The sequence below is a fragment of the Dinghuibacter silviterrae genome, assembly GCF_004366355.1.
Classification (GTDB): Bacteria; Bacteroidota; Bacteroidia; order Chitinophagales; family Chitinophagaceae; genus Dinghuibacter; species Dinghuibacter silviterrae.
Genome location: NZ_SODV01000001.1, coordinates 2874372 through 2932042, shown reverse-complemented (window position 1 = coordinate 2932042; position 57671 = coordinate 2874372). Strand labels below are relative to the sequence as shown.

General features: G+C 56.0%; 50 protein-coding genes and 1 tRNA gene (1 of these 51 only partly in view). 9 read left to right on the top strand and 42 right to left on the bottom strand.

Features of this window, described 5'->3' with window-relative positions:
* From EDB95_RS12760 to EDB95_RS12720, 9 genes are all read right to left on the bottom strand, one after another.
* Window positions 1–2339 carry the 5' portion of a zinc-dependent metalloprotease gene (locus EDB95_RS12760; protein ID WP_133994170.1) on the bottom strand. The gene continues 130 nt to the left of window position 1, outside the view, so only the first 2339 of its 2469 coding nucleotides appear in the window; it begins with the start codon at window positions 2337–2339; its stop codon lies beyond the left edge, outside the window.
* A gap of 15 nt (window positions 2340–2354) precedes the next feature.
* Window positions 2355–3764: a RagB/SusD family nutrient uptake outer membrane protein gene (locus EDB95_RS12755; RefSeq protein WP_133994168.1), complete on the bottom strand. Its 1410-nt coding sequence runs from the start codon at window positions 3762–3764 to the stop codon at window positions 2355–2357.
* 11 nt (window positions 3765–3775) lie between these two features.
* Entirely contained in the window at window positions 3776–7114 is a 3339-nt protein-coding gene (locus tag EDB95_RS12750; protein ID WP_133994166.1) for a SusC/RagA family TonB-linked outer membrane protein, read from the bottom strand.
* A gap of 40 nt (window positions 7115–7154) precedes the next feature.
* Window positions 7155–8303: a FecR family protein gene (locus EDB95_RS12745; RefSeq protein WP_133994164.1), complete on the bottom strand. Its 1149-nt coding sequence runs from the start codon at window positions 8301–8303 to the stop codon at window positions 7155–7157.
* 42 nt (window positions 8304–8345) lie between these two features.
* Window positions 8346–8906: an RNA polymerase sigma-70 factor gene (locus EDB95_RS12740; protein WP_133994162.1), complete on the bottom strand. Its 561-nt coding sequence runs from the start codon at window positions 8904–8906 to the stop codon at window positions 8346–8348.
* A 154-nt stretch (window positions 8907–9060) separates the two neighbouring features.
* Window positions 9061–9699: an HD domain-containing protein gene (locus tag EDB95_RS12735; protein WP_133994160.1), complete on the bottom strand. Its 639-nt coding sequence runs from the start codon at window positions 9697–9699 to the stop codon at window positions 9061–9063.
* Window positions 9700–9761: 62 nt separating this feature from the next.
* Window positions 9762–10571, bottom strand: coding sequence for an AraC family transcriptional regulator (locus EDB95_RS12730; RefSeq protein WP_133994158.1), 810 nt, complete (start codon window positions 10569–10571; stop codon window positions 9762–9764).
* Between the two features lie 38 nt (window positions 10572–10609).
* Entirely contained in the window at window positions 10610–11023 is a 414-nt protein-coding gene (locus EDB95_RS12725; protein WP_133994156.1) for a hypothetical protein, read from the bottom strand.
* Between the two features lie 130 nt (window positions 11024–11153).
* A complete protein-coding gene (locus EDB95_RS12720; protein WP_133994154.1) occupies window positions 11154–12014 on the bottom strand; it encodes a helix-turn-helix domain-containing protein in 861 nt (286 codons plus the stop codon).
* A gap of 90 nt (window positions 12015–12104) precedes the next feature.
* Here EDB95_RS12720 and EDB95_RS12715 point away from each other — a divergent pair, with 90 nt between their 5' ends.
* Window positions 12105–12503 carry a DUF1348 family protein gene (locus EDB95_RS12715; protein WP_162852578.1) on the top strand — a complete coding sequence of 133 codons (399 nt, stop codon included), beginning with the start codon at window positions 12105–12107 and terminating at the stop codon, window positions 12501–12503.
* Here the strand turns inward: EDB95_RS12715 and EDB95_RS12710 are convergent.
* Window positions 12445–13692: an MFS transporter gene (locus EDB95_RS12710; RefSeq protein ID WP_133994150.1), complete on the bottom strand. Its 1248-nt coding sequence runs from the start codon at window positions 13690–13692 to the stop codon at window positions 12445–12447. The genes EDB95_RS12715 and EDB95_RS12710 overlap by 59 nt on opposite strands.
* Window positions 13693–13746: 54 nt before the next feature.
* Window positions 13747–14355 carry a TetR family transcriptional regulator gene (locus EDB95_RS12705; protein WP_133994148.1) on the bottom strand — a complete coding sequence of 203 codons (609 nt, stop codon included), beginning with the start codon at window positions 14353–14355 and terminating at the stop codon, window positions 13747–13749.
* A 90-nt stretch (window positions 14356–14445) separates the two neighbouring features.
* Here EDB95_RS12705 and EDB95_RS12700 point away from each other — a divergent pair, with 90 nt between their 5' ends.
* A complete protein-coding gene (locus tag EDB95_RS12700) occupies window positions 14446–16197 on the top strand; it encodes a zinc finger-like domain-containing protein (RefSeq protein WP_133994146.1) in 1752 nt (583 codons plus the stop codon).
* A 5-nt stretch (window positions 16198–16202) separates the two neighbouring features.
* Here EDB95_RS12700 and EDB95_RS12695 read toward each other — a convergent pair whose 3' ends face one another.
* Together EDB95_RS12695 and EDB95_RS12690 are read right to left on the bottom strand one after the other, a co-directional pair.
* Window positions 16203–16913, bottom strand: coding sequence for a LytR/AlgR family response regulator transcription factor (locus EDB95_RS12695; protein ID WP_133994144.1), 711 nt, complete (start codon window positions 16911–16913; stop codon window positions 16203–16205).
* Entirely contained in the window at window positions 16910–17896 is a 987-nt protein-coding gene (locus tag EDB95_RS12690) for a sensor histidine kinase (RefSeq protein WP_133994142.1), read from the bottom strand. The genes EDB95_RS12695 and EDB95_RS12690 overlap by 4 nt, the downstream gene beginning before the upstream one ends.
* Window positions 17897–18061: 165 nt before the next feature.
* Here EDB95_RS12690 and EDB95_RS12685 point away from each other — a divergent pair, with 165 nt between their 5' ends.
* The 3 genes from EDB95_RS12685 to EDB95_RS12675 all read left to right on the top strand — a co-directional run bounded on the left by EDB95_RS12685 (window position 18062) and on the right by EDB95_RS12675 (window position 23644).
* Window positions 18062–20470 carry a TonB-dependent receptor gene (locus EDB95_RS12685; RefSeq protein ID WP_133994140.1) on the top strand — a complete coding sequence of 803 codons (2409 nt, stop codon included), beginning with the start codon at window positions 18062–18064 and terminating at the stop codon, window positions 20468–20470.
* Window positions 20471–20490: 20 nt separating this feature from the next.
* The gene (locus EDB95_RS12680) at window positions 20491–21141 is read left to right on the top strand and encodes an START domain-containing protein (RefSeq protein ID WP_133994138.1); all 651 of its coding nucleotides are present in this window, start codon (window positions 20491–20493) and stop codon (window positions 21139–21141) included.
* A 94-nt stretch (window positions 21142–21235) separates the two neighbouring features.
* Complete coding sequence (locus tag EDB95_RS12675) at window positions 21236–23644, top strand: ABC transporter permease (RefSeq protein WP_133994136.1); 2409 nt, start codon at window positions 21236–21238, stop codon at window positions 23642–23644.
* On the opposite strand, the gene EDB95_RS12670 is transcribed toward EDB95_RS12675, so the two are convergent.
* Both EDB95_RS12670 and EDB95_RS12665 read right to left on the bottom strand, forming a co-directional pair.
* Window positions 23630–24292, bottom strand: a complete 663-nt coding sequence (locus tag EDB95_RS12670; protein ID WP_133994134.1) for an NADPH-dependent F420 reductase — start codon at window positions 24290–24292, stop codon at window positions 23630–23632. The genes EDB95_RS12675 and EDB95_RS12670 overlap by 15 nt on opposite strands.
* A gap of 86 nt (window positions 24293–24378) precedes the next feature.
* On the bottom strand, window positions 24379–24816 hold the full coding sequence (locus tag EDB95_RS12665) for a lipocalin-like domain-containing protein (protein WP_133994132.1): 438 nt from the start codon (window positions 24814–24816) through the stop codon (window positions 24379–24381).
* Between EDB95_RS12665 and EDB95_RS12660 the strand changes: the two genes are divergently transcribed.
* Window positions 24815–26233, top strand: coding sequence for a DEAD/DEAH box helicase (locus EDB95_RS12660; protein WP_246073618.1), 1419 nt, complete (start codon window positions 24815–24817; stop codon window positions 26231–26233). The genes EDB95_RS12665 and EDB95_RS12660 overlap by 2 nt on opposite strands.
* A 7-nt stretch (window positions 26234–26240) precedes the next feature.
* On the opposite strand, the gene EDB95_RS12655 is transcribed toward EDB95_RS12660, so the two are convergent.
* A complete protein-coding gene (locus tag EDB95_RS12655) occupies window positions 26241–28070 on the bottom strand; it encodes a CocE/NonD family hydrolase (RefSeq protein WP_133994130.1) in 1830 nt (609 codons plus the stop codon).
* Between the two features lie 46 nt (window positions 28071–28116).
* On the opposite strand from EDB95_RS12655, the gene EDB95_RS12650 reads away from it, so the two are divergent.
* From EDB95_RS12650 to EDB95_RS12640, 3 genes are all read left to right on the top strand, one after another.
* Complete coding sequence (locus tag EDB95_RS12650; protein ID WP_133994128.1) at window positions 28117–28941, top strand: helix-turn-helix transcriptional regulator; 825 nt, start codon at window positions 28117–28119, stop codon at window positions 28939–28941.
* A 57-nt stretch (window positions 28942–28998) separates the two neighbouring features.
* Window positions 28999–30654, top strand: coding sequence for a serine hydrolase domain-containing protein (locus EDB95_RS12645; protein ID WP_133994126.1), 1656 nt, complete (start codon window positions 28999–29001; stop codon window positions 30652–30654).
* Window positions 30655–30771: 117 nt separating this feature from the next.
* Entirely contained in the window at window positions 30772–31230 is a 459-nt protein-coding gene (locus EDB95_RS12640; RefSeq protein WP_162852577.1) for a nuclear transport factor 2 family protein, read from the top strand.
* A gap of 120 nt (window positions 31231–31350) precedes the next feature.
* On the opposite strand, the gene EDB95_RS12635 is transcribed toward EDB95_RS12640, so the two are convergent.
* The 26 genes from EDB95_RS12635 to EDB95_RS12510 form a co-directional block, all read right to left on the bottom strand.
* Complete coding sequence (locus EDB95_RS12635) at window positions 31351–31584, bottom strand: GNAT family N-acetyltransferase (protein ID WP_133994123.1); 234 nt, start codon at window positions 31582–31584, stop codon at window positions 31351–31353.
* Window positions 31585–31615: 31 nt separating this feature from the next.
* On the bottom strand, window positions 31616–32347 hold the full coding sequence (locus tag EDB95_RS12630; RefSeq protein WP_133994121.1) for a metallophosphoesterase family protein: 732 nt from the start codon (window positions 32345–32347) through the stop codon (window positions 31616–31618).
* Window positions 32348–32367: 20 nt separating this feature from the next.
* Window positions 32368–32751 (bottom strand): glycine cleavage system protein GcvH, encoded by a 384-nt coding sequence (gene gcvH, locus EDB95_RS12625; protein ID WP_133994119.1) that lies wholly within the window; start codon window positions 32749–32751, stop codon window positions 32368–32370.
* A 31-nt stretch (window positions 32752–32782) separates the two neighbouring features.
* Window positions 32783–33556 (bottom strand): metallophosphoesterase family protein, encoded by a 774-nt coding sequence (locus tag EDB95_RS12620; RefSeq protein WP_133994117.1) that lies wholly within the window; start codon window positions 33554–33556, stop codon window positions 32783–32785.
* Window positions 33557–33677: 121 nt separating this feature from the next.
* Window positions 33678–34325: an aquaporin gene (locus tag EDB95_RS12615; protein WP_133994115.1), complete on the bottom strand. Its 648-nt coding sequence runs from the start codon at window positions 34323–34325 to the stop codon at window positions 33678–33680.
* Window positions 34326–34333: 8 nt separating this feature from the next.
* A complete protein-coding gene (locus EDB95_RS27295; protein WP_162852576.1) occupies window positions 34334–34474 on the bottom strand; it encodes a hypothetical protein in 141 nt (46 codons plus the stop codon).
* Window positions 34475–34551: 77 nt separating this feature from the next.
* Entirely contained in the window at window positions 34552–35406 is an 855-nt protein-coding gene (locus tag EDB95_RS12610) for an arsenite methyltransferase (protein WP_133994113.1), read from the bottom strand.
* A 26-nt stretch (window positions 35407–35432) separates the two neighbouring features.
* Window positions 35433–35885, bottom strand: coding sequence for an arsenate reductase ArsC (locus EDB95_RS12605; RefSeq protein ID WP_133994111.1), 453 nt, complete (start codon window positions 35883–35885; stop codon window positions 35433–35435).
* A gap of 55 nt (window positions 35886–35940) precedes the next feature.
* Complete coding sequence (locus tag EDB95_RS12600) at window positions 35941–36273, bottom strand: ArsR/SmtB family transcription factor (protein ID WP_133994109.1); 333 nt, start codon at window positions 36271–36273, stop codon at window positions 35941–35943.
* Window positions 36274–36528: 255 nt separating this feature from the next.
* A tRNA-Ser gene (locus tag EDB95_RS12595) sits at window positions 36529–36613 on the bottom strand.
* 77 nt (window positions 36614–36690) lie between these two features.
* Window positions 36691–38193, bottom strand: coding sequence for a contractile injection system tape measure protein (locus tag EDB95_RS12590; RefSeq protein ID WP_133994107.1), 1503 nt, complete (start codon window positions 38191–38193; stop codon window positions 36691–36693).
* Between the two features lie 67 nt (window positions 38194–38260).
* The gene (locus tag EDB95_RS12585) at window positions 38261–39547 is read right to left on the bottom strand and encodes an alkaline phosphatase family protein (RefSeq protein ID WP_133994105.1); all 1287 of its coding nucleotides are present in this window, start codon (window positions 39545–39547) and stop codon (window positions 38261–38263) included.
* A gap of 21 nt (window positions 39548–39568) precedes the next feature.
* Window positions 39569–40426, bottom strand: a complete 858-nt coding sequence (locus tag EDB95_RS12580; protein ID WP_133994103.1) for an ABC transporter six-transmembrane domain-containing protein — start codon at window positions 40424–40426, stop codon at window positions 39569–39571.
* Between the two features lie 3 nt (window positions 40427–40429).
* Window positions 40430–41968, bottom strand: coding sequence for an SET domain-containing protein-lysine N-methyltransferase (locus tag EDB95_RS12575; RefSeq protein WP_133994101.1), 1539 nt, complete (start codon window positions 41966–41968; stop codon window positions 40430–40432).
* Between the two features lie 3 nt (window positions 41969–41971).
* Window positions 41972–43111 (bottom strand): D-alanine--D-alanine ligase family protein, encoded by a 1140-nt coding sequence (locus tag EDB95_RS12570; protein ID WP_162852575.1) that lies wholly within the window; start codon window positions 43109–43111, stop codon window positions 41972–41974.
* A 9-nt stretch (window positions 43112–43120) separates the two neighbouring features.
* Window positions 43121–43630 (bottom strand): SET domain-containing protein-lysine N-methyltransferase, encoded by a 510-nt coding sequence (locus EDB95_RS12565; RefSeq protein ID WP_133994097.1) that lies wholly within the window; start codon window positions 43628–43630, stop codon window positions 43121–43123.
* Between the two features lie 9 nt (window positions 43631–43639).
* Window positions 43640–44368: an esterase family protein gene (locus EDB95_RS12560; protein ID WP_133994095.1), complete on the bottom strand. Its 729-nt coding sequence runs from the start codon at window positions 44366–44368 to the stop codon at window positions 43640–43642.
* Window positions 44349–44963, bottom strand: coding sequence for an SGNH/GDSL hydrolase family protein (locus EDB95_RS12555; protein ID WP_133994093.1), 615 nt, complete (start codon window positions 44961–44963; stop codon window positions 44349–44351). Before EDB95_RS12555 ends, EDB95_RS12560 begins: the two co-directional genes overlap by 20 nt.
* A 122-nt stretch (window positions 44964–45085) precedes the next feature.
* Window positions 45086–45709: a gluconate 2-dehydrogenase subunit 3 family protein gene (locus tag EDB95_RS12550; RefSeq protein ID WP_133994091.1), complete on the bottom strand. Its 624-nt coding sequence runs from the start codon at window positions 45707–45709 to the stop codon at window positions 45086–45088.
* Window positions 45706–47457 carry a GMC family oxidoreductase gene (locus EDB95_RS12545; RefSeq protein ID WP_133994089.1) on the bottom strand — a complete coding sequence of 584 codons (1752 nt, stop codon included), beginning with the start codon at window positions 47455–47457 and terminating at the stop codon, window positions 45706–45708. Before EDB95_RS12545 ends, EDB95_RS12550 begins: the two co-directional genes overlap by 4 nt.
* Before the next feature lie 107 nt (window positions 47458–47564).
* Complete coding sequence (gene galA / locus EDB95_RS12540; RefSeq protein WP_133994087.1) at window positions 47565–49982, bottom strand: beta-galactosidase GalA; 2418 nt, start codon at window positions 49980–49982, stop codon at window positions 47565–47567.
* A gap of 6 nt (window positions 49983–49988) precedes the next feature.
* Window positions 49989–51155, bottom strand: a complete 1167-nt coding sequence (locus EDB95_RS12535; RefSeq protein WP_211352097.1) for an aldose epimerase family protein — start codon at window positions 51153–51155, stop codon at window positions 49989–49991.
* Complete coding sequence (locus EDB95_RS12530) at window positions 51152–52204, bottom strand: UDP-glucose--hexose-1-phosphate uridylyltransferase (protein ID WP_133994085.1); 1053 nt, start codon at window positions 52202–52204, stop codon at window positions 51152–51154. Before EDB95_RS12530 ends, EDB95_RS12535 begins: the two co-directional genes overlap by 4 nt.
* Window positions 52201–53307, bottom strand: a complete 1107-nt coding sequence (gene galK, locus EDB95_RS12525; RefSeq protein ID WP_133994083.1) for a galactokinase — start codon at window positions 53305–53307, stop codon at window positions 52201–52203. Before galK ends, EDB95_RS12530 begins: the two co-directional genes overlap by 4 nt.
* Window positions 53304–56414, bottom strand: coding sequence for a beta-L-arabinofuranosidase domain-containing protein (locus tag EDB95_RS12515; RefSeq protein WP_246073617.1), 3111 nt, complete (start codon window positions 56412–56414; stop codon window positions 53304–53306). The genes galK and EDB95_RS12515 overlap by 4 nt, the downstream gene beginning before the upstream one ends.
* A 94-nt stretch (window positions 56415–56508) precedes the next feature.
* Window positions 56509–57549, bottom strand: coding sequence for a LacI family DNA-binding transcriptional regulator (locus EDB95_RS12510; protein ID WP_133994081.1), 1041 nt, complete (start codon window positions 57547–57549; stop codon window positions 56509–56511).
* Between the last annotated feature and the right edge of the window lie 122 nt (window positions 57550–57671).

Here is a 57671-nt window from a genome sequence, read left to right as displayed (position 1 = left end):
TTCAGGATGGAGAGGGCGTCGTCACTACGGTTTACGGTCGACTTGGTGCCGACGAGGCCACAGAGCCGCTCGACGTAAGCCTTTTGGAGGTTACGGCGGTAGGCGTCGATGGGACGGCCCGTGGACAACTCGGAAAACACACCCTGGCGCAGGTCATGGAGCATGTCCAGCGCGGTGTAGGCCTTCGCTGAGCCCAGGTCGGTTTCCTGTTGGATAAGTTGACTGATGCGGGCAGGGTCCAGGAGGCTGGTCAGGACCTTATCCTGAACGGTGGCGACGTCGCCGAAGCCGACGGTGGTCAGGGAGAATAGTTTGGTATCGATCAGCCAGGTCGGGGTGGCGAACAATTGCGCGTTGAGGAAGGCCATGGCGCGCTGTTGCTTATCGCGGCTGGGATAGGTAAAGACGGGGCCGCTTTGGTCGACGTTTTTCGGTGTGATCATGATACCGCCTACGTTTTTGAGGACGTGACCCATGAAGAGCGCGTATTCGTTGACGACCGCCTTGTACATCTCCCCGACCCGTTCGTATCCGTCGTGGGGCTCGCGGGTCCATTCGAGGAGGTGGGGCTCGACACGTTGGAGGTTTTTGATGCCGTAGGCGCTGGCCTTCATGGCATCGTCACCCAGGTCTTCGCTTTGGTCGCGGGGATCGGGGTTGGTCCCCCTGAAGTTCATGGGGTCAAGCGGGTCGGTCTGGGCGCCGTAGAAATATTGGGGACCGAGCGCGAACTGGGCGGCGATCCAGCGGTCGAGCGTGTCCTTTTCGGCCTCTGCGGACAGGGTCGGCAGCCAGCGGTAGCCCCACTGGATGGTCCATTTGTCGTAGTCGCCGATGTGCGGCCAAAGACCGTTTTCATCGATGGAATCCTCGGGCTGGGCGACGTAGTCGAAACGGGCGTAGTCCATGATCGACGGGGTATGACCGTGGGCGTCAACCCAGGCCTTGTTGCGCAGGTTTTCCACGGGCACCGTGGAGGAGGCGCCGAAGTTGTGCATCAGGCCCAGCGTATGTCCAACCTCGTGGCTCGACACGAAACGAATGAGGTTACCCATCAGGGTGTCGTCGAATTGCGGTTTGCGGGCACGGGGGTCGTTCGCCGCCGCCTGTACGAAATACCACTTGTACAGCAGCTCCATGACGTTGTGGTACCAGTTGATGTGGGTTTCCAGGATCTCCCCGCTGCGGGGATCGCGGACGCTGGGACCACTGGCGTTCGGGATGTCGGAGGGTTTGTAGACGAGCACGGAGTGACGGGCGTCTTCCAGGCTCCAGGTCGAGTCGCCGACGGGGGCTTCCTTCCCAATGATGGCGTTTTTAAAACCGGCCTTTTCGAAGGCGGCCTGCCAGTCGTTGATGCCCTGGATAAGATAGGGTACCCATTTTTTGGGCGTCAGCGGGTCGATATAGATCACGATCGGGTTTGCGGGTTCGACGAGCTCACCCCGGAGGTAGCGCTCCCGGTCTTCGGGCTTGGGTTCCATGCGCCAGCGCCAGATGTCGCCGGCCGTTTTGACCCCGTCGGGGTTGGCGTCGAAGTCGACGTACTGGTCGGAGAAAAAGCCTATCCTGGGGTCCGCCGGGCGGCCGTGCATGGGTGTCTCCGGGAGCAGGATCATGGAGCTGTTGAGCTCGTAGGTGCGCGGAGGCATGGCGGCGCCATTGGGTCCCGGGGTCGAGTTGTAGGTTCGCACGGTGCGGATTTCGATGTTCATCGGATACGCCTGGATGCGGTCGACGTAGGAGCGGTCGGCGGCAACGCCGGTGATCCCCATGAAGGTTTTGATGCCCGAAGGGAAGTACAGGATGTTGTTGTCGGAATTGATAAATTCCGTGACGTCGATGACTTCTGCGTGCTTGTCCGCATTGACGGCCTTGATGGGGAAGGCCGCTTGTATGGGCTGGACATTGTTGTTTTGGAGGTCCCAGTATAATCCGTTGGCGGAGCTGTCGGAAGACCGTTCTTCGAAAGAAATGGACTTCAGGAAAATTTTGTCGTCCGTGAGCTTTTCAAAACGGATGATGTTCTCCCCGATCTCGTCCCCCGCATAACTGAAGGCGCCGCCGAACAGGACCTTGGCAGGCGTGGCGCCCGTGGCGGCCTTGACGATGCGGTTAACCACCAGGAGGTCGTGGCCCAGCAGGCTGTCGGGGATTTCCAGGAGGTATTTGTCGTCCACCTTGTGTACGGAGAAGAAGCCATCCGACGTTTTCGCGGTAGCGGGGACCACGTCCTTATACGGCTTGAGCTTGGTCTTGGTGGTATCTTTTTGCGCGGACGCGGCATGCGCGACCATGACGGCCGCCATGAAGACGGCTGCGCTTCGGAATAAGTGCATAATATGTGCGTTTGTTTATTGGAAACCGGGCGTTTGGGTAAGTTGTTTGTCGTTTTGGATGTCGGTCGCCGGGATGGGCCACCATTCCTTGTAGGAGGACCAGCTCCCCCCCTTGGCGGTGGCCACGGAGCCCATGACGGCGTCAAGGTTGCCGGTCCGGCGAAGGTCCAGGAAGCGGTTCCCGTTCTCCAGGAACAGTTCGATCCTTCGTTCCTTCAGGATCGCGCTGAGCAGGGCCGCCTGTGTGACGGCGGTAGTAACGCCCAGGCCTGCCCTGGCGCGGACCGCATTCAGGTCGGCGGCGGCGCCGGAGAGGTTGTTTTGTTCCGCCCGGGCTTCGGCACGGATGAGGTATTGTTCGCCCAGCCGCAGCATGACAGTGGACTCCACCGGGGCGGTGAGGTTCTTGAAGGCCTTGTACTTGTATGCAAAATAGAGTACGCCACCGGTGGTGCTGTCCACGCTCACCCAGTTGGTAAAGCGGGTGTCGTTCGGCTCGAAGGCCTTCACCAGCGAGTCCGACAGGGCTACCGCCACCCCCGTGGCCGGCGGAATGGTGCCGGGCGCGAGGTAATAAACGGGCGCGTCCTGCACAGCGTAGGCGGGGTAGGGTGACCCGAGGGGAACCAATCCCCAGATGATCTCCTTGCTGTTGATCAGGAATACGCCGGCCGGAGCGGCCAATTGGTAATCCGTCGCGTCTCCCAGGAGGCTGTCCGCCTCGGATTCCGCGTTTGCCCACTGGCTTGTATAGAGGTAGGTCCTGGACAGGAGGGCAGTGGCCGCCATGCGGTTGGGGCGTCCCCTGTCGGCGGTCGCGCTGCCGCTGCCGTTATGGTACGCGTCGCTCAGGAGGCTTTGCGCCATCTTCAGGTCCGAGATGATCTGGGTGTAGACACCGGCCTGGGGCGTGCGCGCAAGACTGTTGTTGGCGAGGTAGTCGGTGGTCAATACCAGGGGAACGTCCCCATAGAGGTTGGTGAGGTAGAAGTAACAAAGCCCCCGGAGAAAGTACGCTTCCCCGAGCCATTGGTTTTGGTACACTAAGGATGATGATTGCGGGATGTAGGCGATGGCCTGGTTGATCGCATACATCTGGGTATAAAGGGTTGACCAGGTCGCCGTCACCCCACCGAGGGTGCTTGATACCTCGTCCTGGTAGACGGCCTGGAACGAGGTGTTGAGGGAATTATAGTTCGTGAGTTCATCCCCATACATGCCCGTGGCGTAGCCTACGCCACTAGTCCCGCCGAAGACATCGGACGTGAAGAGGCCGGCGTATATGGCGTTCAGCGAAGCGCCGGCGGCGGCGTCGTTGCTAAAGGCGGACTGGCTCGCGATCTCATTGATCGGAAGGGGGACGTCCAGGTATTTTTTGCAGGAGGCGAGAAGGAAGAGCAGCGCGCTCAATATAGTCCATTTCATTGCTGTAGATTTTATAAGGTGATCATCATGCCGCCCGTCAATATGCGCAGGGGCGGCATATGCTGCGTACTCAGGTTTTCAGGGTCCAGGTCTCCGTATTTGGAGACCGTCAGCAGGTTTTGACCGGCCAGGTATACCTTGACCGTGCTGAGCCCCACTTTACCTGCCAACTGCCGGGGAAGCAGGTAGGAAAGGCTGAGGTTTTGCAAACGGGCATAAGTCGCGTTGCTGTAGGCGCCGGAACCGTAGACGAAGTTGAGCTGGTCCAGAAAACCAATAAGACCGGCGGTGGCCTTGGGTACCGTCGCATGATCACCCGGCTTCATCCAGCGCTTGGCGGCAAGGTCCTCGGGGTAGTTGACATTGATCATCCCCAACGGAAACGACTGGGAGCCCAGGTAATTGGCCCCCATCTTTCTGGTGACGGAGACCAGGAAGTCCAGGCTGAAATTTTTATAGGTAAAGTTGTTGAGGATACCACCGTACCACTTCGGGGCAAGGTCCACAAAGGCCGTCAGGTCCTTGGCGGGATTGAGCTGTACCGGGCTTAGTATGGGCGTGTAGCTGCCCTTTACACCGGCGGCATTGATGTATTCGTAGACGCCCGTTGGGGGATCGATCCCCGCATAGTTGTACAGCTTGACACCGGTAATGGGTTTGCCGATGACGTAGTTGATGTTGCTCGTCAGGTTGTTGATGCCGGGATAGGCAAGCAGCTTTGTCCGGGGGATGGTGAGGTTGATCCGGGTATTCCAGGTGAAATCTCTTTTCCGGATGTTCCGGGTGCTGAGCGCGAACTCAAAACCTGAAGTACGGATCTTGGCCGGGGAGTTCAGGTTGAAGCTGGTAAAGCCGGTGATGCTGGCGAGCGGCTGGACGGTCAACTGGTCCCCGGCGAGGTCACGATAAAACTGGGCCTCGATGTTGACCACGCCGTTGAAAAAGTCCGCGTTCAGACCGGCTTCTGCATTCCGGTCGGTCTCCCAGTGCAGATAAGGATTGGACAGGTTGTTCGGCCGAAGACCGGTGCCCCCCTCATAGGAACCGGACTGGACCTGGTAAGTGCTGATATAACTGTACGGCGCAATACCGCTGGCGCCTTCGAGACCGTAACTACCGGTCAGCTTCAGGAAGTCGACAGTGTGTCTGAGCCCCTTGAACCAGGGTTCCTCGCTGATGATCCAGCCGCCGCTGACAGAGCCGAAGTTGCCAAACTGGTGGTCGGGTCCGAAGACCGAGCTCCCATCCCTGCGACCGCTCAGGTCCAGGAGGTATTTACCGGCCCAGTTCAGCTTCAGGTTGGCAAACCCGCCGATGTACCGGGAAGGGGTGACGTTATAGGAGTTAAAGGTCGTGGCGCCGGAGGCCGGATCCATGAGCAGTTCGTCGTTCAGGAAACCCTCTCCGACAATGCTGGACGTCTCCGTTTGCTGATCCCGGAGGCTCCCGCCAATAATCGCATGCAGGTTTAATTTCTTCCACAAAACCCGCTCGTACTGGATACGGGGATCCACGCTCAGGGTGCGAAGGCTGTAGTGGTCCACCTTGCTTAGGGTCGAGGTGGCAAAATTACTGGCGGGGTTGAGTGCGGCGCTGGGTACACCGTCGAACTCCTTGGCGAAAAGATAACTATACCCGCCCTGCGCGATGAAGCTCAGGCCGCGGACCGGCGTATACGTCAGCACGGCGTTGCCCAGGAGGTTGTTGGTGGTATTGTTGTAGAGAGAGTTGAGTACGCCGAGCAGGTTGGTCCCGATCGGCAAAGACCAATTCAACCGGCCGTCGGGGAGATAAAAAGAGGGCGCGTCCGGCGCTTGTACGACACCGCTTTGGCCCGTGAAGTCGGCCAGGACACGGTCGTCGGTGTTGCTTTCGACACTCCCGGAGAGCGCCAGCGTCACCTTGCGGTCGTTGGTGTTGGCGTTCAGGGCGAAGTTCATCCCGCCCGCGCGGACCGAACCCTTGCTGATCTGGACATTGCCGATGGAAGAATAGTTGGCGCCGATGAGAAAATTGCTGTTGGCGCCGCCCCCGCTGTAGCTCGCATTGACCCTGGTGGTGGGGGCGTGACCACCCAGGAAATATTTTTGCCAGTTGGTATACCGGGTCGTGTCGTAGGTGCCGTTCACGTCGTAGTCGAAGGGCCCGGGCCGGGTACCGTCGTTGGCAAAGGCATTGTGGCGCACGGCCAGGTATTGCTGGGTATTCATCAGCTTTGGCGAGGTCCCCAACTCGGTGTACCCCTGGTAGACACTGGCGGTAAGTGTAGGCTTGCCGGCCCTGGCCTTTTTGGTGGTAATCAGGATGACGCCGAAGGCGCCCCGGGAACCATAAATAGCCGTGGCATCCGCGCCTTTGAGGACGTTGATCGATTCAATAATGTTAGGGTCCAGGAAGTTCAATGCATTCCCGCCCTGTTGCGGCTGCGGGCCGCCCAGGAGGGAGTTGGTCATCGGCAGGGTCGTATTGGCCGGATACTCCACCCCGTCCACGATGTACAAGGGTTGTCCCCCGTACCCCGCCTGGGTAAAGATACCGTTCCCACCGGTGCCCGTAAGGGTATTGACGCTGCGGATCTGTACTTTGAAAGCCCCGTTCGTCACCCCTGTTTCCTGGGTCACGAACAACCCCGGGACACGCCCCTGCAGGGCTTCCAGCACGTTCTCCACGGGGTTGCGGGCGATCTCTTCGGAGCTGACCGTAGTGATGTCACCGGTGTTGTACCGCTTGGACGTGGTCGAATAGGCGGTCATCTGTATTTCATCCAGGTCGTTCACCTGTTGCTGCAAGGTGACGACCAATTCCTGGCCCGGTTGCGGCAGCGGCTGCCGTTGCCGGGCGTAGCCGACGTTGGTAAAGACAAGCACGGGCTTTCCTTTCAGGTATTGCTCGTTGAGGTAGCAAATAAACATACCGTCCGGGTTGGTCGTCCACCCGAAGGGGGTCCCTTCCAGTGATATGCTTACGCCCGCCATCGGATGTCCTTCCCGGTCGAACACTTTCCCGCGGACAACCGTGATACCTCCAAGGGTGGGAGCCGCGGTCCCTGCGGGGGACGCGGGCTCCGCCTTGGGCTTGATCACTACGGTCCTTTGTATAATCGAATAGGATAAAGGCTCGTGCGCCAGGCATTGGTCAAGGGCTTGCTGAATAGTGGCGTGACGGATGTCCACGGTCACGGGCGGGAGGGTCCGGATGAGCTCCACCTTGTAAAAGAAGGTGTAGCCGCTTTGCTTTTCGAGCTGGGTAAAGACGCTCTCCAGCGGCGCATTTTTGACGGTGAGGTTGACCTCCTGGCCCCTCGCGATGGCGCATAGGAATACCAGGAGGATCATGGAAACATGTCTCATACGTTGTATAGCTTTGATGGTGGTAAAGGGGGCGATGGCCCTATTTCAGGTAGATTTTCTTTCCTTGTATGGTAAAGTCGATGCCGCCGGTGGCCAGTATCTGCAAGGCCTGCGAGGCATTGACGTTGCGGGGTATTTTGCCCCGGAAGTGGTCGTCAGGCAGTCGCCCCTGGTAGACCACGTCCACGTCGTACCAACGGCCGATCTGTCGCATCACGGTGCCAATATCCGCGTCGTCGAACTGAAACATTCCATTTTTCCATGCCATAACCTCGGCCGTATCGATCCCCCGGGCGATATGTACGTCCCCGTTGGCCCCTACCCTGCTTTGCTCGCCGGGTTCGAGTACCGCCGAGCCGGCGGGATTTTTAACCCTGACCTTCCCTTCCAGCAAGGTGGTCCGGATATAGGCTTCGTTGGTGTAGGCATTGACGTTGAAATGCGTCCCGAGCACCTCTACCGTCTGCCCCAGGCAGCGTACGCTAAAGGACCCGGCGGCCGGGGCGACTTCAAAATAGGCCTCGCCCGTAAGGTCGACCACCCGGGGGCCGCCCGTAAAACGAACCGGGTATTTGAGCGAGGATCCGGCGTTGAGCCACACCCTGGAGCCGTCGGATAACCTCACGGTGTAGGTGCCTCCGTTGGGGGTAAGGATGGTGTTGTAGGCCATGACCGAACCGTCGGAGACGCCGCCGTAGACCAACTGTCCCTTTCCACTTTGTTGTACCGTGATGCCCCCCTGCGTCGCCAGCAGTCCTTTGTCGGTGCTGTCCAGGGTAACGGCTTGCCCGCTGCCTAAGATGAGCGTGGCTTTGTTGCCGCCGGGGAGCACGTCGGACGCCAGCACGGGCGCCGGCGCCATGGGGGGGCGGTGGGTATGCCGGAAGTACGCCACCCCGACGAGGGTCAAAAGGACGGCGGCCGCGGCGGAGAAGAGGATGCGCATGCGCACCGTGCGTCCGTGCTGCCCGGGCGCGCCGAAGGCCTCGGTCGTGCCGAAGGCCTCCCGCTGCAACCGCTCCAGCATGCGCCGGCGAACCGTGTCCAGCTCCTCCGGACCATCGACCACCCATACTACGTCGTCCGCGGCAGCCGACCGGTACCAGTCGTGCAGGGACTGCGCTTCCTCCTGGCTGGCGGAGCCGGCCATATATTTTTGAAGGAGTATGTGGAGTTGATCCTGGTCCATACCTAAATAGTACCCTTGAGGAGTAGGTAACCCTGTATGATTTTACAAAAAAATAATAGCGTGTACCCGGGAGAGACTGTGGCGCAACGTCCGGAGCGCCCTGGTGATGTGGGATTCAACGGTTTTGGGGGAGATCTGCATGCGCTCGGCGATTTCGACGACCGAGAGCTGTTCGCCCCGGCTGTACTGGTACACCAGCCGGCACTTTTCCGGCAGGTTTTCGATGACGCCATCCAGGTAGTCCTTCAGGAAGCGGGCCTCGATCGCGTCTTCATCACTTGCAGAGGATTCCGTCAGGGGCATGCGAGAGCGGATGTCGGAACGCCGTTTTTCCTTGAGCAATGCCTTAAATACAGAAAATTTGACGGCGGTGCCCAGGTAAGCACCGAGCGATTCGATGTCCACCCCGGCCCTTTGTCGCCAGAGTCGTAATAATACATCATGGACGATTTCCTCGGCGGCCTCTTTGTTGCGGGTATAGGCATAACCGACCCCCAGCAAGCGTTCCCAATAGCGGCGGTAGATTTCCGTAAACGCAGACTCCTGCCCCTGTTTCAGCAGAGCCAGTAACGCTTGATCGGAAAGGTGGTGTACCGCAGCCATGTATCCTCCTCTTAACCAAAATTAAGTCAAAATGCCGGGAGGTGGAAACCCGCCGGCCACTTAGACTATGAGAAAATATTCAACTTGGTTAATAGTACCCATGAAGGGACCCGATCCCCTAGTGTTGAAAAAAATATTGACAACTGCATGAAAATCAATCCTCCCAGGGAGAATGCAGGATGCAGTCGCAGAAATTTTTCCTCTGGAAGTGAGGGATCATAAAGGCACATACGTCCGCTTTTATATTCCCAAAAGTGGTTTCCGTCTTGTGTTTAAAACCCTCAAAAAAGGTGGGGATGATCCTTTTCTTAAAATCGCTTCTCGGGAACAAACCGACGATCTCCTCCCTGTGCTCCCTGGAAAGGTGCTCATATCCTTCGCCCATCACATCCAGGCCGACGCCGGAGTACAGGAGCGCCACTTCCGCTTCCTTGTGTTCGGCGACACCGATGGTGGTATGCAGGGCGATGGCGTCCCACACCAATCGCTGCGTTTCTTTTGGCAAGCCGTGACTCCTTAGAAATTCCCGGGCGGCATTGGCGCCGTCCACCTCAAATCGGAGGTCCGGGCTGCTGTAGTGCGGCACCAATCCCAGGTCATGAAAAACGGCGCTGACGTACAACAATTCTGGGTCATAACCGGTCTTTAGCCTTTGACCATTCAGGGAAGAAAACACAAACACCCGGAGCGAGTGGTTATAGATAAACTCCGTACCGTGTTCCAGCAAAAGCTCCGTCGCTTCTTTGGCGATCTTGCTATCCGGTATTTGGATACCGGCTACTTTTTTTGACATACGCATTTTTAACAGCAAACCTAGGGCAGGCAGGCCGGCAGGAAAATGCCAGATTAGGTCCTTCAGATACCAATTTTTACAAATTGCTTCCGGTAATGTTCGGGAGACAGCGCGGCGCGCTTTTTAAAAAAATGACTAAACTGGTAGGGCGTAGAGAAGCTTAGGTCCAACGCAATTTCTTTCACCGGCTTCGAGGTAAATTGAAGCGATCGTTTGGCTTCCGACATCAACCGGTCGTTGATCATTTCCTTGGCCCCTCGCCCATGCCCATAGCAGGTGACCGATAATTTCCTGGCGGAAACGCCCAGCTTTTGCGCATACGACGCCACGTCGTGACAGGTCGCCGCTTCGCGGTTGACCAGCGAAACAAAATCCTGGTACAGTTTGTTATCAAAGCTCCCGATGTCTTCCTGCAGGAGGGTATGGATGTTGGCGATTTTTATGACGATGATTTTTAAGAAGGCCGCCAGCGCATCCGGTTTGTTGGAATAGTCGGGGCTGGCGTATTCGGCGAGGGCCAGGTCAACAATAGCGGTGAGGCTTTTCACGTCAGGGGCCGCGACGGTGATGCGGTGTTGTACAACGCCCACGTCAAACAATACCGCCTTGCAATTATTGGCACTGGCAGGGGTTTGCTTCCAAAAGGCGTCATTGAATTGCACCAGGTACCCGGAAAGCGTATTGTCCCCAAACCGGTGGGTTTGGCCCTTTGACAAGACCAGCACGTCATTCTTTTGAACCGTGCAGGTGTCCTGACCGATCACGACGATACCGCGGCCCCTGGTAAAAACATACACCTGGTGATAAAGGGCATGGCTATTGTCCGGCGTACCTTCTTCAAAAAAGGCAATATGAAACAGGTCCTTTAACATGTAACAAATTTACCCGGTCCGGTGATTCATTGCGCGCGTTACAACGTTATTTCAAACGCCTCCTGGTACACCGACAGCCCGTTGAGCGTCGTAGGGTTGGTTGAAATCGTGTATTCCGTGCCGGGAATGGTGGTCGAATTACCAATGGGGACGGAGGACCACCCCGCGGGAAAGGTAAAGGTACCGATCTTGGGGCCATAGGTACAGGTAATAGCGATCGCGGCGGGACAGTCTACCACCGTCCAGGTAAAGTTGGTGACATCCAGTTGCAAACAATACAAGGTCTCGTCATAGACATTGGGGTTGCTGGGGTCTACGACAACGGTATAACCAAATCCATATTGATACGTATCCGGCTTCTGGCCTTTGTGGGGGGCACCGGTAGCAGAAGAGGCAAAACCTATCGGGATCAATAACAGTAATCCAAAGATGAATCGAATTGAGTTTTTCATGTGCAAAATCGTTTTAGTTAGTTAAGAAAAAAATGGACCGGGTAAATAGGACGCCGCCATTGGCACTATTTTGCCATAGCAAGATAATATAACAACAAAATAGTGTAAGATGCAAGCCCCCGTGACAGAATTATGCCGTCAACTTATCAAACCCCACGGTGTCCCGGAAGATCTGGGGAGAAACGCCTACTTTTTTCTTGAAATAGCGGCTGAAATAAAACTCGTCTTCGTAGCCGAGTTCGAAGGCGATTTCCTTTACGGACTTTGCCGTCAGGTACAACTCCCGTTTCGCCTCGATGATCAGCCTTTCGGCAATCAAATCGGTCAGGGTCTTATCGAAATGGGCTTTGCAGGCTTTGTTCAGCGCCTTTGTGGAGATGTGCAGGAGGTCGCCATAGTCACCGGGGCTATGCAGCGTCTTATAATGCGTCTCGATGGCTGTTCTCAGGTTCTCCAATGTCAGCGGTGCTTTGACGGGTTGCGCCCCCTCGCGTTGCTCTATTTTCGCCCTGGACGCCTCCATCAGGAAGACCTTCAAATAGGAAAGCAACACATCCTGGTCCGGCTGTTGCCTTCTTTGCATTTCGGAACTTATCTGATCGACGATCACGGACAAGGACCGTAGGTCGCCGGGCGTCAATTCAGCCACGGGCGTGTCGTACAAATTATTGAAGAGAACGCCGTTACAAGAGACTTCCTGCCGATGTTTAAAAAGGCAGAAAAAGCTTGGGTGAAAATTGACCAGCACCCCTTCCACTGCATCAGCGGGTTTGACCATAAATGGCTGGTAGATCGCAAAACTCAACAGACAACCGCTGTTGAATGCATACTGGGTCTCATCCCTCTGGACGGTGCCCCGCCCTTTGGACACGAGCAGCATGGAAAAACAATTATATTTTTTAAGGCTGTTGAAAAGGCTGTCGTCTGTAAAGGGAGTGACCTTCAGGGCCACCTGTTTGGTCCGGGGATCGGTCAACGTAAGGGATGCCATTGGGCAAAATTATCAAACCTGGGCTGATTGTCCATCCCAAGACTCCTTTTGTCCATGTTTCGCCCGCGGCGCTATTTGGACATTTGCGGTATGGAAACAACACACACAAAATTCCCCACACCACCCTGGGACATGGAAACTGCCGCCAAAAGGCTGGCATTTGAAGAAGCCGCCTGGAACACTCACGACCCCGATCAGATCCTCGAAGGCTATGCCGACGTTATCGAGATGCGTGACGGCTTGGATTTCATTAACGGCAAACAAGCGTTGAAGCAATTTCTGACCCGCAAATTCCAAACCCAATTGGATTATACGGTGACACTGGACCTTTGGGGGGCGCTCAAAGGCCGGATGGCCGTCCGGTTCGAAGCGGAATGGCACGATGCGGCGGGCCAGCGGTACAGAAGTTATGGGGTGCAGGTTTTTCAATTCAATGACCAGGGCCTTGCCGAAAGGCGGTTTGCCAGCCAGGAAACGAGACCCATCTAAACGCCAACGCCACCACGATGGCGATCACCCCCTGCGTCAGTACCGTGACCGGCGCGCCCACGTGTTGCGACACCCAGCCGACCAGCAGGCTGCCCGGCGGCATCAGTCCAAAAATAGCCATCAACAGGATCCCGATCGCCCGGCCCCGCATGTGCGGCTCGGATTCGGACTGGACCAGGATATTGCAGGCAGTGACCAGCGTCATACCGCCAAACCCCGCCAGGACCACAAACAACATCGCTGCCGGAAAATTCTTTATCGACGCAAAGCAGACCAGGCCGATACCCATGGCGAGGGTGCTGATGAAAAGAATCCGTTTCAGGTGGGCGTCCGGTTTACGGGACGCCAGGAAAACCGTGCCGAGCAAGGCGCCGACACCGACGCCGCTGGTAATATAGCCGTACGTCGACGCGCCCCCGTGAAAAACCACTTTTGCAAACACCGGCAACACCGTGCTATAAGACTGCACCAGCAGGCTCACGATAGCCAGCATCAGGATCGTATGTCCGAGTTCCGGGGTTTTCCACACATAGACGAACCCTTCCCAAAACTCAGACAGGACATGTTTGTCCGTTTTCTTCTGTTGATAGGGCGGTAGCTTCATCAGGAGCAGCGAGACGATGACCCCTCCAAAGCTGGCCGCGTTGATGAGGAAGCAGGCGGAAGCGCCCCAGGCGGTCAATATGAACATGGACAAGGCCGGTCCCAGCAACAGCGCCAGGCTGGCCGTTGCGGTGGTCAGGGATACGGCATTGGGCAGATCGGATGGGTCCGCCACCACCAGGTGTACCAGGGATTGTCGCGCGGGCACGTCGAAGGCGTTGATGATCCCCAGGATGACGCTCAGCGTCAGGATCTCCCATACAACTTTATGCCCTGTATAGACGAGCACCGCCAGGGACACGGCCTGGATCATCGATGCGACCTGGGTGATCCGGATGACCTTGATCCGGTCATGCCGGTCCGCGACCACGCCACCGGCGAAAGAAAACAAAAAGGCGGGGAACTGTTCCGCAAAGAACGTCACGCCGGTCCAGAAGGCGGATTGCGTGATCGAGTAGATGACCCAGACCACGGCGGTCCGCTGCATCCATGTTCCAAACTGGGTGATGGCCCGCCCGAAAAAATAAAGCAGATAATTGCGGCTCCGGAAAGCCCTGAATACGCTCCAATCGCTGATCTTTTTCATGCTCCTAGCTATTTGACAAAATTTTAAAAAACGTCGAAAATGAGTCAAAAAAATTTAGGGTTTGACCCAATGCACGACCATATCCGTCAGCAGCCGCAGCGCCGCTTTCAGATCGTGTGGATCACCCAGTTCGTAGACCTCCCGTCTTAGCCCGCGGATACCACTGGATATGAGAAAGACCAGCATGTCCTGGTCGCCGGGGCTGATCGCCCGTATCTCGCCCCGCCGGGCCGCTTCCGTCAGCACCTCGTTCAGGATCAGGCCTTCATGATAGATGAGTTTTTGGTGCAGGCCGGTCATCACCCGGCCATGCCTGGATTGCTCCTCGGCGGTCATCGCGGCCCACATGGCGCCCAGGACCTTTTTCCAGTCTTCCGAGGCTTTGATCTTCGCATAGCAAAAAGCATAGATCTTATCCGGCAGGGGCTCCGCGGCCGCTACGGCCTGGCGCATGTTGACGGCCATTCCATCGGCAATTTTATCCATCACCGCCTGGTAGATCTCATCCCGGTTCTTATAATAATAGTACAGAGAGGTCCGGCTTCTGCCGGAGGCGGTGGCGACAAGATCCATGGTTACCTTGCCCGGGCCGAATTTCTGGTAAAGGTGCAGGGCTGCCTGGAGGATCTCCTCCTGTGCTAACTCATCCGGGGTGGGTGTCATAAGGGCGTAAAGGTAGACAAAATTATTTTTTTTGTCAAATTATACATCTTACCCCCGCTATTGCCTATCTTGATTCATTGCTTATCCTTCATGAGACCAACGATCATCGCGCTCGTCCTGCTGGCACCATGGGTGTCCATGGGTCAAACCAACCAGCCGCTTCCAGACCTTTCCGGCACGTGGAAGGGCCTGACTTTATTCCCGACGTTTGTGATCTACCAGGAATTTTACCTGAAGCAGATCGACAGAAACAGCTATTCCGGGATCATCGCCTTTAGCATAAGGGCCAAGGACGACACCACCTCGTTTGACAATCCCCGTCTTTACCACGCCAAAAAAATGATCCTGGGGTATTTTGACGGCAAGGACTTTATCTATGACGAGGAGGACACCGTGATGTCGCCACCCACGGCCAAGGACAACCTCGGCAGCGACCGAACGCTTCACTTTGCCGTCATCAAGGACACCATGAGGCTTTGGCTGGTGTCGGACAACAGGGACGTCCTGTCCAATTCCAACCGGTTGTCGGCTTCCATTCCGCAGGAATATGAACGCCGGCTGATCACCAGGGACAAGCTCAAGCTCGACGGCCTGGTTTTCGGTGACAGCGGCGCGGACAAACCCATCGTTCCGGGGCAGCCGGCCACCGATACCCTTTATGTCGGTTATCACTTCCGGAACACGGCCGGCAGCCGCATCAAACGGATCAACATCGACCTGGGTCTGCTGCCTACCCCGGGCAACCCGGTGCCGGTGGGTCCATTCGGGCCCTATCTGAACCAATACCAGATAGACCTTTCGACCCGGGATACGGACGTAACGGCCGGCATCGTCATCGGCCCGGGGTTTCCGACCTCCGGTGATTCCCTGCTTTTCCGTTTGAGTGCAAATTGTATGGGCATCGATTTTGACGCCAAGACCCTGATGCTGCCCACCAGGCGCCTGACGGCCATGGCGTCCTACCGGGCCTTCGCCCGGCAACTGGTGGGCTGCTGGCGGCCCGGGTACCCTTCCGGAGAGACGCCGCTGGGCCCGGTCTTGCACAACCACCTGATCGAGCTGTTTGACAACGGGATTGGTATTTCAAGAAATGACAGCGGAAATACCGCGGAGAACGTTCGATTCCTTTCCTGGAAGGTACTGGGAGACACCATGTACCTGGTCATTGCCGGTGGCAAGCCTTTCCGGATGCGCTTCCAGGTCAGCGGGGACAACCTCTCCCTATCCGGCCCGGGTGGAAGCTGCTCCTTCACCAGGATCTCTTCCGACCCCTTTTCGCGTTATCAGCATGACCTGCCTGTCGACCAGATGTACAACGAATGGGGCGTACAGCTCCGGCTTGACAACTGGCAGCTCAGCGGACTAAAAGACGATAAGCCCAAGGAATTCTACGACATGTATCCCTCCCGGAGAGGCTGGGGGGAAATCGTCTACTATAGCGCCAAAGACAATATAGATACGTACCAATTCCTGAAGTTTCACCAGTCCGGCGATGGGTATGATGTCAAAGGATTAAACGTGGACGCCGGTTTCTCCACCAATTTCTTTTATGCCGGCGGGGTCCTCATCGACGTCGACCAGGTAGAAGGGCTGCCCGATCGCGTGCTGGTGCTCACCAAAACCGGGCATCCCCCCGCCAGCGACCTGACCACCCTCCATCGCCGCTTTGGGAGCGGTTTGCCGGAAGCCGGGACACACTGGAGTATATGCACGGCGTGCCAAGGCAAGGGGCATATTACCGTAACGGTTAATAACATCGTCGGAGAACACAACACCTTCATCAGCCATGAGGAGACCTGCGGCATCTGCGGTGGCAAAGGGGGGGCGTATGTCAATGACTAGGGGGGTCAGAATGTCTTTCGCCGGACCATATCCATCAGCCCGTCCCTGAATTTCTCGCCGATGGGAATCTGCACCTCACCGATGTGGATCTGGTTGTCCTGGATTTTAGTCAGTTGCCTGACATTGACGATATAGGAATGATGCACACGGACAAAGGGCAGGGGAAGTTGTGCTTCAATATCTTTTAAACGCCGGTAGGTCAGCACCTCGAAGGTTTGGGTCACGACCCGCACGTATTCCTTCCGGCTTTCAAAAAAAAGGATCTCGGGCAAAAGGATCTTTCGAAGCTCGGTACCCGATTTGACAAAGAAGTATTCATGACCCGGTTCCGCCGGTTTGTCGCCCGCGGGCATGCGCGGCAGGAAATACGCCTCCACCTTTTTGGTGGCGGCTAAAAACCGCTTTAGCGTGATGGGTTTTAACAGGTAGTCGATGGTGTTGAAGGAATAACTCTCCGCGGCATGTTCGGAGTGGGCGGTTGTAAAAACGATCGCCGTGTCCCCGGACAAAAGGCCGGCCAGCTCCATCCCGCTGAGCAAAGGCATATTGATATCAAGGAAAAGGAGATCGACGCTGTTGTTTTTTAGAAACCCGATGGCCTCTAACGCATTGTGGCACCTGGCCACCAATTGCCAGGGCGTGCTTTGCCCGATCAGCACTTCCAGCAGGTTGACCGCATTGGGTTCGTCATCAACGATCATGCACCGTAGGTTCATGCGAGTGGTACTTTTAGGGTTGCCGTGAAATACTGACCGTCACTCGCCGTCTCCATGTGAAAATTGCCGCCATACAGGATGGACAACCGTTTGCGAAGGTTGGCCAAACCCAGGCCACCCGTCACCTGAGGTCCTACGTGCCGGTTGATGGTGTTCTTTGTGCTGAAATAAAGGTACCCTTTTTGCTGCATCAGGGAAATCGTAATCTTGTTGCGCCCGGTGATCTTATCGATGCCGTGTTTAAAGATATTTTCCACAAAAGTCATCAGCAGCATCGGCGGGATCGGTGTGGAGGCGTCATAGTGTCTTTCAAATCCGATCTCCGGTTCCGGGCTGATCCTTATTTTCTCCAGCGCGATGTAATTGTCCAGGAACTGTACCTCCGTGGCCAGCGGTACGGTTTCCTGGTTGCTCTGATCGACAAAATACCGCATGATCTCCGACAGCCTTTCGATCAACAGTGCCGTCCGGGGCGAGTCCAGGAAGGCCTCATAATACATGTTGTTCAGGGTATTGAAGAGGAAATGGGGCTGGACCTGCGCCCTCAGCAACTTCAGCATCGCTTCTTCCGAGGCCTGTTTGATCATAAAATAAGCAATGGCCAGCCGGAAGACAAAGCTCAGCACAAAAACCGATATGCCCGAAAAGATCAACGTAAAGTATGTTTCCGCGTCCAGCCACCGGGGGGCGGTCAAATACACTTTGCTGTGAAGGGCCAACGAGAGATAGACCTTGCCGGCGCCGGCCAGCACCAGCAACAGGACCGATCCGGCTATATACAGCACATATTGTTTTTTTTGATAGAATCGCGGGTACAGGAAGCGGATGTTGCCGTACACGATCAGGGCATAGAAACAGGTATCCCGGATGGCAAAACCCGCCGACCGTAGGGGGCCGTCGTCGGTTATCATCGCAAAATAGCTGATCAAAAATATAGTGGCCCACACCAGGTATTGCAGCCTCAAAAGTCTCCCTTTGTCCATACGTGCTGCAAAATACCCGATTTCCGGCTGGCGCACGGCATGCACTCAACAAACCTCCCTTTTTCCTCAATAAAGGTCTTTTCGGGCGATTATTTAGCCTGATACCCACCGGGTTGAACAAATTTTCCGGCGGGGACAAACCGGTATTTTTTTGTGAAAAAAAATATGCGAAAATGGCTTTTGATCATCGCCTTGTCGATGGGCACCGCCCCTACCCTGCTGGCACAAAGCGCAGGCCTGCTGGAAGGCCGCGTCACGGACGAGCAACACCGGCCGCTGGCATCGACGACCGTGGTATTGGTGAACCGGTATGCCAAAGACACGGCAAAAATCATCGATACGGATTCCTCCGGCAGGTTTTTCGTCATGGAGATCCCTTTCGGTCAGTTTACCTGCACCATCACCCACGTCGGTTACCAACCGATCACCAGGGACGGTATTGATTTTACGCCTGAAAACAGTACCAACGACCTTGGCGACCTGGTCATGGTCCCCGCTGGAAAGATGCTGGCCGACATCACGGTCACCGCCCGGTCACCGACCCTCCGCATCGGGCCGGACAAAAAAGTCTTTGCCGTCAACCAAAGCCTCGTCAGCCTTGGCGGAACCGCCGCCGACCTCCTGCAAAACATTCCCACCCTCCAGGTGGACGCGAACGGCAATGTGAGCCTGCGGGGAGCGACCGACCTGGTGGTGCTCGTGGACGGCAAGCGTTCCGTGATCGGCGGAGGGAGCATCGTCCAGGTGCTGCAATCCATCCCGGCCAGTTCCATCGACCGGGTGGAAATCATCACCAACCCTTCCGCCAAATACGACGCTTCAGGGCAAGCCATCATCAATATTGTTCTGAAGAAGAATACGGCGGCCGGGTCAAACGGCTCTGTTGCGGTCACCGGGGGTACGAGGGATAATTATAACGCGGCGGCGTCCTTCAACGACCGGAACGGCACGATCAATTGGTACGGCAACTATAGCTATCAACACCGGAACACCTACAGCAACGGATACCAGAATATGACCTACCTGCTGACCCCCAGCCCGGCTTATTACAGCGATGAAACCTTTCCCTCCACCACGATTACGGACCTCCATTCTGCGAAGGCGGGGCTGAGTTTTCATGGACTCAGTATATCCGGCGCCTACGACGCCTATTCCAAAGTGCGCAACGAATGGCTGACGGTCAACAACCTGATGGCAAACGATTCGCCGGCGCTGCTCAGCACCCGCTACAATGCCACGACGGGCAATGGCAACAGCTATGAGTTGACGGTCGACTACACCCATTCCTTCCGCCGGCCGCAAAGGGAGCTGTCCTTTGATGCCGACTATGCGCATGGCTACACCAACCAGTTGCAACTATACAACACCGATATTTACAACATCGATGGGAATGCCGTGGATTCAACCTCTGTTATAAAGGACAGTAAGGTGGGCCGCAGCAGGTACTACAACATTCAGTTGGATTATAAAGACGGTCCCCTGGAGACAGGCTTGCGCAGCCAGATCAGCACAACCGACAACCAGGAATGGGATTACAACCTCGACCATATCAGTGGCAAGTATGATCCTGACTACAGCTTTATCAATTCTTTCAAAAGCACGGACCAGGTGCACGCTGTTTATATCACGTACAGCCGGCAAATCAAGACGTTCTCCTTCCAGGTAGGCCTGAGAGGCGAACTCGGCCGGTTCAACGCCCATCTTCAAAGTTTCGACTCGACCGGCCAGTTGGTCACGGAACCGGTTACCGTACATACCCAGGGGCTTTATCCCAGCCTGGTGTTGACCCAAAAGCTGAAGGGGAACCGGCAGCTCCAGCTGAGCTATTCCCGGCGGGTCAACCGGCCCACCCCGGGCGAGCTCAATCCTTTCTGGGATATCTCGGACCCCGTGAATTATGACGCCGGCAACCTGCACCTCCTGCCGGAGAGCATTCACCTGGCAGAGCTGACCTATACCCAGGGCCCGTTAACCACCGGGGCATACTTCACCCAGGTCAATGACGTGATCAAACACGTACAGACCACACCGGTGAATGATGTGACCATGACCGTCGCCGACAATCTGCCCTGGGCCATCAACACCGGCCTGGAACTCATCGGCAATTTCCATCCGGTCAAAATTTGGGACTTCACCGCCAACGTCAACGTGTTTGAGCGGATCAATGCCGGGGATTCGGCTTTGGGCATCACCCCCACGCATGGCTTGAGCTGGAACCTGAACGTGACCAACAACATTACGCTGCCTCCTCACCTGACCTTTCAGGTGAGGACCGACTATAGGGCCCCCGAATTGATCATCCAGGACAGGTACCGCCCGGCTTTTGGCGTCGACGCGGCCGCCAAATATGATTTCTGGCATAAAAAAGCCAGCCTTTCGCTGAATGGCCGCGACATCTTCAACAGCCGTAAATGGCGATTTTTCAGGGTCAGCGATGACCTGCTCCTCGACTTTCAACGGGTCACCTATAGCGCCAGGGCCAGCCTGACGTTCACCTACCGCTTTGGCAAAAGCAGCGCCGAGACCCGGACAATACATACCGAACAACAGAACGCGCGGATTGAGAACGGGTGACGTACCTTTGTCCCTCAGCCATGCTAAAACTTTCCGTTTTATTTGTCCTCTTAAGTGGAACAGCCTTCGCGCAGAAAGATTGGGTCCTGCACGACCAGCACGAAGGCATATCTATCTATACCCGCACGTTCCCGGATTCCAAGTTCAAGGCGATCCGGGTCAAATGCCGGGTCAATACCACGCTATCCCGGCTTGTTGCGGTCATCCTCGATGTCAATACCGCCAGGCAATGGGTGTACGGCACCAAATCCGCCGTCCTGCTCCGGCAGGTATCCCCCTCGGAATTATTTTATTATTCAGTAATCGAACTACCCTGGCCGGTCAATAACCGGGACTTCATCGCGCACCTGACGGTGTCACAGGACCCACAGACATCGGTCGTCACCATCGACGGACCGACTTTACCCACCTATATGCCTCCGAAACAGGGCATCGTGCGCGTCCCCACCGGTGAAGGGCATTGGGTGCTCACCCCGCTGGGGGGCGGTGTGGTGGCCATCGATTATATCCTGCGGACAGATCCCGGCGGAAACCTCCCCGCCTGGCTGGTGAACCTGTTTGTCACCAAGGGGCCGCTCCAGACGTTTGCGGCGTTGCAGAAGCAACTTCGGGACAGCAAGGTGAGGGCTGATTTTATAAAAGAGCCTGTATCGAAAGCGGACACATTTTAGCGTGGAACCGGACACACCTCACTGTTGATAATTTTATAATATATTCTCCCTGAATGTTTTATATGTCTGGTGCGGATTATGTTTCTGTTCGCAGATGTGGCACAATTACCTTACAACCGCCTGGAGAAACCTGCTGAAGAACAAAGCCTTCTCTGTGATCAACATTTCAGGGTTGGCCATAGGCATCACGGCCTTTTTGCTCATCATCAGTTACCTGCACTTTGAATACAGCTACGACGACTTCAACGTCCAGAAGGACCGGCTGTACCGGGTACCCATGGAAATCACGGAAAAAGGGGGGGAAGGTCAAAAATTTGCCTTTACGTTCGCGGCGCTGGCACCCGCCTTCAAAAGGGATTTCCCGGAGGTGGAAGAGGCCGTCCGTTTTCGGATGGTGTGGGGTATCGTAAAGTATGGAACCAATAAATTTTCGGAGGGTGGCCAGCTATTTTATGTCGACCCTGCCGTATTCAAACTATTTACCTACACGTTTGTAAAAGGGAATCCTCAAACCGCGCTTGCAGACCTGAACGACGCGGTGATCACCGAAAGCACTGCAAAAAAATATTTCGGCGACGCCGACCCGATCGGCAAGGCACTGGTCTATGGGAATGAGAGTTATATCGTAAAGGCGGTGGTCAGGGACATGCCCGCAAATGCCCACCTGAGCTTTCATATTCTTTGCAATTACGATAGGTACATTCAGTTGGTCAAGGCGGAGGGCAGAGATGCGCAAAACAATTGGGGCTGGGCTGACTTTTATACCTACATACTCCTCAAGCCGGGGGCGGATGTCAAGGCCTTAAGGGCAAAACTCCCCGCTTTTGCCGAACGGTACATGGGCGATATGATGAAGCAACAGGGTTTTGTGGTCACTTTCGATGTACAACCGCTCAAAGACATTCATCTTCACTCGAAATATGAATACGAAATGCCCGGCAATGGGAACCTTACCTACCTGAAATACCTTGGCATTGCCGCTTTTTTCATTTTATTCATCGCCTGGATCAATTACATCAATCTGTCCACGGCCCGGGCATTGGACAGGGCTAAAGAGGTAGGTGTCCGGAAAGTCATCGGGGCGGGGATGCCGCAACTGGTCAGACAGTTTCTTGCGGAATCACTACTCGTCAACTTCCTGGCCATCCTGGCGGGCGTCACTATGTATAAAGTATTGCTCCCCTACTTTGGCCGTCTTGTCGGGTTAAACGCTGCCGACCTGGCCATCCCATATCTGTCCTTTTCGGTGCTCATCAGCGTCGTATTTTTTTCCGGCGCCATCCTGGCGGGCGCTTACCCCTCCTTTATTTTATCCTCTTTTTCTCCGTTACAAGCCCTGAAGCAAACCACTCCGGGTACGATGACCAAAAGCAATTTCCGGAGATCCCTGGTCGTGGTTCAATTCTTTGCCGCCATCATTTTAATTGCCGGGGCGATCGGCTTTTACAAGCAACTGCACTTTATGAGCAACGCGGATCTTGGCATCAATATTCAGCAAACGATGGTCCTTCATCAGGCCATCGACCTGGACAGCAGCCGGTCGACCGCGATCACTTCTTTTGTCCATGACCTGGAGGCCTATCCCGGCATTCAATCCATTACTTTATCCAATTCGTCTCCAGGCTCGGAAGTCGGAGGGGCCTCATTTATGCATGCCCTTCATGCCAAAGAAGAAAAACGTTGCCGGGGATATGAAATTGACGATAAGTTTATCGGGAATTATACACTGAATCTACTGGCCGGCAGAAATTTCTCCGCCGGACACCCGGGAGAAGAGGCAAATATCATTCTGAACCAGACAGCGGCGAAGGTCTTGGGATTTGCCAGCGATGCCGCCGCCATCGGCGAAAAAATAACGGACGACCACGACGTCTACACCATCATAGGGGTCATCAAAGATTATCACCAGAAATCGCTGCAGAACGATATTGAGCCGATTGTTTATTACACGAGGCCGCCCTACAACATGCATGACTATTCCGTAAAGATCAGCACATCCGATCCGACGAAGCTCATTGAATTCGTCCGGCAAAAATGGATGGCCGCATTTCCGGACAGCCCTTTCAGCTACGACTTTTTGGACGATGTCTATAACAATCAGTACAAAAGCGACCGTTTATTCTCCACCGTTTTATGGTTGTTCACCGTGTTGGCCATCGTCGTCTCCAGCCTGGGTTTATTTGGTTTGTCCCTCTACACCGTATCCAAACGCGCCAAAGAAATCAGCGTCAGAAGGATATTAGGCGCAACGGTATATCAAATAACCCAACTCCTCACCAAAGATTACCTCAAGCTGATCCTCATCGCCGCTTTGGCCGCGATCCCTGTCGCCTATTATGTATTGAGGAATTGGCTGAACGACTACGCCTTTCACATTTCCATCGGGTGGTGGTTCGTTGTAACGCCGATCGCAATGATTGTCGTCATTGCGATGGGTACGGTCCTGTACCATTCCCTAAGGGCGGCGTGGAGCAATCCGGCGAGGAACTTAAGAAACGAGTAGTGTCTTTTCAACTTCGGCTTTGGTCACCGTTTTACCCAGCGCGCCAAACTCATGCAGGTCGCCAAATACTTCAATGCGGATGGATTGATCTAAGCCCCCTACGCGGACCGGTTCAAAACCATTGTCGCGGATCAGCGTTTCGATGACCGTATTGATGCTTTCATCGTCTGTCGCATAAAACAACACGACTTGCTCGGGTGTGTGAAAGGCTGCGTTTTGAAGGGATCCCGCACCCAGTGTACCCAATGCCTTGGCCAGCTTCGCATTTTTGGGGAGCAGGGTGGAGAGGATTTCTCCGGCGGATTCCTTTTCACCAATCGTCTTTTTAAAACCGCCCTTGCCGTCCGGGGCAATGGGATTGGAGGGATCAACGATAATTTTCCCTTGCAGTCCGGTAGCGTACGTTTTCAGCAGTTCCTTGATCGCATCGAACCATACGGCCACTACGACGATGCCGGCTTCCTTTATGGCGGCCGGGATGTCCATCGGCTGGGCCAGGCTTCCCAGGCGTTGGGCCAGCTCGTGTGCTTTCTCTATATTTCTGTCGGCGACAATGACGGCCCGATGGCCTTTTACGAGGTTGGTGGCGACGATGCTTCCGATGTTACCAAGGCCGATGACGGCTACTTTTGCATTTGAGGTGGACATGATTGATTTTTTTACAAATCTACCATGCGGGGGGAGGGGGGGCCAATGACTTGGATTAAGAAATGGGGTTGATCTGGATCAAGAATTCACATCCGGCTAAAAACGGAAACCGGGATAGATCCATCCGGACGGGGCTGAACCCGCCAGGTCAATTGATCTCCTTCAAGGGTGAAGGCTCTGACGCTGGTAGTCCCATCCCAGGCAGCATGGGAAGCCCGGTCTATATGAAAGGTAATAGTGCCTTTTGATGGGTCGACGGTATAGGTTCCAAAATGACAGCTGATATTCTGAACAGTATCTTTGCCGTCTGTCTGAAATATTTCCACCACGTAATGGCCGTCCGCAGTAAAAATGGCGATGCCGCGGGGAGCTTCCCCAAAGTCGGCCACCCGGCTCCCATCCGGCAGGATTTTGTCGGCGGCCGTGAGGCGCCAGGTGCCGGCCAGCAATGTAGATTGGGAAAAGGTAGGCGTTACCGTGAACGCGAGCAGAAGGAAGACAGCGGCCTTTTTTAGATGTTTCATGTCACGAATCTCCGGTATCCCCGGTTCAGCGGACATGCTATTCAACCAACGAACCATTTCACTCAATACACGGCTGAGGTCGTACTTTTGCCGGATGTTACTACCCCCCGAGCGCATTGACAAAATGCTATCCCACCTGAGGATCAATGAATTGAACGAACTGCAGACCCTGGCGCTCGACGCGTCGACACAGGACGGAGACCTTGTATTGCTTTCCGATACCGGATCGGGGAAGACGGTGGCCTTTCTTTTGCCCGTACTCTCTTTCATGGACGAAAAGACGGCCGGCACCCAGGCCCTTGTCATCGTTCCTTCGCGGGAACTCGCCATCCAGATAGAGCAGGTATTCAAAACTATGGGTACCGGCTTTAAAGTCACGTGCTGCTACGGTGGCCACCTTAGGGAAACGGAAGAAAATAATTTGAAGGAAGCCCCGGCTTTTATTGTGGGTACCCCCGGCCGTTTGGCCGATCACATCCGCCGAGGCAACATTCACACCGGAAAGATCAAAACCCTCGTTCTTGACGAATTTGACAAATCCCTGGAGCTGGGCTTCCAGGAAGAGATGTCCTTTATAATTGGATCGTTGCCGTCACTGAACAAAAGAATCCTCACCTCGGCGACGACGGCAACCGACATCCCCGATTTTGTCGGGCTGCGGTCCGCACGGACCCTGGATTTCCTATCCGGCGAAAAGAGCGAACGGCTTGCCCTTCAGCAGGTATTCAGTCCGGACAATGATAAGATAGACACCCTGTTCCGGCTCGTCTGCCGGCTGGGGAACAGGTCGACGGTTGTCTTTTGCAATCACCGCGAGTCCGTCGAACGCGTCAGTACACTGTTAAGGGAAAAAGGCGTTGCGAATGTTTTTTACCATGGGGCGCTGGAACAACCGGAGCGGGACAGCGCTCTGGCAAAGTTCCGCAATGGCAGCTCCCCTATTCTGGTCACGACCGATCTTGCTGCAAGGGGACTGGATGTGCCGAATATCCGGTACATCATCCATTACCATCTTCCCACAACAGAAGACGTATATACCCATCGCAACGGCAGAACGGCCCGGGTGGATGCCAGTGGAACCGCCATTTTCCTCCTGTCCCCCGAGGAAAGTCTACCCTCCTATATCCCCGGTCAGCCCGAGACCATCGAGCTCCCCGCCGAGTTTACGCTACCGGGCAAACCTCAATGGACCACGTTGTATATTTCCGCCGGTAAAAAAGACAAGGTCAACAAAGTGGATATAGTGGGGTTTTTCACCAACAAAGGGCAACTGAAGAAAGAAGACATCGGGCTTATTGAAGTAAAAGACTTTTTCAGTTACGTGGCTATTCGGAAAACCAACGTACCTCATACGTTACAGCTGATCAAGAATGAGAAGCTGAAGAATAAGAAGGTGAAGATTGAGGTGGCGAAATAATTCATCCTTACAACTGAACGACAGGGAGTTCGATACAGCTTGGGAACACCGCGGTGTGATAGATTTTTTGCGTCGCCGTCTGATAATCGCTTTCCTTCGCCTCGTAAATGTTGGGCACATATTTTTGCGGGTTACGGTCGTAGACCGGGAACCAGGTACTTTGCACCTGCACCATGATACGATGCCCTTTTTTAAACACATGGTCGGCGCCGTGCAGGTCAAGGGTATACGCCTCAATTTTTCCTGGTGTCAGGGGTTCGGGCGTACTGAAACCATGTCGGAAACGTGCCCTTAGTATATCCGCATTGATCATTAATTCATAGCCTGACATGGACAGCTCCTGGTGATCAACATTCGGGTAAACATCAATCAACTTCACCACCCAATCGGCGTCAGTACCGCTGGTGGAAGCAAATATGTTGGCGATAACGTCCCCTGTAATCGTAATATCTTCCGTAAGGGTATCGGTCAGCCAATGGGCGACATCCGGCCGGTTATCGACGAAACGCTGGTTAGCAGCGAGCCAGAAGTACCAGTGAGAGTTCTGGCCGTATGTTTCTTCAACCGGTCTTGTCCGATACGGGACTGGTTTGGCCGGATCGGATAGATAACTGTCAAAAGCAGTAGGCTCATTGACCGAAGGTTTGTCAAAGGAAAGCTTGCCATCGGCATGCAGGTATATTTTTTTTATCGTGCTTTCCTTCGGCGGCCATGTATTGTAGTGTTTCCATTCATTAGAGCCGGTTTGAAACGAGGTCATTTCCGCAAAATTGCCATCGCCCTTTCCTTTTAGGTAATAGGCAAACCATTTCGCTTGTATCTCCTGTCTGAAATAGGTTCCTGTCGGCTGACCGAATTTTATGGCCGCCAGGTTATTTGCTTCATCGCCGCCCCATTGTCCGTGCAGCCATGGGCCAATCACCAAAAAATTACGGTGGCTGGTGTCCTTTTTTTCCAATTGCGCATACGCTTCCTGCGGCCCCACCATATCTTCCTCATCCCACCAGCCACCGACGTGTTGGATAGGCACTTTGGGATAATCCAGCCGGTAACGCAAGGATTCCGCATGCCAGTAGTCATCATAATTGGGATGGATCATAAAGTTGTTCCAGGTAGGCAGGCTGCCATGCGCGTATTTTTTATTGATATTAGACAACGGGCCCAGCCTGAGGTACCAGTCGTATGTGTCATATTCGCCGAAATTGTACAACGAATCGGTCTTCGCCGCCTCGGTCAGTACAGCATATTCAAAACCGTAACTCAACCGGAAAGCACCGTTATGATGAAAATCGTCGTTCGTGAACATGTCATAAGGGGTAGCCTGCTCGGATACCGCTTTTAACGCCGGATGCGGGTCCGCCGCCGCGATGATCGCCAGCCAGCCGTCATAGGATATACCCAGTATGCCCGCGTTGCCGTTATTGCCGGGAATATTCTTGAGGAGCCAGTCGATGGTATCATAGGTATCACTGGCTTCATCGATGGATTGGGGGTCTTTTTTATTCCGGCTGGGTCTGGTCATTTCAAATCCCCCCTCCGACTTATAACGACCGCGAATATCCTGTGCAATAAAAATATACCCATCGGCGGCCATATCTTTGATATAGTCATTTTTGTCCGGGGCATAGCCTGTACCTACCCCGTAAGGTGTACGAATAAGCACGAAGGGCAGCTTTTCGGTTTGTTTTTTTGGCGTATAGACAATCGTATGCAATTTTACGCCATCCCGCATAGGTATCATGATCTCCCGCCAGGTGTAGCTGGAAGCGCTGTCATTTTGTGCATGGGCTGCAAAGCAGGCTAAACCAGTCAACAAAAAAAACAATGACTTTTTCATAAGGATAAGATAGCCATTATTGTCCATGAAATCGTATATTAAGTTCATGAATCGTAGCGAACGGGGATTCTTCTACGGCAACACCACCGAACTTATCCAGATGGACGGCATCACGCTGACGGATACGGAATATTCGGCACCGCGGGTGGATTGGCATTTTCATAAAGACGACTATTTCACCTTCCTGCTGGAGGGCGGCATGCGGGAGATTAATAAAAAAGAAACCTATGAATGTGTGGCGGGGGACCTGTTATTTCACAATTGGCAGGACGCTCATTACAACATCGCCGCGGATCGCCCGACCCGCGGCTTCCACGTGGAATTGCAGGATAGCTGGTATGAACGGCTGGACATTCCCGCCAATCTGAAGGAAGGGAGCATCCGGGTATCGAGCCCGCTGATAAAAACGATGATGTATAATCTCTTTAAGGAGATGAAGCTGGCAGGTCCGGCGGGGCAGTTGGGTGTGGACGCCCTGCTGGCACAAATCCTTGCGATGTTGGGGCAGATCCGGGAAGAGCGGGATGGCTCCAGACCCACATGGGTGAAACGTGTGCGGGAGCTCCTGCACGACGGAAAAGATGACTGGAACCTGGTGCGGATAGCCCGGGAAGTGAATATTCACCCCGTGCATTTATCAAGGGAATTTCCCAAACACTTCCATACAAATCTCGGCGACTACTTAAGGATGGTCAAGGTACAGCGCTCCATAGCCTTGCTGCCGGACCGGCGGCGTTCGCTGACGGATATTGCCCTGGAGTGCGGGTTCGCCGATCAAAGCCACTATATCCGCTCCTTCAAAGCCTATCAGCAGATCACCCCTTTGGATTACCGTAACTTACTCAAACAGGCGGGCGGGGCCGGATGTTAAAAATGTTCTATTTTGGGCAGCCCCTTTCTCTTAGATTAGCCGGTAAATCTTTACCTCATGCGTTTTCTGACCCTGCTGATCGTTATACAGCTCTGGATACCCCCCCTTTCCGCCCAGTCCCCCGGCGACCTGGTAAAAACCCAGGGGATCCGGTACGCCATCCATAAGGCCAATATTGGGCGGGTTATCTTTACATCCCGCGACATCCCGTTATCTGCACTAAAGCCCGGCGACTTCCTGCATCACTACGTACTGACCAATAAGAGTAATCTTTTCATGACCGTCTTTATGGGCAATTCATTGACCAACTGCCTGCACCGGCTGGCGCCCGATTGGCCCGCGGATAGCCTGACACGTCATGGCGGCTACCAGTTCTCCCTGTACATTGACCACAGACTCGTTTACAAAAGCAATATCCTCGGCGCCCCGTACCCACAGATCAAGGATACCGAGACGACCATCAACAAGCCCCTGATTGACAATGACCATGAAGGGACATGGTGGAGTCAGTTTTTTTGGGGTCGTTTCCTAATTCATGGGGGAGACAGTGCGCTGACAGAAGGGTCGCACTTGCTACGGTTGGAGATTCGTCCCTATGAGCTCCTGCCGTCAGGGGTGAAAGAGGGTGTACTCATTGCCGCCGGTGATCTGCCGGTGAGCGTCAACCGAAAACCAAAGATCGATCTGTCGGGGGTCCATCTCACCCCCCTCCAACCTTATGATGGGTTCGGCATCTCCAAGGATGGTTATGATACAAACAAGCTTAAACAGTTGAAGGGATGGGTCGAAGCCGGCGTCTTCAAGCACATCAGCAGCATCGTGGTGATCAAAAACGGGAAGTTACTGATCGAAGAATATTTCAACGGTGAAGACCGGAATAGCCTGCACGATCCACGGTCCGCGGGAAAGTCTTTTGCGTCCGCGATGACGGGGATAGCGATAAGGGAGGGGTATCTTAAGGGCGAGGATCAAACGCTACAGGAGTTTTATGACCTCCACCACTACGCCAACTATACTCCGGAAAAGGAAACAGTACGGTTAAAGGACTTGCTTACGATGTCTTCAGCCTTTGACGGTGATGACAGCGACGGCGATTCGCCAGGTAATGAAGAAAACATGTATCCGACGGATAATTGGGTCAAATTCACACTGGATCTGCCGGTCAGTGTTACCCGCCCAAGGGACCGCTGGCATTATTTTACAGCAGGGGCCATGCTGATGGGAGACATTTTAAATAAAAGTGTACAGGGAGGGCTGGAGGCCTACGCGGACCTCCGGCTGTTTTCTCCCCTCGGGATCCGGGACTATCAATGGCCATACACCCCCCAGCATGTCGCCAATACGGCGGGCGGCATCCGGCTAAAGGCGTTGGATTTCGCCAAATTCGGTCAGCTGTATAAGAACAATGGCGTTTGGAACGGCCAGCAGATCATACCGGCGGAATGGGTCGCCAAGACCTTTACGAAATACAAAGCCTTGCCCAACCGGCCGGATGAGTATTATGGCTATCTCTTCTGGAACAAGAAATACCACGTCGGGGACAAGGCATACGAGACGTGGTATTGCGCGGGCAATGGCGGTAACAAAATTTTCATCTTTACGGACCAGCCGTTGGTGGTGGTGTTGATGGCGACGGCTTACGGGCTGCCTTATGCGCATGTGCAGGAGGATCGGATGATGGAGGAGTTTATATTACCGGCGGTGCTTAATTAAGCTTCATAGCAGGAGGGTGGTTACTTCCGCCCACAGCGATCTGCCAACGGCAAAAATAATTTACCACCCGATGTCCGGAAAACAGCTTCTAAAATTGTCTTTGATAAAATGAACATCATGAAAATGACGCATCTCCTTGGCAACCTTCTTTTGGCAGGGGTTATCCTGTCCGGCCAGGCAGGATTTGCCCAGACGATTACGGGCAAGACCGCCGGGCTCGACAATACACCCAATGGAAAAATTGTCAAAGCATGGTATACCGCCTGGCAGATACGGGATTGGAATTTGATGACGAAAATTCTTGCTGACGGGTTCACTTTCTCCAGCCCGCTCGACGATCACATCAATATCAATGCCGTCAAAGAAAGGTGCTGGCCCAATGCGGGCAACATCAAATCAGTCGACATCCGACAACTCATCATGAACGGAGATGTTGTCTTTGTCATCGCCAATGGTTATAATACAGCCGGCAAATTTTTCCGGAACTGCGATTATTTTGTGTTGAAAGACGGTAAGATCAGCTCGTACGAGTGTTTTTTTGGACCTGGGATCAATTATCCTAATTCGGGGAAATGAAAAACCCGCAGCCTTTGGCTGCGGGAATTGAGCTAGCGCGCTGCAGGGAGAAGGGGACAACTTTCGAACCTTTTTATAGATAATATATTTTTATTTCCGGGAGTGGATTTTAGGAGATGACTACTGTTTTCTTTTCCAGAACGGGGGATGGGGCCAGAGGCCGTTTGCTTCGCTTTCGGTGACGAGCGCCTGTAGGAGGGCTTTGCCGATGCCTTGACTATGACGAGCGGGGTCGCCGTCGAAAGCGACGAGGCGGCTGTGTGCCATGTGAGCCGTGTCCCATTCCTCCATGGAGGGGGCGTTGGTCTGAAAACTGGCATTTCCGGTTGCCTGGAGCAGGGCGGTGATGGTCATGGCTGGGTTCTTTATGTTGTCAAATTTACAGCTAATAGGCTTTGCGAAGCATATCGGCGAATTCTGCCGGGAGTGGACTGCCTTCTAGAGCGCTGGCGGATAGTTCGACGTCATAGTCGAAACGAATAAATTCGACGCGGAGGCTGTCGGGGTTGGTAGTATTGGAGTCGGCATTGATATGCAGCAACACGTAGCCGCCCTGGGGGTTGCCGTCTTTGGGCTTGCCGATGGAGCCGGTGTTGATGGCGTGCCGATAGCGGTCACCGTCTTTTAGGGTGCGGTAATAGGGTTTATGGGAATGGCCGAAACAAAGAATATCGGCGTTGGCCTTTTGGAAGACGTTGAGAAAATCGGCCTCCGGTTTGTCTTGCAGGAGGTATTCATCGTTGCTGGCGGGGCTGCCGTGGACAAGGAGAAGGGTGAGCGGTCCCTGGGGTAATTGGAATTCGATGCGGAATTGCGCGGGTAGGGAAGCCAGATAGGTGCGTTCGTCGGGGCCGATGAGGCTGTAGGCGTAATTTTTACCCGATGTGGCGGTACGCTCAGCTTCAGAGAGGCGGGCGACTTTGGCGTCGTGGTTGCCGGCGAGGGTGGCGATACCGCGGCGACGGATGGCGGCGATGACTTGATTGGGCCAGATATGGTAGCCGACAAGATCGCCGAGGCAGTAAATGGCGTCTGGCTTTGGGGTGTCGATGCTGTTGAAGAAGGAATGCAGGGCAGGGAGGTTGGCGTGTATGTCGCTGAAGAGGGCAATTTTCATGTGTCGCTGGAAAATGGTATTTAATGGGTGATGATTTGGTCATAGCTGGTTTGATCGAGCAGGGTATCCAGTTCCTCGGGCAGTGTCGGCTGGATACGAATCAGCCAGCCTTCGCCTAGGGCATCGTCATTGACCAGGTTGGGCTCGTCATTGAGCCGGGTGTTGATGGCAAGGATGGTGCCGCTAACGGGCATGAACAGGTCGGAGGTGGTTTTGAGGGCTTCGATGCTGCCAAAGACCTCGTCCTTTTTAAAGGTGGCGCCGATAGCAGGAAGATCGGCGTAAACGATCCCGCCCAGTTGCTCCTGGGCAAAGGGCGTGATGCCGACGAGGGCGTCGGCCTCGCCTTTGGGTTTGACCCAGGTATGTTCTTTGGAAAATCGATAGTCGATAAAGGGTTGCATGGCAGTGGTATTGGATGATTGCCGGTATAGGTTATACTCCTTTCCGCAGGGATTCGGCATAGGCATTGGGTAGGCGGCTGTCCTCTACAGCCCTGGCTGCTTTTTCAATGTCATAGTTAAAACGGACGAAATCTACCTGGATGCTGTCTTTGTCTTTTATGCTGCTATGGTCGTTGATATGGAGCAGGACATAACCACCTTGGGGGTTGCCGTCCTTGGGTTTGCCGACGGAGCCGATGTTGACGGCGTGACGGAAATGGTCCTGACCGTCGATGCCATCGTTGAGTGTTCGATGGTACGGCTTATGGGTGTGGCCGAAACACATAATATCGGCATCTGCATCGTGCATGATACGGAGAAGGCTTTTTTCTTCCCGGTCTTCAAACAGGTATTCGTTGATCCGGCGGGGACTACCGTGGACCAGGAGGAGGTTGAGCTTGTCGTTGTTCAATTGAAATTCGACCTTGATATGCGCGGATAGCGTACGGAGGTAGGCGCGTTCCTCTGGTTTGACGATCTCGTTGGTAAAGGAAATGGAGACGGCGCCGTTGGCTTTTTCGTCATCGGTCTTGTATGCGCAGCCGCAGTCATCGCTGGTGCGGCCGATACCAAAGTCATAGTTGCCGGCGATGGTGGGGATACCGCGCTTGCGTATTTCATTAATGACTTCGTTGGGCCAGATATTATAACCGACCAGGTCGCCAAGACAGTAGATGGCATCGGGCTTCTGCTGTTCTACGTCTTTAAAGAATGCTTCGAGGGCCGGGAGGTTGGCGTGTATGTCGGAAAACAGGGCGATTTTCATTGTGCGACGATTTTGATTGATAGCAATTTGCTGTTTATTTTACTTTGGGAACATTAAAGAAATTCAGGATAACGATTTTTTCATTTTGAGGGAGCGTAGCCTGCTGGATATTCATAGCGCGTTAGCCTTTGTGGTTTAAATATTTCCAGGTGGGGATTACTGAGGCAGCGCCGGCGACTGGTGCGATCAGGTAAACCCACAGCGCTTCTGTGTGTCCCGATACCACTGCGGGAGCCAGGGATCGGGCCGGGTTCATGGATGCACCGCAAATCGGGCCTGCGAACATGGCTTCCAGCAAGACGACAGACCCTATGGCAATACCCGCAAATAGTCCTTGTTCTTTCGATCCTGTAGCTACATTGATGATGACTAGCATCAAAAAGTAGGTCAGGATGAATTCCAGTGCGAATGATTGCAGGGCTGCCCCGGCAGGGAGTGTGGCTCCCAGCAGCTCGTTGGAAGGGAAGAGGAGTTTCAGCGTCATGCTTGCCAGAAATGCTCCAAAGATCTGGCTGACTATGTAATATCCCAGCGCTTTCACCGGCAGACGCCCGGCAAGTGTGAAGGCTATGCTGACGGCTGGGTTCAAATGTGCTCCGGAAATTTCTCCTAGTGAATAAATCATCGCCATTACAATGAGGCCAAAGGTAATGGCAACACCTACGTGTGAAACGCCGCCGCCGGTCTCTTTGTCAATAACCATTGCCCCCGTTCCGCAAAAGACCAGGGCAAATGTGCCGAGAAGTTCTGAAATAGATTTTCTTATCATCTGTACGCTTAATTGGGTGAACAGCCGGAAAGGCTGAGCAGGATACAGCAGACCGCAATGACACCCAGGGCCACCAGGATCATGCGGATAATGTTTTTCCGGGGATTCATATAGATAGCTTTTGTCGCGGGGAAGGTGGTCATGTTCATGGAAGGATTTGTATCGGGTTCGATATATTGGATGACAGTTGGGAATGGCTACCCGATCAGGATAGCCGCTTGCCTGGTTAACTGCAACAGCCGGGAGCGCAACAGGCGGCGTCTTTGGGCTTTTCACCGTAAACGGTGACGCTCAGGATGCCGGTGCCGGAAGCGCGGAAGGCCGCGATCTCTTCTGTGCTGAGGTATTGGGATAGAATGTCGTCGGGGATATGGATGGCCTTTTCTTTCTGAAGAACGACCTTCTTAAAGCCGTTGACGTCGATCAGTTCGAGGTAGGCTTGCTTTTGGATAGCGCCGGAGACGCAGCCCGCATACATTTCGGCGGCTTGCTGGATCTGCGGGGGCAGGGTACCGTCGAGCACAATATCGGATATGCTGAAGTGGCCGCCGGGTTTGAGGACGCGGTATACTTCCTGGATGACGCCGTATTTGTTAGGTACCAGGTTGAGGACGCAGTTGGAGACGATGACGTCGGCAACGTTGCTGGTGACGGGCATTTTTTCAATATCGCCCTGGCGGAATTCGACGTTGTGGAAGCCGAGCTTTTCGGCGTTCTGGCGGGCCTTGTCGATCATGGCGGGGGTGAAGTCGATGCCGATGACTTTGCCTGTCTCCCCGGTTTCTGCACGGGCGACGAATGCGTCGTTACCGGCACCGGAGCCCAGGTCGATGACAATGTCGCCTTTTTTGATCCGGGCGAATTGGGTGGGAAGACCGCAGCCAAGGCCCAGGTCGGCGTCGGGGTTATAGCCTTCCAGAGTGCTGTAATCGTCGGTCATGATGTTGGCCGTTTCGATGGAGCAACATCCCGAACCGCAACAGGAGGCGGCGTTGCTGTCTTTATCCTGGAGGGCGATCTCGCTGTATTTCTGGCGGACGAGTTCTTTTAGTTCTTCGGTGGTTTGCGTGCTTGTTTGCATGGTGGTATGTTTAATCTGATAAATAATTATTTTATCCAATAGCTGATCTGTCGGGCTTCAAGAGCGAAGTCTTTGATCTTCTCCTCGATCTCGTCTCGGACTTCGCGGGTCTTTTGAAGGACTTCCTCATGGCTACCCTCGAAGGTGGAAGGGTCGGGGAAGGACCAGGCGAGGCGTTTTGTCATACCGGGGAAGATAGGGCATCGTTCGGCGCTGGCTTGGTCGCAGACGGTGACAACGACATTGTACATCCGGCCTTTGCGGAAGAGGTCGAAGACATCCTGGGTGCCCTTATGGTGGAGGTCGATGCCGGCCTCGCCCATCACTTCTATTACATTGGGGTTGATGGGAGCGGGTTCCAGGCCGGCGCTCTCGACCTCGAAGACGTCATCCCCGTATTTTTTGAGAAAAGCTTCGGCCATCTGGCTGCGGGCGCTGTTGTGGATGCAGACAAATAGCAATCTGTGTTTGTTGGCCATAGCAAGTCTATTTTAATATTGCGATATAACGATCATTTGGTGTAAAAAAAAGCGCTCAACAGGCGCAGTTTTCATCGTCTTTGTAGGCGGCGAAGAGGGCGCCAAAATCTTTCTGATATTGTGCCCAGGTCTTGGGGTCGATGCAGTAGCATACGCTGGTGCCTTCGATGGTGCCTTGGATCAAGCCAGCGTTCTTCAATTCTTTCAGGTGTTGGGAAATGGTGGGTTGGGCAAGGCCAAGTTCTTCGACGAGTTGGCCGTTGACGCAAGCGTTGGACTTAATCAGGTTTTGGATGATGGCGATCCGGGCTGGATGGGCCAGGGCCTTCATCATGGAAGCCAGCTTGTTCTGATTGTCAGTGAATATTTCGGATTTGGTCAGCCCCATTTTTTTATTGTTTCATTGCAATATTACGATTGACTTAGAGATTTTGCAAATTTATTTTGGGGAGGCTGAGCGCTTTTACTATTGTCTGCAGAGTGAGAGATTAGCTGCGCCCGCTGTCGCGGGCTCCGCTGATCCTTGGGAGGAGGGCCTGCAGCCGACCCGCCACAGCGCTGCGCGACGCGCAGTGTTTTTTGCCGTTCGCTGCGAACAAAAAACGCGGCCGACTTCGTCGGCCGCGCTGTGGCTGGCGTGTTGCGGAGAGGGGGGGATTCGAACCCCCGGTGGTGTTACCCACAACGGTTTTCGAGACCGCCACAATCAACCGCTCTGCCACCTCTCCAAAGGCGCAAAAGGAGGCCGGTATAACCGACGGGTCCCTTGCGGGCCGGCAAAGATAAGGCAAAAATTCGGTAACTACTATCCCCACTCCACCCACAACACCTCCCGCATCCAGGGCAACTGTATCATCCGCGTGTTCCAGGACAAACTATTCAGGATCACATCGAAGGCCCTTTGCTCGACCTGGAGGACCCAGTCGTTTTCCCGGCGGAAAAGCTTGCCGCGTCTCCGGAGCCAGGAGTTGCGCAGACCGTTGACGTGGGCATTGACGGGCTGGCCGTTGAGGGTCCATTGGCTGAGGACGGTGTAGAGGAGCTGGGTGGCTCTTTCGTGCTCGCGCTTGCTGTCTTCATCGGGGCCGAGGGGAAGGGTGGCGTCGAGGGGATAACCGCACAACAGCTTATTGAGGTAAAGGGTGTATTCAGGAAATACATCGGCGGTGTGTACGAGGTATTGGGTTAGCAGGACGGCGCGCTGGTGGAAGTTTTCCTGGACAAAACCCATGGCGTCCACCCAGCCGAGTTCCTGGAAAAGGGTTTGCAGGAAGGGATACAGCAGGACGAGACCGGCGTTGTCTACGTAGACGCCTGTCTCCTCGATAGGCGTTTTCGGGGAAGGCGGGACCAGGTAGCTGGTTTGTTCCTGGATGGAAGCCAGCAGTTCGGACAGGTCGGCCCCGGCGCCCAACCGGATGTCCAGGGTGACCATTAGCTTTTCGAGCTTGGGAGGGGGAAGCTGGCCCACCCAGCGGAAAAGCTGGGCGGGCTGCATTTCCCGCAGGAGGTAGAGGACGATGCCCTTTTCCACTTTTGAATAGCTGTCAAGGGATATGCGTCCGCCCGTATGAGAAAGGGATAGTAAGAGTGTTTTCCAGCGCAGGGTCCGTATCTCCAACCCGGGTACGTCGGACAGCCAGCTGGTCCAGCGGCTGACGATGCCGCTTTCCATCGTATGGGCGTAGAGGTCTTCGAGAGGCGCTTCGCCAAACTGGCTCAGCAACCGGGGCAGTGCGGAACGGTTGTTCAGCAGGATGTCCAGGAGTTCATAGGAAAAGACGCTCCCGCCGGAGGGCGCCCCAAAAAAGTGGGGGTCCTTTTGGAGCTGTTCGAGCAGCCGGTGCTGGATCATGTCCAACGTGTACTTGTCGTGGGCCACGGGAAGGACGCCGTGCTCGATAAAATACAGGAAGACGGTCTGGACCTCGTCGAGGGGTTCTTTTTTCTTGGGGGCGCGGGGTTTGGGGGAGGGGCGGGAGCCCTGCCCCGGGGCGGAGCCTTGGCCAGGGCCCGCGCTGTGCGGGGCGGGAGTCGCGCCGTGGCCGGAGCCTGCGCCGTGGGCGGCGGCATTGCCGTGCGCCGAAGAAGCGGCGCCATGTCCGGAGCCGCCCGTGGCCCCATGCCCCGGGGCAGCCTCCGGCCCCGAAGAAGCCTGCACCACCGACACCGACGGCCTCACCCGGCTGCGACGCCCCAGGTACATAAGGCTCGGCGCCGCCCACTCCTGGCCGGCATACCAATCCAGAATACCCTGGAGGCGAAAAACACCCCTGCGGAGGGCGCGCGCATCAACGTCGATATACATAGGTAAGGTCTGAAGACCGCAAAATAAGGACAAGAGGGAACGCGGGCCAAGCGTAGTATTACCTGAATTATCGAAGAATTCCGTCCAAAACACCGGGTTTTCCGTCAATCTTTTCGGTATAGGGGAGGCCCAATATCCTGGCCACCAGCGGATATACGTTCACGTTCTCAAAAGCGCCGATGGTTTGTTTTGGTTTGAAGGCGGGTCCCCATGCATAAAAGGTGGCGTGCATGTCGGGGAGCGCGGGATCGAACCCGTGTTCGCCGATGTGGATGTGATCCCCTGGTCTGCCAAAAACATGCGGGGGCTGGGGAACGAGGATGATGTCCCCTATCCTGTCGTAGCGGTCGTCGCGTTTGCCATAGTGCCAGCGGGAAGGCACATCGTCGGCCAGGTACACATCATAACCGCTCGCCGCCGCTTTGAGCCGGGCGTAGGTGGCTTTAATTACTTTTTTGTCACCGGTGCGGGAGGTCATGTGGATCATCGTCGCCCCCGTCACCACGGTAAAGGCCGCGGTGTCCGCGGGTGTCAGGGGATCGATGAGGTGGGCCGTATCCACCGGGGTCATGCCGTGATCCGACACAAAAATAAAGTTCACCGCCAGGTCAAGCCCGTTGACCGCATCCACCATCTTCCCCACGCTTTGGTCTACGAACTGGACGGCCGAGCGGACCTGCCAGGCGTCGGGGCCGTACAAATGTTCCGCATGATCGACTTCGGGGAAATAAAAAGCAATGAGGTGCGGCCGTTTGTCTTCCGGCAACTGAAGCCAGTCTACGACGGTTTGGATGCGGGCGTCTATGGGAATGGCCGTGTTGTAGTGATAATAGTACGTAGGGAGCAGACCGCCGATGGCGGCCTCCGATCCTACCCAGTAAAAGCTGGCGCTGAGCAAATGCTGTTGCTCGGCCAGCGTCCAGAGGGGCACCCCTCCATACCAGGAGCTGTCCGTTACCGTTTTTTTGTTCGACATACTGTAGAACGCATTCCGGCCATGGTCATAAAACCGGTTGTCCACCAGCCCGTGGTGGGAGGGATAAAGACCCGTCACCAGCGTATAATGATTGGGAAAAGTAACGGAAGGAAAAGAAGACTCCATATACGCCGCCTGCACCCCGGAAGACCGGAGCCGGATGAGGTTGGTCGCCTGGTATTTGTCCGCCAGGTCAGCCCGGAAACCATCCGCCGAGATCAGGATGACATAGGGCTTTTTTTCCTGGGCGCGGTCGTTGGACCGGCCGGGAACGACGTACTGGGCGGTGTCTTGGGCCCGGAGGGCGGTGGCGCCCAGCAGGGCGGTTCCCCAAAGGGCCGCTCCCCAAAGGGCGAGGATGACGAGGCGGTATTGCATGGCTCACGAATATAAGGATTCTCAAAAATCCTCGGCTTCTACTTCGATCCGTTCGGAGATATCTTTGAGTGAACTATAACGCTGGACCGTATAGGGGATGGTATCCAGACCCGACACGAACTTGAGGATGTAGGTATATATCCCGATGATGTCCCCTGCCAGCAATGTCTTCCCATGGGTGATCAGGAGAAGCGAGGCAGTGATCACCAGCAGGACGAGGAGTTCCATGACCCCGAAGTTCCAGGCCTCCCGGTCCGAAATCCGGATCTGCCATTTACGCAGCAACCGGTAGTGCCGGTTGATCTCCCGCTCGTCCCGGGTCGAAATCACGTCCACCTGGAGCTCCAGCTCGTCGTTCTTAAACCGGGTAAGGCGTTTCATTTGCTGGCCATACCGGTAGCTGATCAGGACCACGGGCACCAGGATGGCCAGGCAAACCAGCACCACGACCTTGTCATAAAAAAACAGGAGCACCAGGGACCCGACCAGGTTGTACACCGCCTCGATGATAAAGTTGAGGTCGAATTCCAGGAAGTCGATAAATTCCCTCGCCAGGGTCGAATGCGCGCTCAACCGCGACACGTCGGTATCATCAAAATCCCGCGTCAGCATCCGCGTCACCAACTGTGTATAAATGGACGTATACGTACGGGTATCCACCATGTGCCGGAGCGTCCCCACCGCCAGGTAGCCAAAATGGACAAGCGCCAAAATGATCAGCCCCCGGTAACTCCCCTTGAGCAGGTCGTTCACCGCCTCCCCCAGAAAAAACGGCCGTAAAAGATTACCCAGCATCTCCAGACCAAACAGGGAATAGGTCAGTGTCAACCGGTATTTGTGCTGTAGGAAAATTCGTCTAAGTGCGCTGAGTCCTGGCATTGTTCACTTCGTTTGTTTGTCCATCGTCCCGGCGCCGGTCGCGCCCGTCGCGCCATTTGCGCCCGCGACACCCGTCACGTCCGTCGCACCGTTTGCACCTGCGTTCTCCGCCGCACCGGCGGCGCGCGCCGCCTCGCGGGCCGTCACCGTATTCCCCGTTGTCCCGCGGATCACGCCGCGGCACGCGGGATCCCCGCACTGACAGGCAAACGGTTCGAGCGTATCGTCCATCATCGTTGCGTAGTCCAACGTCAGTTCTTCCCCGGGAGCGATGGCCCGCCGGGCATACACGTTAAGCCCGCGATACTCCGTATTCGGGTTACAGCTGTGGTTCTGCGGCGCCCAGGCCGCGGGGTCCTTGTCCCAAAGGATAAACACCTCCCGGCTCAACGGGTACGCATAGTGCCGGAAAAGCTCCTGCTGCGCCGGCGTCCAGTGACGGGCGACAAAGCTCCGCGTCACGATGCGCTGCGCCCGGTCCTCGCCGTCGAAGATGCTTTCCCCCGGGGCGATCGCCCGCGCGGCGTAAATGCCATATCCCGAGATGGGGCTGCCCTTGACGTGGTATTTCTTTTGCTTACGCCGGTGACGCGCGATACCCTCGGCGACGATGTGCCGCAAAAACCCCTGCGGCCCGATCCCGTCAAAACGCAGGATATAATCCGCCGACCCTTCGTATCCTTCCGTATAGAACACGGAGCAGGTAAAGTTTATTTCAAGGAAAAATAGTTTCCCCGCCGCGTCCACGCGAAAATCCAACCGCGCGTATCCCACACCCCCAAAGGCCTCGAAGATCCGCGCGGAAGCTTCGCGCAGTGAGGATTCCAGGGCGGGGTCAGCGCAGGGGATATTGGCCTCCGGATGCAGTTCTGAAGTCTTTAGGGCATACGTTTTGAAGGTGGTGCCCTTGGGGAAGATGAACTCGACAGGCTTGAACGTCACCGGCGCGCCACCCGCAGCTGAAGCGGCCACGAGCACCGTAAACTCCCGCCCCTCGATATACGCCTCCGCCATGATCTCATCGTAGTCCACCCAAAGCGCCGCCGCCTTGCGTTCGAGGGCAGCCCGGTCCCGCACGAGCGACTGCTCGTCGACCCCCAGGCTGTCGCCGGCCTTGGCCGGTTTCAAAAAAAGCGGGAAGCCCACTTTGGCGACGACCTCGTCCAGGTCGGCAAAAGTGCGCAACACCACGTAGGGCGGCGTCCCCACCCCTTCGGTATAGGCGACGTATTTCATGAGCTCCTTCGGCGGATCGTACAACCGCGCGGACGGCCCGGTGTAGGGCAGGTTCAGGAGCTCCAGGCTGTGGATGACGTCGATGGACGGGACGCTCCAGTCGAGGTATCCCTCGCAGAGGTTGACAAATATGTCGTACCCCTGGCGGCGCAAATTGCGGAGCTGGCTATAGGCGGTCAGCTTGTTGAGGAATACATGATCCACGGTGGCTTCGGGCAAAAAAACCGACAAGTCCCGGGGGGGATCGTAATACTGATAGTCGACCTGTGACGTCGAGTAGTCCGGTTGTAATACGCAAATGCGCATAATTTAAGGGTTTAATGAGCGAGGGCTCCCGGGTTCCCCGGGTCGGCCGCCGCCAGGGCGATACCGTTCCAACGCATCCTTGATAATATCGGCGATGAGCTCGGCATACGATATATCCGACAAACGCAAAATGGCCCCGATAGACGTATAGTTTTCGTCCTCCGACAGACCGCATTGCGCGTTGACCTCCAGGACGCGAAGCTGACCCGACGGGTCTCTGCGAAGGTCTACCCGTCCATAGCCCGTACCGCGGACCGCGCAATACGCCTGGAGGCTGACGGCCTGGATGGAAGGGATCAGGCTGCGTTCCGGCAGTTCGTAGGTATAAAAATCTTCGTAGTCCCCGATGGGGCTTTCGGTCTCGTATATCTCCCAAAGACGGTCAAAGGACAAAAAGCGCTCGGTCTCGGGCAAAGCCGGGTGAAAGACGCGCTCCACGGGTAGGTAGACCTTGCACCGGTCGGGCCGGTCCCAGGGTCCCACGATCAGCGTGGTGTACTCCTCCCCTTTGATAAACTGTTCGGCCAGCACGCCCCCGGTGGTCAGCGCCCAGCCCCGGTAGCGTTCTTCGAGGGCGAGGACTTGTTCCTCCAGGGCTTCCTTGGTGTGTACGACGGAGCGGACGCTGATGCCCATGCTCCCGGCGGAGACGGCGGGTTTGACGATCAACGGCCGGCCGAGGCGCTCAAAGACGCCGTTGACGGGAAACGTGGAAGGGATCATTTCCTCGTACCCCGGCATCGGGACACCCGCGGCGTCAAAAAACGCCTTCATATCGAGCTTCGACGTCGTGGCCTGGTAGAAAAAAGCGTCCGCACCGGTAAAGGGAAGCCCGCTGGCCTCCAGTGCACGCAGGACGGAAATACCCGGGCTCCCATTGACCTCGTCCCCGTCGCAAAGGTTAAAGACCAGGGGGCGCCGGCCCTCGGAGTTGGCGGGGATATTGGCGATGATTTCCTTATAGTCGTCCAGATGTACCGGCTGCCATCGCCAGGGCAGGTTCCAGCCGGCAAAGACACGGGTATACTCCTCGATGCTCTGCGAAAAGTCATAATAATAGTCGATGTTCGGATCGCCGGTCTCCACTTGAGGGACGAGGACCCAGACCATAAGGTCGGAGGGTATATCGTGCACTGTTTCCATCATTTTTTTTTATGTCCCGCTATTGCCGCCCGCTTCAGGCGCGAGAGCGGCATCACCGCCCGCCGCCGCGCGCCCGGCCCGCTCCGCCCACTTCCGCTGAACATACGCCGTCAGGCGATAACGCTGGAGCACCTCATTCGGCAAGACGGATGCCCCACTGATGCGGTGCAGACACCCGGGGTTGCCGCAGTGGCAGTCGAAGGGCTCCGCCATGCGCCATTCCGTGGAGGGATAAAAGAACGCGAGTTCTTCCCCTGCGGCCACGTCCCGGAGACAGACGATCTCCATCGTTTCGGTGTCAAAGAAAATATTGGGTGAGCAGCTGTGGTTGGTATACCAGAGCGCCTCGGGGTGAAGCAGGATGTGCTTTCCCTCGTCGATCTGAAGGGTGAAACGCGTGGGATGATCGAGGACGTCTTCTGCCGAAAAGACGCACAGGACCTGGCCCTCGTGCAGGGGTGCAGTGGCGCGGAGGGAACGGTGTCCCGTCGCCGGGTCTTGGTGAAGGCTAGCAAGCATACAATGAATTTACAAATAAAGTTGGACCATATAACGCCAATAACGGGCTTTATGGGATTCGCCGTCCCAGATATGAAGGGCGTTCCAAACCCCCTGCCGCCAGAGGGAATCGCTCAGGTAGCGGTTGTTGTCCAAAAAGGCGTCCTGTTGACCGACGACAAAGATGATCTCCATCTTTTTGAGCTGAGTGATGAGCTGTTCGTCGTGGAGGTTGGGGATAAACCGGGCAGGCATATTGAAATAGACCGTTTCGTCCATATAGCCTTCGAAGAGGTCTTCGAAATGCTCCATTTTCAGGGTCAGGTCGTACCGCCCGCTGAGCCCAACGACCTTTTTAAACATCCAGGGATATTTAAACGCGAGGTTGACCGCGTGGTACGCGCCCAGGCTGCAACCGGCGGCGATGAGGTCGGGACCCGGGTTCCGCCGGCGGACGAGGTCCATCACCTCGTGAAGGACGTATTGTTCGTAGAGGAGGTGCCGGTGGATGCGGGCGGCGGGGGGAATGTGGTTCGCGTAAAAACTTTCCTTGTCAATGCTGTCAAGGCAGTACACCTGGATGGATCCGGCCTCGATCTTCGGCTGGAGGGCCTCGATGACCTTCCAGTCTTCATAGTCGTAAAAACGTGCGGTTCTTGTAGGGAAAAATAAAACCGGGTTGCCCGCATGCCCGAAGGCCAGCAACTCCATGTCCCGCTGAAGGAGCGGGCTAAACCACTTATGGTACTCTCTGGTCATGAATCGAGGTAGCAATATAGCTGCCTACCACTTCCTTCCACAACGCATAGCCTTTCGGGCTGATGTGCAGGCCGTCCGGATCGAGGAGGTCCCGTTTGGGATACCCCGTACCGTCCAGCATACGGTTGTATACGTTAATGTAGTGCAGGTTCCCTCCCTTGTTCCGGATCTCTTCCTCGATCAGGGTATTGGTGTACCGGATGCTGTCCACAATATTCCAGCGGGTGATGCTAGGTTTGATGGAAATATACGCCAGCGGTATATCCCCAAACCTGTCCCTAACGCAAGCCACCAATTGCCGGAAAAAAATGAACACCTCCTCCGGGTGCCGCCCGTCCCCCAGGTCATTATCCCCTGCATACACGATGATGGATTCCGGGTGATACTGCCCGACCAGACGGTCGAAGAACCATACGCAGGCGGCTAGTGTAGAACCGCCGAAACCCAGGTTCACGGGCTGATACGCCCCGAAATCCTCGTATAAATTTTCCCAAAGACGGATGGAAGAACTGCCGTAAAATACCATTTTCGGCTCGTAAGGCAAATTACCTTTTTCTTTCTCTACTCTTTGGACTTCGTTTTCGTACCAGAGCATGCGCGATATTTTGATGAAAAAAAACCGGCGGCGGCCGCTGCGCGGCGGACCCGCCGGAGTTGGGCGCCCCGGTGGCCGCCGCGCTTGAGCGGCGCGCCGCCGGCGGGGTCGCCGCAGCGGCGCTACACCCCTTCGAGCCCGTACTGCTTGAGCACCTCCGGTGGCACCCCGGTCCAGGTCCCTGGCCGGTTGCCAACGTACCCCAGATCCTTGACCCCCATCTCGCTCGTATAAAACCCGGAAGCCGTGAGGTCCCGGAGGCGGCTAAAAAACGCCACCCCTTGTTGCATGGCGGGATCCGCCTTCCCCGGATAGGCAATCTGGTCGATGAGCTGGATCTGCTGGTCGTGGGTGCACCCAGTAAAGGCCTGGCCATAGCGCTCCAGGCATTGGAGGTCGAGCCAGCGCAGTCCGCCCCGAAGGGGCACCTGGGTGTCGGGCTCGTCCTTGGAGACAAACTCGATATAAGCGGGCACCCCGGCCTCGGAGGCGCTGCCGGAATGATCATCTTTAGGAATAATAATATCCACCAGGACGGTGATGGTCGCCAGCTCGGCGTCCGTAAAGAACTTTTCGGCCTGCAAACGTTTGTCCCGTTCGACCTCGAAGGGTTCGCGGCCCGGGACGTCCGTCGGTGTGGCGGCCGCAGCGGGCGCAGGCGCGGGCTTGGGGTTGCAGGCTTCCAGGAGGGTCCCCGCCGACAGGGCGGTTAACCCGATGGCTTTTAGTGTGTCTCTCCGGTTCATGATATATTGAGTTTCTTTTTTTGCTGAATAATATATTCCGATGTCCGCATGGACATCGCCAGGATGGTCCAGGTGGGGTTTTTGTCTCCCTGTTGGACAAACGGCGCGCCGTCCACCACGAACAGGTTGTCGCATTCGTGGGCCTGGCACCAGCGGTTGAGCACCGACCGTTTCGGGTCGTCTCCCATCCGCGCGGTTCCTACTTCGTGGATGATGACACCGGGGTTTTCCAGGCCATAGTTATTCGCGGGCCCCTGGTTACCGTACAACATCACGGCGCCCATGGCGTGCATGAATTCGGCAAACGTTTCCTGCTGGTGTTTGGCCTGGAGGATTTCTTCCTGGCCCCAGGTATACTGGAAACGGAGCACGGGTATCCCGTACTTGTCCACCGTATTCGGGTCAATCTCGCAATAATTTGTTTCTCTTGCAAGGGCTACCCCTCTTCCGGCCATCCCGATGGTGGCGCCGTACCAGCGGCGGTAGTCGTCCTTTAGCTCGGCGCCATAACCGCCGGCCTCGCGTTTTTTGCCGTCCCGGCCCGGCACCATGCCGTTGAACTGGGGGACAAAGCCGCCATACCCGGCGGAGGGCATGTGCAATCCGCCCCCGAATTCGATATGATACCCCCGGGGGAAGTTGAGCTTGCTGTTGTCTTTTAGCCAGGGTGCATAGATATGGACGCTCCCCACCCCGTCCTCGTTATACCGTTTCCGGTCGGCGAGCTGGGGCAGTACCCCGTAAGTGCTGGTACCCGTAGAGTCGTGAAGGAATTTTCCCACGAGGCCGCTTCCGTTGGCGAGGCCGTTCGGGAAGCGTTTGGACTTGGAGTTCAGCATCAGCCGGGCGGACTCGCAGGCGCCGGCGGCAAGGATCACCGTTTTCCCCCGGACCTGGTATTCCTGGAGGTCCTTTTTACTGACATAGGAAACGCCGGTGGCTTTGCCTTCGCTGTCGACGAGCACCTCGCGGACCATGGCGTTCGGGATGACTTCCAGGTTCCCGGACTTCAGGGCGGGGATCACAAGACAGGAAGAGCTCGAAAAGTCCCCGTAGATCTTACAACTGCGGCCGCACTGCCCGCAATAAAAACACTGGTTGCGGTCCGTGTTGTCCTTGAGCGGTTCGGTCAGCACCGAGCCCCGGCCCGGCAACACCTTCACCCCGATCTTGTCCCCGGCCTGTTTGATAAAGAGTTCGTTTAACCGGGGTTTCGGCGGAGCCATAAAGATCCCGTCGGGTTCGCTTTCTATATTTTCCTTCGATCCATAGATGCCCAGAAGGCGATCGATCTTGTCGTAATAAGGCTTGATTTCTTCATACGTGACCGGCCAGTCCGCGCTCACGCCGTCGTGCCGGCGGGGTTTGAAGTCGTCGGGCCCAAAGCGCAGGGAGATGCGTCCCCAGTGGTTGGTCCGGCCGCCCAGCATCCGGGCCCGGAACCATTCGAACTTGGTATCCCCCTTTTGCGTGTAGGGTTCGCCGTCGATCTTCCATCCGCCATACGCGGCGTCGAAGTCCCCGAACGCACGGACCGTACCCGCACCGCGACGTGGCGATTTCCAGGGCATTTCCAGCTGGTGGGAGTCCTTGGCCGGGTCAAAAAAGGGACCGGCTTCCAACATCAACACCTTTACGCCGGCATTGGCCAGCACGTATCCCGCCATTCCCCCTCCGGCCCCGGATCCTACAACGATCACGTCGTACACGGTGGGGGATTTTTTAAGCTGCAATGAATCGCTAGACATATTACAAAATCGATTAAGTATGGCTCAATATAGGGAAAATGGAGACGCCGCGGCGTAATAAATCCACCTGCGGCGTCTCCATTTTATGTGCGAACGTTTGCGCGCCGCTATGACCCCACGGCCTGCAGCTCGACAGAAGCGCCCTGCAACCCGTCGCCATTAGCCTGCACCTGAATGGGCCCCGTGCCCTTCCCATCCGACTGAAGGATGACCTGGCACTTCCCATTGAACAGGCGCCGCTGCCATTGCCCGTCGGGGCAAAGGTCCGGCTCGTGGCTGCTCGGGTCGCCGTTGCCCACGCCGATAAAGCGGGCGTTCCCGCTCAGGCTGAAGTGGATCAGGTTCATCGCGTCGGGGACTTCGAGTCCCTTGGCGTCGAGTACGGTGACGTTGAGGATGGTGCCGTCGCGGCCGTCGTTCATGATGACCTTCCGGTAGGGCGTCAGGACCACCTTGAGGGGATCCCCCGTGGTGGACACGACTTCCTCGATGCGACGGGACGGCTCACCAAATGAATGACCAACGGCCTTGAGCGTACCCGGTTTATACTTAACGAACCAATACAGGTGTCCGTTGCGCGGCATCTCCTTTTTCCCCAAACTCTTCCCGTTCAGGTATAGCTCTACGTCCTTGCAACTGGTGTTCACCCAGACTTTGATCACCTTTCCTTCCGAACCCTTCCAGTTCCAGTGGGGAGAGAGGTGGATAAAGTTCCCGTCGGTCCACCAGGACTTATAATAATAATAGACGTTCTTGGGGAAACCGCACATATCCATAATACCGAAGTGCGAATTGATGTTGGGCCAGCCATAAGGCGTCGGCTCGCCCCGGTAGTCAAAACCGGTCCAGGCAAAACCGCCCATAAACCAGGGACGGTCGGCGGCCAGGGTCCACCAGGTTTCCGCGGTGGAGGCCCAGGGCGGGTAACAACTGTCGTAGTCGGGGACATACGCGTTGGGCGTGTCCCGGATATAGATCCCCCGGGTCGACACGGTGCTGGCCACCTCCGTACCCATGATGGGCTGGGTGGGGTGCTCCTTGCGATAGGGGTCTACGCCGTGGAGGTTGTAGTTAAACCCGCGTACGGGCAGGACCTCGTTGACGCCATGGAATACGTTCCCGTCGTTGACGGCTTCGGTGCACAGCCTCGTCGGGTCGAGCTCGTGCGCCAGCAATACCTGGTTCTGGGCGATGCGTTTGCCGATGCTGTTGGTTTGGGCAACCCATTCTTCGTTCCCGATCGACCACATAAAGACGCAAGGGCGGCTGCGGTCACGGAGGAGCAGGTGTTTGAACTGGGCTTCGTATTCCGGACCGCTGTCGAGCAGGCGGGTTTCGTCAAGAACCAGCATCCCCAGGCTGTCACAGGCGTCCAGGAGCTCCGGCGTCGGCGGGTTGTGGCTTGTCCGGTAGGCGTTGGTACCCATTTCCTTTAGCACGGCGATGCGGTAATACTGGAGGAAGTCCGGCATGGCGGCCCCTACCCCGGCGTGGTCCTGGTGACAACAAACACCCTGGATCTTGATGGGCTTCCCGTTCAGGAAAAGCCCCTTGTCGGCGTCCACCGTGATGGTACGGACCCCAAACCGGGTCAGGCTGCTGTCGATTACGCGGTCGCCGTCCTTGACAAGGACGACGGCCCGGTACAGGTAGGGGTCGTCCAGGTTCCACAGGTGGGGCGTCGCCAACGTCGCCGAAAGTTTTACGGTCTGCGACCCGTCCACAGCCACCTGTACCGGGGCCGCGTCCGTTTGCGCCACCACCGCACCGGAGCGGTCGGTGATGTAGGCCGACACTTGTGCACCGGCCGGGGCAAGGCCCTTATTGTCGAGGGTGGCCTCTACGGTTACCTTGTTATCGTCCGTATGCACAAACACCCCACCCTCGTGGGCCAGGTGGAGGTTATTAAAGCGTTCCAGCCAAACGTGCCGGTAAATCCCGGCACCCTCGTAGAACCAGCCTTCGTACTGGCTGGCGTCCGCGCGGACGGTGATCACGTTGGGTTTGTCGAACCACAGGAAGTCGGTGATGTCAAAGGAAATGCCGCTGTACCCGCTCAGGTTGCTCCCCAGGTAATACCCGTTGATCCAGATCCGGCTGTCGCGGAAGATCCCGTCAAAGGTGACGACAAAACGCCCCCCGGAATCGGACCGGTGTACCGTAAAGGTCTTCCGGTACCAGCCTACGTTGCTTTCGGGGAAAAGAGGGCCGGTCTGGCGGAAGCCATGCCCTTCGAGGTCTCCGTCCTTTTTATAGACAAAGGGCAGCGTGATCGCCCAGTCGTGGGGCAGCCGTACGCTTTCCCAGTCCGCGTCCTTAAAATGGGGCGAGGCCGGGGTATGCCCCGCGTCTCCGGTCTTGGCGTAAATAAGATCCTGGCCATAGCCGAAGTCTTTGGTGTAGTCCACATTGCTGCCCAGGTGGAACTTCCAGCCCTCGTCAAAGTTGTCCCGGCTCCGCATGTTTTGTGCGCGTACCGAGGAGACCGTGGCTGCGAACAGCGCTATCCAACAAAGTTTTTTCATTTGTATTTATTTCGTCGTCGAAAACGTGTAAAGGGTAATCGTATGATACGTCTTGCCCGGGTCGAGCTCGGTCGATGGCCAGGAAGGCTCGTTCGGGGAATCGGGGAAGTGCTGGGTCTCCACACAAAAGCCCGTGCGGTGGGCGTCGGTTCGCCCGTACTTCATGGCATGTGACCCATCCATAAAGTTCCCGGTATAGAACTGAAGCCCCGGTTCCATGGAGTAGATGTTCATGACGATCCCGCTCTGGTCCGCCCAGACCGTGGCGGCATGCCGTAACGTATCGCTGGGCTTGCCGTTCCCGATCACGAAGTTGTGGTCGTAGCCCTTCCCATTCTTCAACTGGACGTTGTCCCCATTGATGCGGTCGCCGATGACCGTGGGTTTTGTAAAGTCAAAGGGCGTACCCGCCACCGGTTCTATTTTCCCCGTGGGGATCAAACCGGTGTCCACCGGCGTATAGCCGGTACCGAAGACCTGGAGTTTGTGGTTGAGGATAGTCCCGCTACCCGCCCCGTTGAGGTTGTAGTAGGCGTGGTTGGTCAGGTTCACCACCGTTTTGGCGTCGGTGGTTGCCGTATACTCGATCTTCAGACCGGTCTGCGCGGTCAGGGTATACGTCACCGTTACCTGCAGGTTGCCCGGGAAGCCCATGTCCCCGTCTTTGGAGGAAAAATGAAGCGTCAGTGTAGAGTCACTCTTTTTTTCCCCATCCCATACATAGTCGTCATAACCGCGGGTCCCCCCGTGTAAGGCGTTGGCACCGTTGTTCAGCGGGATGGAAAAGGTCTTGCCGTCCAGCTTAAACGTACCATGGCCGATGCGGTTCCCGTAGCGGCCGATGAGCGCTCCATAGAATGCGCCCTTTGCCCTCCGGTACCCGGCCAGGCTGTCAAAGCCTTCGACCACGTCCGTGGCGTTGCCGTTCTTGTCCGGTACGAAAAGGGACACCACGCGGCCACCGTAGCTCGTGATGAGCGCGCGGATCGGCCCGTTCTGGAGTTCGTACAGGTGGGCGGCCTTGCCGTCGATCGTGTCGGCAAAGGTTTCAGGGCGCGGGCCGGTAGCAGCCTTTGCAGTGTCGGCCGCCCCCGGCTGTCCGGAGCCGGAAGGCCCGCCGCAGGAATACAAGGCGCCTGCCGCCAGCAGGATAAGGGTGAACTTTTTCATCATAGCGTATTCGTTAGTTGTTTATAATGTACTTCGGATAAGGCCTGGAGGCGTTCCGCCGCCCATTCCGGCGTGACGTCCCGTTGCGGCCCCGCCAGCATTTCATAACCCACCATGAATTTCTTCACCGTGGCCGACCGCAGCAACGGTGGGTAGAAGTGCATGTGCCAGTGCCAGCCTTCATGAGGGCCGTCGTTGACCGGCGCCTGGTGCATCCCGGCAGAGTAAGGAAAAGAAGTCTGAAACAAGTTGTCGTACCGCGTCGTCAGCCGTTTCAGGATGTCCGCCAGCGCTTCCTGCTCCGCCCCGTTAAACTCCAGGAGCGTCCGGACGTGCCGCCGGGAAATCACCATCGTCTCATAAGGCCATACCGCCCAAAAGGGCACCAGGGCGACAAAATGATCGTTGGCGCACACGATGCGCTTGTGCTCCTTCAGCTCCAGGTCCAGGTAATCCGACAAAAGGCTCCGCCCTTTTTTTGCCCAATACGCCTCCTGGCGGGCCGTCTCCTTCTCGATTTCCACCGGCAGGTCGTTCAATGCCCAGATCTGCCCGTGCGGATGCGGGTTGCTGCACCCCATGATCTCGCCCTTGTTTTCAAAGATCTGGATATAACGGATATCCTTACGCGCGTTCAGGTTCGAAAACTCCTCGATCCAAAGCGTCACGACGCTGCGGATCTCCTCTACCTCCATTTCGGGTAAAGTTAAGTCATGGCGGGGGGAAAAACAGATGACCCGGGACGTACCCTTCTGGCTTTTGGCCACCAAAAGGTCCGCTTCATTGTAGGATCCCTCCGGCGTGTCCGGTAAGAGGGCCGCGAAGTCATTGGTAAAGGCATAGCAAGAAGTATACGCCGGGTTCACCTCCCCATCCGCCCTTTTGTTCCCCGGACACAGGTAACACGTCGGATCATACGCCGGTCGGGCCGGTCCCGCCGGCGCCTCCACCTTCCCCTGCCAGGGCCGTTTCATCCGGTGCGGCGACACCAAAACCCACTCCCCCGTCAACGGGTTAAACCGCTTGTGCGGGTCCTCTATAAAGTTAATCATAGTACATTCCCTCCATTGCCGATATTGGCCACGTATACTTTTAAGGTTTTACCGAGTTCTTTCTGATAGGCTTCGGTCATGCGTTCCCGGAAGACATCGACCCCGTCCGCCTTGACCAGGTTCAGCGTACACCCGCCAAAACCGCCCCCCATCATCCGCGCCCCCAGCACCATTTCCTGCGGCTTTGCCTTTTCCACCAGGAAATCCAACTCGGGACAGCTCACTTCGTACAACCGGCTCAACCCGTCGTGTGTCTTGTACAGCTTCTGCCCAAACGCCACCAGGTCGTTCTTCTCCAGGTCCTCGCAGGCCGCCACCAACCGGAGGTTTTCCTCCACCACGTACTTACAGCGGTTATAGATGATCGGATCTTTTATTTCTTTCAGCATCGAAGGCAGGACGTCCCTCAGGCTTTTCACCTCTGGGTGTATCTGCTGGATCGCCGCCACCCCCGTTTCGCACTGGTGCCGGCGCACGTTGTATTCCGAGCTTGCCAGCGAATGGTGCACCCCCGAGTCGCAAAGCACCAGGCGATACCCCTCCGCGTGAAACGGTACATATTCGTATTCGAGCGACCGGCAGTCCAGCCGGATCACATGCCCCTCCTTCCCGAAGAGGCTCGCAAAGGGATCCATGATCCCTACTTTTACCCCGGCAAAAGCATGTTCCGCCGCCTGCGCCGTCTGCGCCATCTCCATGCGTGTCATGCCCAGTCCGTAAGCCGCGTCCAGCGCGATCAGCATCGCGCATTCCACCGCTGCGGAACTCGACAGCCCCGCACCCGCCGGTACGTCTCCCCAAACCTCCGCTTCAAAGCCGGTCAACGGTATTCCTTTCTTTAAGAGCTGGTCTACGACGCCCAAAAGGTAGTTCGGCCAGCCTTTATCACTCGGGGCCACCGCCTCCAGCGTCGTCTCGTGCGTCGTTTGGTAATCCCTCGAAGTCAGCAAGATCTTGTTGTCTTCCCGTGTCGTGAACCGGATGTACGCGGCCTTGTCGATCGCCGCCGGCAGCACAAAACCATTGTTGTAATCCGTGTGTTCCCCGATTAAATTAATCCTGCCCGGGGAGCGGCTCAGGATCGTCTTTGCGATGTGCGTCATTTTCCCGTGAGTGATTTTATGAGTGTAACTTCTTCCGTGCTAAAAGGCGTCCCGTCCTTGCGGAACACGTCGTGGAACCAAATCTTCGGCTCCGAGCCGTCCGGCATCGGTGTGCCCCAGGCGTAGATGGTATTGGTTTTCCCCGATACCAGGCCCCAGTTGATCGCCGCCACGTTGTTCTTTTTCAGGACCGGCATGATGTTGGTGAAAAGGCTGCCCCGTGTGCGGGCCATGTATTCTGTGCAGATGACCGGCCTCCCGTATTTTTTCAGGCTGTCTATCTCGTGCTGCTGGTCTTCAGGGCTGCCGTAGTTGTGGTAGGTGATTACGTCACTCGCGTCGAGCTGGTACTCACACAGGGGCTTCTGGTGATTGTCCCACACGCCCGCGGACAGCGGCTGGTCCGGGTTTATTTCCCGGCCCCAGGTAAACACGTGTTGCAGCAATGCCAGGCTGCTGTCTCCATAATTGCTGCCCCCTGGCTCATTGTAGAGGTCCCACAGCACAATGCGTGTATCGGTTTTGAAAGTGGTTAGTATGTCTTTTACATAACGTTCAAGAATTGGATAAAGCCCTGCGCTATCCTGGTGGACCGCAAAGCCCGGGTCCTGTACCCAGCCCGAGTTGTGGATGCCCGGCCTGGGGGCTGGCTGCTTTCCCGTGTGCGGCACAGGGTTCCAGCAGTCGTCGAAGAAGACGAAGATCGTCCCGATGTGGTGCCGGTCCGCAATAGCTAAGTATTGGCTTACGCGTTGTTTGAACCCCTCCGGATCTTCCTGCCAGGCGAGGTGATGCAGGAACACACGCATTGCGTTAAACCCGATGCCTTCCGCGTATCCCAGCTCGCGGTCGATCGTTGTTGTATCGAAGGTTTCCGCCTGCCACATTTCCAGTTGGTTGATGGCGGTGCTGGGGGTGAAGTTGCTGCCGCGGAGCCAGGGCCAGTGGGCGTACCAGGCATTTGCTTTTGCCGATGACCAACGCCGCCAGGACGTTGCCGTGGTGCCGGCTGCCACCGGGAACGCGCTGATCCTTAGCCGCGCCGCGCCCATCGGGATCAACGTCAGCTCCTCCACCGGGGCCGCCGTTTGCACGGGACTTTGCGGCAATACCCCGCACAAACCATATTTATCGATCGTCCATGTAGCGATTTGCTGCACCTTCGCCGTCAGCTCGATAGGTACGGCGCTTGGGGTAAAGGGAAAATTATCTTCCGGCCACGGCCGCTTCACCACCCGGAAATCGCCAGGCTGGACATCCGATAGTGCATAGTTCCACGCGCTCCCCGGCAGGATCTCATACGCCGGCCACTGGCTTGCGTCCGCCGAGGCCTGCCACTTCGAGTCCCCGATCGCCGAGGCTTTGCTGTCTACTTTCTTATAGTCTTCCTTGATCTTTAGCGAAAAGGTCAGCGGGCCGTAGTTTACGCTCACGCTGTTCGCGTTCTTGTCCCAGGTATGCGTCGTCACCTGCATCGGCAACGTCAGGTCGACAACGTCGCCCGGGTGCCAGGTGCGGTCAATGCGGAGGTAGGTATCCGGGCTTGTGGTGGCGTTTTGGCGCTGTCCGTTGATGCTTACGGTCGCGCCTTCGCACCACCCCGGCACCCGCAGATACAACGGAAACCGCTGGTGCGCCGTTACCGTAATGCGTATGTTTTCGGAAAACGGATAGTGCGTCTTTACCTCAAACGTCGCCATCTCCCCCTTACCCACTTTTGCTTTTATCCTTGCGGCGCTGTACAGCAAGGCCGCCACCCCGTTGTCCGGTGTCGCCATCCACAAATGCTCCGCGTAAAACGGCCACCCGTAGGTATGGTTGTGCTGGCAACACCGGCTGCTAAACGGGTTCATCATCAGGAAAGGTCCATCGTTTTGCAACCCCGGCGCATGGTTCATCGAGTCGCTCACCACCATATTCGGGGCCGTCAGGTACCGCAGCCCCCGGAAATCCGGCATCACCGCCGCCGGGTACGTATTAAAAGCTACGTCTTCGCAATTGTCCCCCCACATCGGGTCCCCCGTAAAACCCATCAGCAATTCATCCGAGGCCATCTGCTCCACCATCCCGCACGTCTCCACCGCCTGCCGCGGGTCCGTATATCCCGGGCGCGCATTTTCATCCGCCCCGAACATTCCTCCCGGCACCTGTCCGTACAACGCCCGGATCAGGTAAAAGTCCTTATAGGTCGCGTTCATCAACGCCGAATCATGATTCTGCAGGAAATACGTCGCCGGCTCCCGGAACGACTGCGCCACATTCACGTTGTGCCAGTTCGGCAACTTCCCGTCCTGCGTCCAGTTCGCCGTATTCCGGTGGATCTTTTCCGCCACGTCCAACAACCAGCTTTCCCCCGTGATATTATACAGCCAATAGATACTGTACAGGTTATCCCCGCCCCGGCTGTTCTCCCAATACGTTTTCAACAGGTCCTTGTCCGGGACGCCCGCCTCCCAACGAAAGTATCGCGCCATAAAGTCAAGGACCCGTTTGTCCCCGCTATACTCATAATACGCCTGTATACACCACAACATCCGCATGTTCGGCCACAGGTCCGGCATCGGCCGGTCCTTCGACGGCGCCGGTCCGAAATAGCCGTCCGCACGCTGGCTTTCAAATACCTTTCCCAACCAATCCTTTACCGTGGCGATCATCTTTGGGTCCTTCAACAGATACGCCAGGTCCCCATATCCGTTCAGCCAGTACGGTACCTCCTCCCAGCCATGATCCCCCTGCCCCGTGCCACTGTACCAGGCGTTGTCTTTCTTTTCCAGCCATGCGCTGATCTCTGCCAGGTGGCCTGTCAGGCCAGCTCTTTGTAGTTCCAGGTAGCGCTTTAGCCAGCCGTTGGGGGAGACGCTCCCTACCGGGAGTTTGATGAAGCTCGAAGGCGCCAGAGGGGCGCGGTTGCTCGTATAGAAAGCGTTGGTGGTTGTTGTGGGGGGGCGGGATACCACCGTGACAACGGTGGGCGACTGGCGGCGGACAGCCTGGTGCGCGGGTTGCGCCGTGGCCGCGGACTGCGCCGGAGTCGTTTGTGCCTGGGCGATCGTGCCGGCGCAAATGACGGCTGCTGCGAAGGCGAACAACAGGAAAATGTGTTTCATCTGCATATTTCATTCCAGGCCCCGCGGCCTTTTTTTATCCAGGCCGCGCGGCCCGTGCAATCGTTTACACTGTGAATATGTAAAAAAGGCGCCCTCATGCGCCCTCTCCATTTCGAGCCGAAGATTGCCGGAAAAAAGCGATAGGCGCCAGCGTTACCCGCTTCTGATCCAACGCCACCACCGCCTCCTTACGCGGCTCCATCATTTCCAGCAACAGCTTAAACGCCTCCTTCCCCATTTGCGCCGGCTGCTGGTCGATCGAAGACAAGCCCGGAGAAATGTGCTCCCCGAAGACCTCGTTCGCGAACCCCACAACCCCCATCTCCTCCGGTATCTGGATCTTTCTTTCTTTCAATTCTTTCATTGCGCCCAGCGCCGTATAATCCTCCACCGCAAAGATCGCGTCCGGCCGTTCCGGCAGCTCCAAAAAGTGCCGGACCGCCCTTCTCCCCGACTCTATCGACACATCACCTTGGTAAATCAGCTTTTCTTCAACCGGAAGCCCACTTGCCTCCAACGCCGCCTTATATCCCGCCAACCTGTCCTTGAATATTTTCAGGTGTTGCTGCCCCGCGATGTGCCCGATCCGGCGATACCCCTGACCGATCAAATGTTCCGTCGCCGTATACGCGCCCCTGAAGTCATCCACCACCACCGACGGTATCCCCAATTCATCATTCACCCGGTCAAAAAACACCAACGGTACGTTATGCCTTTTCAAATCCAGGTAATGCCCAAAGTCCACCGTCCCCTTCGCCAAGGACGCCAACACTCCATCCACCCCCGCACTCACAAACGCCTCGATTCCCTTCCGCTCATAATCCGGCAGTTCGTTCGATTGATACAACAGGACCGTATACCCATACGTATTCGCCATCGCTTCGATCCCATGCACCACCTCTCCAAAAAAGTTGATCGCCGCGCTCGGAATGATCACCCCGATCATGTGGCTCCGCCCCGATCGTAATGAAGATGCAATCTTGTTTCTTTTGTATTGTAACTTCTCAGCCACCTTCCGCACCGCCTTCTTCGTCTCCTGGCTGATCCCCGGATGATCATTCAACGCCCTCGAAACCGTAGCCGGTGTCACATTCAGGGCCTTCGCTATATCCGCTATCGTAGCTCTTGGATTCAACTATGCAATCGTTTACACAAACCTAGGGAATTCAAGACAAAATACTCAATTTTTTTAGCAGATTTATTTTTTTCTGTTCGTAAGGCTCTGGCTTCCAGGAATTTTTCTCATTTCCTTGTTAG

Coding starts and splice junctions, on each gene's coding strand:
- EDB95_RS12620 (WP_133994117.1), bottom strand. CDS start 33,556: ATGAAAATCGCCCTGTTTTCCGACATACACGCCAACCTCCCGGCCCTC.
- EDB95_RS12690 (WP_133994142.1), bottom strand. CDS start 17,896: ATGGACAAAGGGAGACTTTTGAGGCTGCAATACCTGGTGTGGGCCACT.
- EDB95_RS12565 (WP_133994097.1), bottom strand. CDS start 43,630: ATGCTTGCTAGCCTTCACCAAGACCCGGCGACGGGACACCGTTCCCTC.
- EDB95_RS12535 (WP_211352097.1), bottom strand. CDS start 51,155: ATGATGAAAAAGTTCACCCTTATCCTGCTGGCGGCAGGCGCCTTGTAT.
- EDB95_RS12635 (WP_133994123.1), bottom strand. CDS start 31,584: ATGACCATCACCGCCCTGCTCCAGGCAACCGGAAATGCCAGTTTTCAG.
- EDB95_RS12650 (WP_133994128.1), top strand. CDS start 28,117: ATGAATCGTAGCGAACGGGGATTCTTCTACGGCAACACCACCGAACTT.
- EDB95_RS12640 (WP_162852577.1), top strand. CDS start 30,772: ATGAAAATGACGCATCTCCTTGGCAACCTTCTTTTGGCAGGGGTTATC.
- EDB95_RS12530 (WP_133994085.1), bottom strand. CDS start 52,204: ATGATTAACTTTATAGAGGACCCGCACAAGCGGTTTAACCCGTTGACG.
- gcvH (WP_133994119.1), bottom strand. CDS start 32,751: ATGCAACCCTTTATCGACTATCGATTTTCCAAAGAACATACCTGGGTC.
- EDB95_RS12575 (WP_133994101.1), bottom strand. CDS start 41,968: ATGCGCATTTGCGTATTACAACCGGACTACTCGACGTCACAGGTCGAC.
- EDB95_RS12655 (WP_133994130.1), bottom strand. CDS start 28,070: ATGAAAAAGTCATTGTTTTTTTTGTTGACTGGTTTAGCCTGCTTTGCA.
- EDB95_RS12720 (WP_133994154.1), bottom strand. CDS start 12,014: ATGGCATCCCTTACGTTGACCGATCCCCGGACCAAACAGGTGGCCCTG.
- EDB95_RS12610 (WP_133994113.1), bottom strand. CDS start 35,406: ATGCAAACAAGCACGCAAACCACCGAAGAACTAAAAGAACTCGTCCGC.
- EDB95_RS27295 (WP_162852576.1), bottom strand. CDS start 34,474: ATGAACATGACCACCTTCCCCGCGACAAAAGCTATCTATATGAATCCC.
- EDB95_RS12600 (WP_133994109.1), bottom strand. CDS start 36,273: ATGGGGCTGACCAAATCCGAAATATTCACTGACAATCAGAACAAGCTG.
- EDB95_RS12705 (WP_133994148.1), bottom strand. CDS start 14,355: ATGACACCCACCCCGGATGAGTTAGCACAGGAGGAGATCCTCCAGGCA.
- EDB95_RS12740 (WP_133994162.1), bottom strand. CDS start 8,906: ATGGCTGCGGTACACCACCTTTCCGATCAAGCGTTACTGGCTCTGCTG.
- EDB95_RS12545 (WP_133994089.1), bottom strand. CDS start 47,457: ATGTCTAGCGATTCATTGCAGCTTAAAAAATCCCCCACCGTGTACGAC.
- EDB95_RS12685 (WP_133994140.1), top strand. CDS start 18,062: ATGCGAAAATGGCTTTTGATCATCGCCTTGTCGATGGGCACCGCCCCT.
- EDB95_RS12665 (WP_133994132.1), bottom strand. CDS start 24,816: ATGAAACATCTAAAAAAGGCCGCTGTCTTCCTTCTGCTCGCGTTCACG.
- EDB95_RS12675 (WP_133994136.1), top strand. CDS start 21,236: ATGTGGCACAATTACCTTACAACCGCCTGGAGAAACCTGCTGAAGAAC.
- EDB95_RS12590 (WP_133994107.1), bottom strand. CDS start 38,193: ATGTATATCGACGTTGATGCGCGCGCCCTCCGCAGGGGTGTTTTTCGC.
- EDB95_RS12605 (WP_133994111.1), bottom strand. CDS start 35,885: ATGGCCAACAAACACAGATTGCTATTTGTCTGCATCCACAACAGCGCC.
- EDB95_RS12680 (WP_133994138.1), top strand. CDS start 20,491: ATGCTAAAACTTTCCGTTTTATTTGTCCTCTTAAGTGGAACAGCCTTC.
- EDB95_RS12715 (WP_162852578.1), top strand. CDS start 12,105: ATGGAAACAACACACACAAAATTCCCCACACCACCCTGGGACATGGAA.
- EDB95_RS12700 (WP_133994146.1), top strand. CDS start 14,446: ATGAGACCAACGATCATCGCGCTCGTCCTGCTGGCACCATGGGTGTCC.
- EDB95_RS12550 (WP_133994091.1), bottom strand. CDS start 45,709: ATGAACCGGAGAGACACACTAAAAGCCATCGGGTTAACCGCCCTGTCG.
- EDB95_RS12710 (WP_133994150.1), bottom strand. CDS start 13,692: ATGAAAAAGATCAGCGATTGGAGCGTATTCAGGGCTTTCCGGAGCCGC.
- EDB95_RS12570 (WP_162852575.1), bottom strand. CDS start 43,111: ATGGAAACAGTGCACGATATACCCTCCGACCTTATGGTCTGGGTCCTC.
- EDB95_RS12630 (WP_133994121.1), bottom strand. CDS start 32,347: ATGAAAATTGCCCTCTTCAGCGACATACACGCCAACCTCCCTGCCCTG.
- EDB95_RS12735 (WP_133994160.1), bottom strand. CDS start 9,699: ATGTCAAAAAAAGTAGCCGGTATCCAAATACCGGATAGCAAGATCGCC.
- EDB95_RS12585 (WP_133994105.1), bottom strand. CDS start 39,547: ATGCAATACCGCCTCGTCATCCTCGCCCTTTGGGGAGCGGCCCTTTGG.
- EDB95_RS12555 (WP_133994093.1), bottom strand. CDS start 44,963: ATGCTCTGGTACGAAAACGAAGTCCAAAGAGTAGAGAAAGAAAAAGGT.
- EDB95_RS12730 (WP_133994158.1), bottom strand. CDS start 10,571: ATGTTAAAGGACCTGTTTCATATTGCCTTTTTTGAAGAAGGTACGCCG.
- EDB95_RS12755 (WP_133994168.1), bottom strand. CDS start 3,764: ATGAAATGGACTATATTGAGCGCGCTGCTCTTCCTTCTCGCCTCCTGC.
- galK (WP_133994083.1), bottom strand. CDS start 53,307: ATGACGCACATCGCAAAGACGATCCTGAGCCGCTCCCCGGGCAGGATT.
- EDB95_RS12560 (WP_133994095.1), bottom strand. CDS start 44,368: ATGACCAGAGAGTACCATAAGTGGTTTAGCCCGCTCCTTCAGCGGGAC.
- galA (WP_133994087.1), bottom strand. CDS start 49,982: ATGAAAAAACTTTGTTGGATAGCGCTGTTCGCAGCCACGGTCTCCTCG.
- EDB95_RS12645 (WP_133994126.1), top strand. CDS start 28,999: ATGCGTTTTCTGACCCTGCTGATCGTTATACAGCTCTGGATACCCCCC.
- EDB95_RS12580 (WP_133994103.1), bottom strand. CDS start 40,426: ATGCCAGGACTCAGCGCACTTAGACGAATTTTCCTACAGCACAAATAC.
- EDB95_RS12745 (WP_133994164.1), bottom strand. CDS start 8,303: ATGGACCAGGATCAACTCCACATACTCCTTCAAAAATATATGGCCGGC.
- EDB95_RS12670 (WP_133994134.1), bottom strand. CDS start 24,292: ATGTCCACCTCAAATGCAAAAGTAGCCGTCATCGGCCTTGGTAACATC.
- EDB95_RS12515 (WP_246073617.1), bottom strand. CDS start 56,414: ATGAAACACATTTTCCTGTTGTTCGCCTTCGCAGCAGCCGTCATTTGC.
- EDB95_RS12615 (WP_133994115.1), bottom strand. CDS start 34,325: ATGATAAGAAAATCTATTTCAGAACTTCTCGGCACATTTGCCCTGGTC.
- EDB95_RS12660 (WP_246073618.1), top strand. CDS start 24,815: ATGTCACGAATCTCCGGTATCCCCGGTTCAGCGGACATGCTATTCAAC.
- EDB95_RS12725 (WP_133994156.1), bottom strand. CDS start 11,023: ATGAAAAACTCAATTCGATTCATCTTTGGATTACTGTTATTGATCCCG.
- EDB95_RS12695 (WP_133994144.1), bottom strand. CDS start 16,913: ATGAACCTACGGTGCATGATCGTTGATGACGAACCCAATGCGGTCAAC.
- EDB95_RS12750 (WP_133994166.1), bottom strand. CDS start 7,114: ATGAGACATGTTTCCATGATCCTCCTGGTATTCCTATGCGCCATCGCG.